General features: G+C 57.8%; 55 protein-coding genes (1 of these 55 running past the window's edge). 20 read left to right on the forward strand and 35 right to left on the reverse strand.

The genetic code is table 11. The annotated features are described in order from the left end of the window. The first annotated feature begins 140 nt into the window (after window positions 1–140). Window positions 141–1,550: a phosphatase PAP2 family protein gene (locus tag ACN08V_RS04780; RefSeq protein ID WP_419104729.1), complete on the forward strand. Its 1,410-nt coding sequence runs from the start codon at window positions 141–143 to the stop codon at window positions 1,548–1,550. Between the two features lie 101 nt (window positions 1,551–1,651). Here ACN08V_RS04780 and ACN08V_RS04785 read toward each other — a convergent pair whose 3' ends face one another. Then, on the reverse strand, window positions 1,652–2,566 hold the full coding sequence (locus ACN08V_RS04785) for an MBL fold metallo-hydrolase (protein ID WP_419099214.1): 915 nt from the start codon (window positions 2,564–2,566) through the stop codon (window positions 1,652–1,654). Window positions 2,567–2,794: 228 nt separating this feature from the next. On the opposite strand from ACN08V_RS04785, the gene gluQRS reads away from it, so the two are divergent. The 6 genes from gluQRS to ACN08V_RS04815 all read left to right on the forward strand — a co-directional run bounded on the left by gluQRS (window position 2,795) and on the right by ACN08V_RS04815 (window position 8,319). Further along, window positions 2,795–3,766, forward strand: coding sequence for a tRNA glutamyl-Q(34) synthetase GluQRS (gene gluQRS / locus ACN08V_RS04790; protein WP_419104730.1), 972 nt, complete (start codon window positions 2,795–2,797; stop codon window positions 3,764–3,766). A gap of 5 nt (window positions 3,767–3,771) precedes the next feature. Beyond that, on the forward strand, window positions 3,772–4,713 hold the full coding sequence (locus ACN08V_RS04795; RefSeq protein ID WP_419104731.1) for an EamA family transporter: 942 nt from the start codon (window positions 3,772–3,774) through the stop codon (window positions 4,711–4,713). Window positions 4,714–4,974: 261 nt separating this feature from the next. Beyond that, entirely contained in the window at window positions 4,975–6,474 is a 1,500-nt protein-coding gene (gene putP / locus ACN08V_RS04800; RefSeq protein WP_419104732.1) for a sodium/proline symporter PutP, read from the forward strand. A 216-nt stretch (window positions 6,475–6,690) separates the two neighbouring features. Then, entirely contained in the window at window positions 6,691–7,644 is a 954-nt protein-coding gene (locus tag ACN08V_RS04805; protein ID WP_419104733.1) for a 1,4-dihydroxy-2-naphthoyl-CoA synthase, read from the forward strand. A 155-nt stretch (window positions 7,645–7,799) separates the two neighbouring features. After that, window positions 7,800–8,054: a type II toxin-antitoxin system Phd/YefM family antitoxin gene (locus ACN08V_RS04810; protein ID WP_419104734.1), complete on the forward strand. Its 255-nt coding sequence runs from the start codon at window positions 7,800–7,802 to the stop codon at window positions 8,052–8,054. Window positions 8,055–8,061: 7 nt separating this feature from the next. After that, a complete protein-coding gene (locus ACN08V_RS04815) occupies window positions 8,062–8,319 on the forward strand; it encodes a Txe/YoeB family addiction module toxin (RefSeq protein WP_419104735.1) in 258 nt (85 codons plus the stop codon). A 961-nt stretch (window positions 8,320–9,280) separates the two neighbouring features. Here the strand turns inward: ACN08V_RS04815 and ACN08V_RS04820 are convergent. Together ACN08V_RS04820 and ACN08V_RS04825 are read right to left on the reverse strand one after the other, a co-directional pair. After that, window positions 9,281–9,511: a hypothetical protein gene (locus ACN08V_RS04820; protein WP_419104736.1), complete on the reverse strand. Its 231-nt coding sequence runs from the start codon at window positions 9,509–9,511 to the stop codon at window positions 9,281–9,283. Between the two features lie 2 nt (window positions 9,512–9,513). Next, the gene (locus ACN08V_RS04825) at window positions 9,514–9,684 is read right to left on the reverse strand and encodes a hypothetical protein (RefSeq protein WP_419104737.1); all 171 of its coding nucleotides are present in this window, start codon (window positions 9,682–9,684) and stop codon (window positions 9,514–9,516) included. Window positions 9,685–9,796: 112 nt separating this feature from the next. Here ACN08V_RS04825 and ACN08V_RS04830 point away from each other — a divergent pair, with 112 nt between their 5' ends. Both ACN08V_RS04830 and ACN08V_RS04835 read left to right on the forward strand, forming a co-directional pair. Then, window positions 9,797–11,050 carry an AMP-binding protein gene (locus ACN08V_RS04830; protein ID WP_419104738.1) on the forward strand — a complete coding sequence of 418 codons (1,254 nt, stop codon included), beginning with the start codon at window positions 9,797–9,799 and terminating at the stop codon, window positions 11,048–11,050. An 87-nt stretch (window positions 11,051–11,137) separates the two neighbouring features. After that, entirely contained in the window at window positions 11,138–12,055 is a 918-nt protein-coding gene (locus ACN08V_RS04835) for a 1,4-dihydroxy-2-naphthoate polyprenyltransferase (RefSeq protein ID WP_419104739.1), read from the forward strand. An 86-nt stretch (window positions 12,056–12,141) separates the two neighbouring features. Here ACN08V_RS04835 and ACN08V_RS04840 read toward each other — a convergent pair whose 3' ends face one another. After that, window positions 12,142–12,423 (reverse strand): hypothetical protein, encoded by a 282-nt coding sequence (locus ACN08V_RS04840; RefSeq protein ID WP_419104740.1) that lies wholly within the window; start codon window positions 12,421–12,423, stop codon window positions 12,142–12,144. A gap of 87 nt (window positions 12,424–12,510) precedes the next feature. Here ACN08V_RS04840 and ACN08V_RS04845 point away from each other — a divergent pair, with 87 nt between their 5' ends. Continuing rightward, the gene (locus ACN08V_RS04845) at window positions 12,511–12,915 is read left to right on the forward strand and encodes a PLD nuclease N-terminal domain-containing protein (RefSeq protein WP_419104741.1); all 405 of its coding nucleotides are present in this window, start codon (window positions 12,511–12,513) and stop codon (window positions 12,913–12,915) included. A gap of 33 nt (window positions 12,916–12,948) precedes the next feature. Here ACN08V_RS04845 and ACN08V_RS04850 read toward each other — a convergent pair whose 3' ends face one another. The 12 genes from ACN08V_RS04850 to ACN08V_RS04905 all read right to left on the reverse strand — a co-directional run bounded on the left by ACN08V_RS04850 (window position 12,949) and on the right by ACN08V_RS04905 (window position 24,618). Beyond that, window positions 12,949–14,043, reverse strand: a complete 1,095-nt coding sequence (locus ACN08V_RS04850; protein WP_419104742.1) for a hypothetical protein — start codon at window positions 14,041–14,043, stop codon at window positions 12,949–12,951. A 19-nt stretch (window positions 14,044–14,062) separates the two neighbouring features. Further along, window positions 14,063–14,407 carry a PadR family transcriptional regulator gene (locus ACN08V_RS04855; RefSeq protein WP_419104743.1) on the reverse strand — a complete coding sequence of 115 codons (345 nt, stop codon included), beginning with the start codon at window positions 14,405–14,407 and terminating at the stop codon, window positions 14,063–14,065. Window positions 14,408–14,550: 143 nt separating this feature from the next. After that, on the reverse strand, window positions 14,551–15,642 hold the full coding sequence (gene ccsB / locus ACN08V_RS04860; RefSeq protein ID WP_419099198.1) for a c-type cytochrome biogenesis protein CcsB: 1,092 nt from the start codon (window positions 15,640–15,642) through the stop codon (window positions 14,551–14,553). Window positions 15,643–15,734: 92 nt separating this feature from the next. After that, window positions 15,735–17,336 carry a cytochrome c biogenesis protein ResB gene (gene resB, locus ACN08V_RS04865; protein ID WP_419104744.1) on the reverse strand — a complete coding sequence of 534 codons (1,602 nt, stop codon included), beginning with the start codon at window positions 17,334–17,336 and terminating at the stop codon, window positions 15,735–15,737. Window positions 17,337–17,388: 52 nt separating this feature from the next. Next, window positions 17,389–18,141 carry a cytochrome c biogenesis CcdA family protein gene (locus tag ACN08V_RS04870; RefSeq protein WP_419099196.1) on the reverse strand — a complete coding sequence of 251 codons (753 nt, stop codon included), beginning with the start codon at window positions 18,139–18,141 and terminating at the stop codon, window positions 17,389–17,391. Beyond that, complete coding sequence (locus ACN08V_RS04875; RefSeq protein WP_419104745.1) at window positions 18,134–18,742, reverse strand: TlpA family protein disulfide reductase; 609 nt, start codon at window positions 18,740–18,742, stop codon at window positions 18,134–18,136. Before ACN08V_RS04875 ends, ACN08V_RS04870 begins: the two co-directional genes overlap by 8 nt. Before the next feature lie 48 nt (window positions 18,743–18,790). Then, window positions 18,791–19,480, reverse strand: coding sequence for a histidine phosphatase family protein (locus ACN08V_RS04880; protein WP_419099194.1), 690 nt, complete (start codon window positions 19,478–19,480; stop codon window positions 18,791–18,793). 108 nt (window positions 19,481–19,588) lie between these two features. Beyond that, window positions 19,589–19,843 (reverse strand): glutaredoxin family protein, encoded by a 255-nt coding sequence (locus tag ACN08V_RS04885; RefSeq protein WP_419104746.1) that lies wholly within the window; start codon window positions 19,841–19,843, stop codon window positions 19,589–19,591. A gap of 89 nt (window positions 19,844–19,932) precedes the next feature. Further along, a complete protein-coding gene (locus tag ACN08V_RS04890) occupies window positions 19,933–20,031 on the reverse strand; it encodes a 30S ribosomal protein bS22 (RefSeq protein ID WP_005504750.1) in 99 nt (32 codons plus the stop codon). 248 nt (window positions 20,032–20,279) lie between these two features. Further along, a complete protein-coding gene (locus ACN08V_RS04895) occupies window positions 20,280–22,337 on the reverse strand; it encodes an FCD domain-containing protein (RefSeq protein WP_419104747.1) in 2,058 nt (685 codons plus the stop codon). Window positions 22,338–22,378: 41 nt separating this feature from the next. Continuing rightward, window positions 22,379–23,317, reverse strand: a complete 939-nt coding sequence (locus ACN08V_RS04900) for an ArsR/SmtB family transcription factor (RefSeq protein WP_419104748.1) — start codon at window positions 23,315–23,317, stop codon at window positions 22,379–22,381. A 149-nt stretch (window positions 23,318–23,466) separates the two neighbouring features. Then, window positions 23,467–24,618 carry an acetoin utilization protein AcuC gene (locus ACN08V_RS04905; protein ID WP_419104749.1) on the reverse strand — a complete coding sequence of 384 codons (1,152 nt, stop codon included), beginning with the start codon at window positions 24,616–24,618 and terminating at the stop codon, window positions 23,467–23,469. A 174-nt stretch (window positions 24,619–24,792) separates the two neighbouring features. Between ACN08V_RS04905 and ACN08V_RS04910 the strand changes: the two genes are divergently transcribed. Together ACN08V_RS04910 and ACN08V_RS04915 are read left to right on the forward strand one after the other, a co-directional pair. Continuing rightward, on the forward strand, window positions 24,793–26,268 hold the full coding sequence (locus tag ACN08V_RS04910; RefSeq protein ID WP_419104750.1) for a TrkH family potassium uptake protein: 1,476 nt from the start codon (window positions 24,793–24,795) through the stop codon (window positions 26,266–26,268). Beyond that, complete coding sequence (locus ACN08V_RS04915; protein ID WP_419099188.1) at window positions 26,261–26,938, forward strand: potassium channel family protein; 678 nt, start codon at window positions 26,261–26,263, stop codon at window positions 26,936–26,938. The genes ACN08V_RS04910 and ACN08V_RS04915 overlap by 8 nt, the downstream gene beginning before the upstream one ends. Before the next feature lie 423 nt (window positions 26,939–27,361). Here the strand turns inward: ACN08V_RS04915 and proC are convergent, their stop codons facing one another. The 6 genes from proC to ACN08V_RS04945 form a co-directional block, all read right to left on the reverse strand. Further along, window positions 27,362–28,219 (reverse strand): pyrroline-5-carboxylate reductase, encoded by an 858-nt coding sequence (proC, locus tag ACN08V_RS04920; protein WP_419099187.1) that lies wholly within the window; start codon window positions 28,217–28,219, stop codon window positions 27,362–27,364. A 53-nt stretch (window positions 28,220–28,272) separates the two neighbouring features. After that, complete coding sequence (locus ACN08V_RS04925; protein ID WP_419104751.1) at window positions 28,273–29,124, reverse strand: sugar phosphate isomerase/epimerase family protein; 852 nt, start codon at window positions 29,122–29,124, stop codon at window positions 28,273–28,275. 73 nt (window positions 29,125–29,197) lie between these two features. After that, window positions 29,198–30,184 carry a Ppx/GppA family phosphatase gene (locus ACN08V_RS04930; protein ID WP_419099185.1) on the reverse strand — a complete coding sequence of 329 codons (987 nt, stop codon included), beginning with the start codon at window positions 30,182–30,184 and terminating at the stop codon, window positions 29,198–29,200. A gap of 147 nt (window positions 30,185–30,331) precedes the next feature. Then, complete coding sequence (gene topA, locus ACN08V_RS04935; RefSeq protein WP_419104752.1) at window positions 30,332–33,151, reverse strand: type I DNA topoisomerase; 2,820 nt, start codon at window positions 33,149–33,151, stop codon at window positions 30,332–30,334. A 150-nt stretch (window positions 33,152–33,301) separates the two neighbouring features. Next, on the reverse strand, window positions 33,302–33,721 hold the full coding sequence (locus tag ACN08V_RS04940) for a pyridoxamine 5'-phosphate oxidase family protein (protein WP_419099183.1): 420 nt from the start codon (window positions 33,719–33,721) through the stop codon (window positions 33,302–33,304). A 9-nt stretch (window positions 33,722–33,730) separates the two neighbouring features. After that, window positions 33,731–35,371 (reverse strand): DUF7059 domain-containing protein, encoded by a 1,641-nt coding sequence (locus ACN08V_RS04945; RefSeq protein WP_419104753.1) that lies wholly within the window; start codon window positions 35,369–35,371, stop codon window positions 33,731–33,733. Between the two features lie 137 nt (window positions 35,372–35,508). Here ACN08V_RS04945 and ACN08V_RS04950 point away from each other — a divergent pair, with 137 nt between their 5' ends. The 3 genes from ACN08V_RS04950 to ACN08V_RS04960 are packed head-to-tail and all read left to right on the forward strand — an operon-like array spanning window position 35,509 to window position 36,455. Beyond that, complete coding sequence (locus tag ACN08V_RS04950) at window positions 35,509–35,826, forward strand: thiamine-binding protein (protein WP_419099181.1); 318 nt, start codon at window positions 35,509–35,511, stop codon at window positions 35,824–35,826. A gap of 2 nt (window positions 35,827–35,828) precedes the next feature. Then, window positions 35,829–36,299, forward strand: a complete 471-nt coding sequence (locus tag ACN08V_RS04955; RefSeq protein WP_419104754.1) for a pyrimidine dimer DNA glycosylase/endonuclease V — start codon at window positions 35,829–35,831, stop codon at window positions 36,297–36,299. 15 nt (window positions 36,300–36,314) lie between these two features. After that, window positions 36,315–36,455, forward strand: a complete 141-nt coding sequence (locus tag ACN08V_RS04960) for a hypothetical protein (protein ID WP_419099179.1) — start codon at window positions 36,315–36,317, stop codon at window positions 36,453–36,455. A gap of 144 nt (window positions 36,456–36,599) precedes the next feature. Here the strand turns inward: ACN08V_RS04960 and ACN08V_RS04965 are convergent, their stop codons facing one another. The 3 genes from ACN08V_RS04965 to ACN08V_RS04975 form a co-directional block, all read right to left on the reverse strand. Further along, window positions 36,600–37,136: a GyrI-like domain-containing protein gene (locus ACN08V_RS04965; protein WP_419104755.1), complete on the reverse strand. Its 537-nt coding sequence runs from the start codon at window positions 37,134–37,136 to the stop codon at window positions 36,600–36,602. 106 nt (window positions 37,137–37,242) lie between these two features. After that, window positions 37,243–38,121 (reverse strand): rhodanese-related sulfurtransferase, encoded by an 879-nt coding sequence (locus ACN08V_RS04970; protein ID WP_419099177.1) that lies wholly within the window; start codon window positions 38,119–38,121, stop codon window positions 37,243–37,245. A 69-nt stretch (window positions 38,122–38,190) separates the two neighbouring features. Next, the gene (locus ACN08V_RS04975) at window positions 38,191–38,634 is read right to left on the reverse strand and encodes a pyridoxamine 5'-phosphate oxidase family protein (RefSeq protein WP_419099176.1); all 444 of its coding nucleotides are present in this window, start codon (window positions 38,632–38,634) and stop codon (window positions 38,191–38,193) included. A gap of 304 nt (window positions 38,635–38,938) precedes the next feature. Between ACN08V_RS04975 and ACN08V_RS04980 the strand changes: the two genes are divergently transcribed. After that, window positions 38,939–41,566: a DEAD/DEAH box helicase gene (locus tag ACN08V_RS04980; RefSeq protein WP_419104807.1), complete on the forward strand. Its 2,628-nt coding sequence runs from the start codon at window positions 38,939–38,941 to the stop codon at window positions 41,564–41,566. Between the two features lie 39 nt (window positions 41,567–41,605). Here the strand turns inward: ACN08V_RS04980 and ACN08V_RS04985 are convergent, their stop codons facing one another. The 6 genes from ACN08V_RS04985 to ACN08V_RS05010 form a co-directional block, all read right to left on the reverse strand. Further along, window positions 41,606–42,019, reverse strand: coding sequence for an Rv3654c family TadE-like protein (locus tag ACN08V_RS04985; RefSeq protein WP_419104756.1), 414 nt, complete (start codon window positions 42,017–42,019; stop codon window positions 41,606–41,608). Next, the gene (locus tag ACN08V_RS04990) at window positions 42,016–42,396 is read right to left on the reverse strand and encodes a TadE family type IV pilus minor pilin (RefSeq protein ID WP_419104757.1); all 381 of its coding nucleotides are present in this window, start codon (window positions 42,394–42,396) and stop codon (window positions 42,016–42,018) included. The genes ACN08V_RS04985 and ACN08V_RS04990 overlap by 4 nt, the downstream gene beginning before the upstream one ends. A 4-nt stretch (window positions 42,397–42,400) precedes the next feature. After that, window positions 42,401–42,664 carry a DUF4244 domain-containing protein gene (locus ACN08V_RS04995; protein ID WP_419099172.1) on the reverse strand — a complete coding sequence of 88 codons (264 nt, stop codon included), beginning with the start codon at window positions 42,662–42,664 and terminating at the stop codon, window positions 42,401–42,403. A 332-nt stretch (window positions 42,665–42,996) separates the two neighbouring features. After that, entirely contained in the window at window positions 42,997–43,572 is a 576-nt protein-coding gene (locus ACN08V_RS05000) for a type II secretion system F family protein (protein ID WP_419104758.1), read from the reverse strand. Beyond that, complete coding sequence (locus ACN08V_RS05005) at window positions 43,572–44,333, reverse strand: type II secretion system F family protein (protein WP_419104759.1); 762 nt, start codon at window positions 44,331–44,333, stop codon at window positions 43,572–43,574. The genes ACN08V_RS05000 and ACN08V_RS05005 overlap by 1 nt, the downstream gene beginning before the upstream one ends. Next, the gene (locus ACN08V_RS05010) at window positions 44,330–45,724 is read right to left on the reverse strand and encodes a TadA family conjugal transfer-associated ATPase (RefSeq protein ID WP_419104760.1); all 1,395 of its coding nucleotides are present in this window, start codon (window positions 45,722–45,724) and stop codon (window positions 44,330–44,332) included. The genes ACN08V_RS05005 and ACN08V_RS05010 overlap by 4 nt, the downstream gene beginning before the upstream one ends. Window positions 45,725–46,062: 338 nt before the next feature. Here ACN08V_RS05010 and ACN08V_RS05015 point away from each other — a divergent pair, with 338 nt between their 5' ends. After that, window positions 46,063–47,835, forward strand: coding sequence for a bifunctional 3'-5' exonuclease/DNA polymerase (locus ACN08V_RS05015; RefSeq protein ID WP_419104761.1), 1,773 nt, complete (start codon window positions 46,063–46,065; stop codon window positions 47,833–47,835). Window positions 47,836–48,082: 247 nt separating this feature from the next. Here ACN08V_RS05015 and ACN08V_RS05020 read toward each other — a convergent pair whose 3' ends face one another. Next, window positions 48,083–48,853 carry an NUDIX hydrolase gene (locus tag ACN08V_RS05020; RefSeq protein WP_419104762.1) on the reverse strand — a complete coding sequence of 257 codons (771 nt, stop codon included), beginning with the start codon at window positions 48,851–48,853 and terminating at the stop codon, window positions 48,083–48,085. Continuing rightward, complete coding sequence (nth, locus tag ACN08V_RS05025; protein ID WP_419104763.1) at window positions 48,846–49,784, reverse strand: endonuclease III; 939 nt, start codon at window positions 49,782–49,784, stop codon at window positions 48,846–48,848. Before nth ends, ACN08V_RS05020 begins: the two co-directional genes overlap by 8 nt. A 160-nt stretch (window positions 49,785–49,944) precedes the next feature. Between nth and acs the strand changes: the two genes are divergently transcribed. Further along, on the forward strand, window positions 49,945–51,882 hold the full coding sequence (gene acs, locus ACN08V_RS05030; RefSeq protein WP_419104764.1) for an acetate--CoA ligase: 1,938 nt from the start codon (window positions 49,945–49,947) through the stop codon (window positions 51,880–51,882). 162 nt (window positions 51,883–52,044) lie between these two features. Then, window positions 52,045–52,503 carry a type II 3-dehydroquinate dehydratase gene (gene aroQ / locus ACN08V_RS05035; RefSeq protein WP_419104765.1) on the forward strand — a complete coding sequence of 153 codons (459 nt, stop codon included), beginning with the start codon at window positions 52,045–52,047 and terminating at the stop codon, window positions 52,501–52,503. Between the two features lie 54 nt (window positions 52,504–52,557). On the opposite strand, the gene ACN08V_RS05040 is transcribed toward aroQ, so the two are convergent. Further along, window positions 52,558–53,727, reverse strand: a complete 1,170-nt coding sequence (locus ACN08V_RS05040) for a MarP family serine protease (protein ID WP_419104766.1) — start codon at window positions 53,725–53,727, stop codon at window positions 52,558–52,560. A gap of 329 nt (window positions 53,728–54,056) precedes the next feature. Between ACN08V_RS05040 and ACN08V_RS05045 the strand changes: the two genes are divergently transcribed. After that, the gene (locus ACN08V_RS05045) at window positions 54,057–54,734 is read left to right on the forward strand and encodes a Crp/Fnr family transcriptional regulator (protein ID WP_083091991.1); all 678 of its coding nucleotides are present in this window, start codon (window positions 54,057–54,059) and stop codon (window positions 54,732–54,734) included. A gap of 325 nt (window positions 54,735–55,059) precedes the next feature. Here ACN08V_RS05045 and ACN08V_RS05050 read toward each other — a convergent pair whose 3' ends face one another. Beyond that, on the reverse strand, window positions 55,060–55,745 hold the 3' portion of the coding sequence (locus ACN08V_RS05050) for an NUDIX hydrolase (protein WP_419104767.1). 289 nt of this gene lie beyond the right edge of the window; 686 of the gene's 975 nt are visible here — the last part of the coding sequence; the start codon falls outside the window, past its right edge; it ends in the stop codon at window positions 55,060–55,062.

Raw genomic sequence — 55,745 nt, forward strand, 5'->3', positions numbered from 1 at the left:
AGGCCCCCCGGGCTGCGCCCCCCCCCCCCGTACCCCCCCGGCCGGGGCCCCCCCCCAGAGCCCCAAGCCCCCCCAGTCCTCCTCCCCCCCCCCCCCCCCATAAGGGCCCTACCGCCGTAGAGGATGCAGACGCGACAGTTGTGCTACCGGTATCCGCCCAGCAAACAGCGCCCCAGAGCTCCCAAGATAGTGCACCTACCGCCCCTCTCGGAACCTTTGATCCCGATCCCGATGCGACCCTTGTTCTTCCCTCAAGCCGCCCAGCAGCCCCCGCCATGGCTGACCCTACCGTGCCACTCAAACGCGATGAGCTCAAAACCAAACTGCAAGAAAGCGGTTTACAGGGAATAAACGCCGCCAAAACTGGTTTAGCCACTGCAAAAGCAAAAGCAATGCAGACAGCTGAGCGGGTCAGGCAGGAACGCGCAGCACGCGCAGCAAGTAACGCCCAAGAACGCCCGGTAGCCCAGCAAACTCCAACGGCGCAGCAAGCCCCCTTGACTGCCCAGCGCCAGCCCCGGCCCCTCTATGCCCCGGCTCACACTGCGCCCGCCCGCTCCTACCAGCAGGCCCAGCCGCTACCGCCCCACATGCTGGGGGTACCCGGCCAGCCGGTCGAAGCACATGCAGGCGAGAACTCACCCTCCGGCCGACTCCAGATGCTCACCCCGTCACATATCAGGCAGACCAGGCCCTCCCTCTGGACCCTCATCCAGCACTTCTTTGCCGCCGGAACCCTCTTCTTCCTCATGGTTGCCGCTTTCTTCTTCTTCGTCGGGACATCCATTGGCCAAGAACTCGATGAAGTCTCCTTCCAGGAGTTTTCCTACCAGTTCATGACCTACACCGACCAGACATCCAGCCTACTCGACTCCATCCCGGCCGCAGCGGGAATTATTGCGGCCGTTGGAATCCTCTTTGTACTGGTCTGGAAGCACCGTTTCCTCCCGGCGCTCGTAGGCCTGGGCATGGCCTTGGGCGCTAACCTCTCAAGCCAGGTGCTCAAAAATTACATCATCGTCAAACCTGACCTGGGCATCCAGGAAGCCCTCATTAACTCTGCCCCGTCAGGTCACACAACCTTTGCGGCAGCCTCCGGTCTAGCGCTCTTCCTGGCCTCGCCTAAACGGTTCCGGCCCACTGTTGCCCTCCTGAGCATGTGCTTCACCGTAGCAGCAGGTTATTCAACCGTCATCAACGGCTGGCACCGCCCCGGTGATGTCATAACAGCTATCACCCTGACCGGGCTCTGGGGAGTCCTCGGCCTTGTGATACTGCGGTTCATGCGCTCCGAAGAACTCGATATGAGCAACACCCAGCGTTCAGGTCTCATCCTGGTCCCGCTGCTCTCCATTTCAGGGTTCTTTGTTGGTTTTTGCGCCGCCGCCCTCTATTGGGTCACCTACACCAACCCGATTCCCGGTTCAGCCTTTATGGCAGCGCTCTGCCTCATCGCTTCGGTGGCAGCCTTTACCACCTGCATCCAGGTTGCCCTGCTCCGCCCACAGAATAAGCAACGTAGCGCCTACAAGCGGGTATGGGCCTACTAAAAATTTCTATACCTGAATAAGACGGATGGCCGCCCTTTGGGCGGCCATCCGTCTATCAAGCTATTTCTGTGCAGGTTCTGCCGGCCTCTGAGGCTAAAAGCCTAACCCCGGCCCAGAGTAATAGGTCCGGTCAGACCACTAGCGACATTCTCCTGGAAGGTAGCCTCAGAAAGGCCCTGACCCTGAGCCTCAAAAGCCTCAAGTTTGAGCAGACGATCCAGCAAAATACGGGTGGAGCCCCCCGAGTACGGTAGCTGGTACATAGAAGCTGTAGTAGCACCCTTAACCTTTTTCAGGGCAGAGTCAGCGATGCTTTGGATAGCATCTTCCATAGTGCTAGCCATACGCTCAATAAAGGAACTCTCCACGGGATTACCGTGACCCGGAACAAAAATCCGGTACCGGTCCAAACCAGCAAGGGTTCTCAGCGTGCGCACCCAGTGTTGAGGGTAAGAATCGTCAAAGGCAGGATCAGAGCCCTGCTCTACCAGATCGCCGGTGAAGAGGACATCGTCCACACCCACCAGCACGTCACCGTCGGTATGGGCAAGACCCAGATACATAAGAGTTACCGCGCGCTCACCGAGCTCAACACGGGTAAAAGCCGGGCGGTTACCGTCACCGGGGAGCAAACGGTTGGGAGTCACAAGTTCGGTGTTGGGGCCCTGATCGTGCGCCATCTCCGGCTCCAGGACCTCAACATAAAGACGCTGGCGGTCACCATAGGCCTCAATAGCGCGGGCCGCTCGGGGGTGAGCCCAGAAATCGTCCACACCGTCGGCTTTAAACACAGCATTGCCCATAAAACGGTCGAAGTGGGCATGGGTGTTAACGACTACCAGAGGGAGGTCAGTCACCCGGCGCACCGCTCGCAGAATCTCCGCGCCCTGACGTGGGCCTGCACCGGTTTCAACCACGAGTGCTTTCTCGGTTCCCACAATGAGCCCCGAGTTCAGCCGGTAGTTGTCCGTTGAGATCTGATAGATACCATCGGCAATTTCAATAGTTCTAGCCATACTCTCTAAGGTACTTGAATTCTGAAGGTCGCTCCCCCCTTTATTAGCTTCTGAGGGGCTTATTTCTTGACACACTCCCCTACGTGAAACTGCCTAGCCATGTCAGCGCAATCTTTTGTCACATATTCACCACAGTGATTTATGCCCGATTCTGAGACATGAGACCCTAAGAGGCCCCTATTTCCCCCTAGAAGCGCAGGATGGCCCTGTCCCAGCTACACTGGTTGCATGCCTCAAACACACCCCGACACCCTCCCTCCCTGCGGTCGCTATGCGCCCTCACCATCGGGTGACCTGCACCTGGGGAACCTCCGCACGGCCCTCCTGGCCTGGTTATTCGCTCGCTCAGCCGGGGGCAGGTTTGTCATGCGCGTTGAAGACCTCGACCGGGTTAAGGCAGGGGCTGCTGAAGGCCAGCTTGCCGACCTCGCTGCCCTAGGCATTGACTGGGACGGTAAGACCCTCTACCAGAGCACACGACTACCGGCCTACCGGGCCGCTGTGGAGAAGCTACTAGCGGAAGGTCTGGTCTATGAGTGTTTCTGCACCCGCCGCGAAATCCAAGAGGCTTCCTCAGCTCCTCACGGTGCACCGGGCGCTTACCCCGGCACCTGCCGCAAGCTGACTGAAAGCGAACGCGCCGCCCGTCGCGCCCAACGACCGGCCGCCCTTCGTCTGCGAGCGCACACTGATTCTTTCACCGTCACCGATTACTTCGCGGGGAGTTATACCGACGCTGTAGACGATTTCGTGCTGGTGCGTAATGACGGCACCTACGCTTATAACCTGGTCTGCGTTGTCGATGACGGCTATCAGGGTGTGACCCAGGTGGTGCGAGGCGATGATCTGCTCTCCAGTGCGCCCCGACAGGCCTACCTGGCAACCCTGCTAGGCCTTGGGGTGCCCACCTACGCGCATGTGCCACTAGCCCTAAACACCCAAGGCAAGAGGCTAGCTAAGCGGGATGGCGCTGTCACCCTTGCCCAGTTACAGGCAGCTGGGGTAAGCCAGGCTGAGATTCTACGGATGATTTCGGGCTCTATCCCGCTCCCCCCGATCACTGCTTCAGGCGGTAATACCAGCACCCCGCATCTGCCTGAAAGCGCCGCTGAAATGCTCAGCGTCTTTTCACCGGACAAGATTGGCCGGGCCCCCTGGATCGTGGTTGATCCCCTCCTGGAAAGTACCTGCTGCCTATAAAGCCTATGAGTAACCCAATAGTTCAGAACCCCAAAAGCCTGCGTGAGCGTATCCCCGCCGAACACCGGGGTACGGCTGCCTTCCTGCTGATTTTGACCGGCTCGCTGGGAATCCAAATATCGGCAGCTATCGTATCCCCTCTCTTTGAGAGCCTGGGGGCCAGCAGGGTGGCGGCCCTCCGTACCCTCATTGCGGCGGTTGTTCTCTGGGTCTTGGTGCGCCCTAATCCCCTGGCCCTGGGTAAAAAGGATGCCTGTCAGGTACTGGTGTACGCTCTAGTCCTAAGCCTCATGAGCGTCTGCTTTTATAATGCTGTGCACTACATCCCTTTAGGGGTTGCTGTCACTTTTGAGTACCTAGGTGCTTTCACGGTAGCTCTTCTAGGAGTAAGGAGGCTCCGCGACGGGGTCTTTGCCCTGGTAGCCCTAGTCGGTGTAGTCCTGATTGCCGGTCCCACGCTAGCAGGTGGTTATCACCCCCTGGGCTTTATCTGGGCGCTAGGAGCGGCAACTGCCATGGCAGGCTACACTCTCTATTCGGCGCGGTTGGGTTCCGCATCACCAGCCACCAGCGGACTCAAGGGCACGGCTCTGTCCCTAGCTTTATCTGCCATGCTCATGCTCCCCCTCTCGCTTCCCGCTGTGCCAGAACTCGACAGTGGCACCTGGTTCAAGCTGGCGCTCTCCGCCATTATAGGTGTGGCGCTGGCCTACTCAGCCGATAATATCGCCGGCCAGCTAACCAGTGCCGCCGTTATTGGCGTCCTCTTCTCTATCGACCCGGTAGTCGGAGCCGCAGTAGGAACTGTCTTGCTCGGTGAGATACTCACCCCCTGGTCCTACCTGGGGATTCTGCTGGTGGCGGCCTCCGGGGCCTACATTGTATGGCGCACCAACCGCTTGGCGATCGCCCTTAGCGCCGCCGTCAACGGACATAGCACATCCTAAGGGTGAGTAGAAAAATGAGGAATTGCTAAGCCCAGCTCAAGGCTGGTCATCACAGATTCGAAAGCATGGGAACCTGCAGGAGAAAGTGTCAAAATGACCTATAAGGTGTAAGCTAACCCACAGGCTAAAATCTTAGGTTTGACCTAGCTTCAAGTAACCTCACAAGGGTACTTGTCACCTGACCATACCCACACCAGTGCCCCACCGCCGCCGTAACTATGGCTGGCCTCTATGGGAGCGCGTAACATCCAAGAGGAGCTCATGAGCAACACCACCTACCAGTTGGTGGCCCTGGCCATCTACTTTGCCGCCATGATTGGCATCGGCATCTGGGCCAAAACCAAAAACAACAACCTCGATGACTATGTTCTCGGCGGTCGCTCCCTCTCCCCAACAGCCGCCGCTCTCTCAGCCGGAGCCTCAGACATGTCCGGCTGGCTACTCATGGGACTGCCCGGCGCGCTCTACATCACTGGCCTGGCAGAAGCCTGGATTGCAGTCGGCCTGACCATAGGTGCCTGGCTCAACTGGAAATTTGTTGCTCCCCGTCTGCGGAGCTACACCGAAGTATCGCGGAACTCCGTGACCGTCCCCAGCTTCTTCCATAACCGTCTGCGCGACCCCTACGGGGCCATCCGCATCTTCTCTGCAGTGGTTATCCTGATCTTCTTCACTTTCTACGTGTCCTCTGGCATGGTGGCCGGTGGTGTTTTCTTCCAGTCCACCTTTGGGGGCAACTACCACACCGGCATGGTGCTGGTGGCAGGCATTACCATGCTCTACACGCTCTTTGGTGGCTTCCTGGGTGCCACCTACACCGACATGGTTCAGGGTCTGCTCATGCTCGTAGCGCTCATTGTTCTACCTATCATGGCGCTCTTCTATGTGGGCGGCTTCTCGGGCCTAGAAACCACCATCGAGTCCGTCAATCCCACGGCTCTTTCGCTCTTTGCAGGCACCAGTCTGCTGGGTATTCTCTCCTCCATGGCCTGGGGCCTGGGCTACTTCGGGCAGCCCCACATTATCGTGCGCTTTATGGGTCTGCGCACCGTAGCTGATGCCCGCGCCGGCCGCCGTATCGGAATCTCCTGGATGCTAGCGACAATTATCGGCGCTATGAGCGCCGGTCTGATCGGTATCGCCTACTTTGCCCGTCACCCTGAGGCTCAGCTAACCGACACCAAAAACGCTGAATCAGTCTTTTTGGATATGTCCCAGTATCTCCTGCACCCCCTTCTCGCAGGTTTTGTTTTGGCTGCCGTTCTCGCTGCCATCATGTCTACCCTGTCTTCCCAGCTAGTTGTCTGCTCCTCAGCGCTGGCTGAGGACCTCTACAAGCTCACCAGCAAGGGCAAGGAGCTCTCCGCTTCCAAGGGGCTGTGGCTGGGCCGCGGTGCTGTTTTAGCTGTTGCTCTCATTGCCGCCGCCCTGGCCTGGAACCCGGATTCGTCGGTCCTGTCCCTGGTGTCCTTCGCCTGGGCCGGCTTCGGTGCCGCCTTTGGCCCCATCGTCCTGCTTTGCCTCTACTGGCGTAAGCTGACTGTCGCCGGTGCGGTTGCCGGTATGCTGGCAGGTACAGCAACCGTCTTCATCTGGGGTTACAACGACACCCTCTCCGGTTACATGTATGAGATTGTCCCCGGCTTCCTGATTAACCTGCTCGTGGCCTACCTGGTCTCGATAGCCACCTACAAGGGTGACTCCGTTCAGGCCCAGGAAATCAACCAAGAGTTCGACCGCGCCGTGGAACTTACTCGCTAACAAGCGCCTCAGCCAAGAGATAAGACAGCCCCGCTATCTGCCCCAAGGCAAGGATAGCGGGGCGGTTTTATGTCCATTCCTAACAGCAGGTACAGCAGTGGCAAGCGCCCCTCTTGCCCGGCTCGCTCACACTCGCTGGGCAATGTATTCCAGCCCCCAACCAGCTTGCCTGCCCCCGTGCGCCTGCTTCTGTACTTGCCTGGGTAAACTGGTGGCATGACTAACCAACTTCCCGCACAAGTTTCCGATATTTTTGACCCCCACTCCTGGCGACTGGTCGAGGGCTTTGAAGACCTTACAGACATCACCTACCACCGGCAGGTAGAACGCAAGACTACCGGCGAAATTGTGCGGGACCTTCCCACCGTACGGATCGCTTTTGACCGCCCCGAGGTCCGCAACGCCTTCCGCCCACACACCGTTGATGAGCTCTACCGGGTACTGGATCATGCCCGCATGACCTCCACCGTGGGCACCGTACTTTTGACCGGTAACGGCCCCTCACCCAAGGACGGCGGCTGGGCCTTCTGCTCCGGCGGGGACCAGCGTATTCGCGGCCGCGATGGCTACCGCTACGCCGAGGGCGAGACTCGCGACTCCATCGACCCTGCCCGCGCGGGCCGCCTGCATATTCTGGAGGTCCAGCGCCTGATTCGTACCATGCCCAAGGTGGTCATTGCCCTGGTCTCCGGGTGGGCGGCAGGAGGTGGACACTCCCTGCACGTGGTCGCGGACCTGACCATTGCCTCTGAGGAGTACGGTAAGTTCAAGCAGACCGACGCAACCGTGGGCTCTTTTGATGCGGGTTACGGCTCGGCACTATTGGCGCGGCAGGTGGGCCAGAAGTTTGCGCGCGAGATTTTCTTCCTGGCCAAGGAGTACGATGCCCAGCGTATGTACGAAATGGGTGCGGTGAACGAGGTAGTGCCGCACGCTGAGTTAGAGAAGAAGGGCCTGGAGTACGCGGCGCATATTGCGCGCCAGTCGCCGCAGGCTATCCGTATGCTCAAGTTCGCCTTTAACCTGCCCGATGACGGCATGGTGGGCCAGCAGGTCTTTGCCGGTGAGGCAACCCGTATGGCTTACATGACCGATGAGGCGGTAGAGGGCCGCGATGCCTTCTTAGAGAAGCGTGATCCTGATTGGGAAAGCTACCCCTACTACTTCTAGGGCTTCTGTTCCCCACCGGTTTTACCCAGATGCGGGGTTTCCTGTCGAATGCGCGGCTTTCTCGCGCAATTGGAAGGAAACCCCGTATTTCTTTGCGCACTTTACCTTGTCGAATAGGTTCAGCATAGGTACAGTTTCCTGTACAGGAGGATTTTATGAAAACTATGACCTACACAGAATCACGTTCTAGATACGCCCAGGTACTTGATTCTGTGGTTGATGACCGTGAAGAAGTAATCATTACCCGCGCTGGGCGCGAACCTGCCGTAATTCTTTCCCTGGCCGAGTACGAGTCTCTCAAGGAAACAGCTTATCTTTTGCGTTCCCCCGCCAATGCACGCCGCTTACTTAACTCAATTGAGGAGCTTGAGTCTGGTGAGGGCAAAACTCATACCCTTGCAGAAGGTTAGCGAGCCTATGAAACTGTTGTGGAGTGAGAGCGCCTGGGAAGATTACTTGTGGTGGCAGGCCCAGGACCGTAGGGTGCTTAAACGGATCAACGCCTTGCTCAAAGATATTCAGGGCAATGGCAATGAGGGCATTGGCAAGCCGGAAGCTCTGCGCAATAATCTTTCGGGGTACTGGTCCCGCAGAATAACAGAGGAGCACAGGCTGGTTTATAAAATCGTTGACGACACTATCAGAATCGCGGCAGTCAGGTACCACTACGAATAGCCTCAACGAAAAATCAGATGGACGCACCAAAACTCGGCTTTTACAAGGCAGTGGATAGATTCAAACCTCTAGGATTCGGGGAGAACTTGAAGTTATTTTCGACAGTGGCAGAGGGATGAGGGTCAAATTGCTTTTCCCAGGTACAGGAAATTATCGAGCAACGAAGTATAGTTAAAGTTAAAAATATCAAACTTTAATTTCTGATGATTACTTGCGCTCCTGGTAAAACCCAGAGAATCAAGCTTGATACAGCTTAGGTCGCCCAAAAACCTCCGTAAGTTTAAGATTCACATTGATTATCTCCAGCTAGCTTGTTTATCGACTCTAAAACATGGTCATTAACAACGAAGTTTAAAAAATTTGAAAACTGAATCTGTATTTCATTCAGGCCTTCCTTAAGCCGTCCAACACAGGAAGTCCTTTATATACAGTTTCTAGTGCCGATTCGAAGTCACTCCAATTTGGTGCACCATCGTCTTTCAAGCCCTCCATTTTTCAAGAAGTAAATTTTCTTCATTAAAATTACTCATTTTTAAAAAAATAATAGAATGACTCAAAAGAGGTGGCACACTTACTCCCTACATGTTTAAGAGCAAATATATCAAAACCGTTTCCAACCAGAAACACAATTCGATTATCAATTTCATTTCCCACCAGGCCCTCCTAGAACTACCGGCGTTCAATAATTATGTGATATAAATTCAAACCACTAAATCCCTGAAGATAAAGCAGTATTTGCTGTTGGCCCAGGCTCCTTTTCTTAGGAGCACAGAGTTGGGGGTACAAGCATCTATCGGGTGCAGGGATGCCCTTTGCTTATGTTTTGAGGCTCCCGAGCAAGGATTATTCCCTTATCATCAAGAATGCGCTCACGTATTTTCGCTGTATTCCTTCCACCTGCGCGGTTTCTCTCGCGCAACTGAAAGGGGGCCTCCGCATGTCGGTGCGCAAGAGGGAACAGCTACTCTGCCTCTTGCCCACCCTGAGCGCGGCGGCGGTCGATGGCCTGTTCTTCAAATTCCAGCTCAATGACGCGCAGCTTATTCTTGCGCACCCACGTCAAGAGCACCACAATGGAGAAAACAAAAAGAGTCAGCACTGCCACCAGGTAGACCAGGCCAACAATAGTGATAACCAGTTCACCAGTAGTGGGTGCCAGCGGGTTAGCCCCGTCTGCAAGAGTCAGACTCATGGCTACTTACCTCCCCTAGCATCAAGGTCCTGTCCCAAGCCCAGGCGCTTACGAATTACCCGGATCTCAGCTTTGTTCTTCTTGTGGAAAACCAGCATGGCCCAAAAGACCAACCCAAAGAACGCTAGCTGGATTAGCAAGGCAAAGACCCCACCAGCACCAATAGAAAACACTATTTCCCTTTCTTCTACCAGGGGCCACCCCTAGCATTACTGTTACCCACAACACTATCAAGCGGATTGGGCTAAGAGCCACTCACCGCCCAGGCGTAAACTGGAGAACATCATGCACACACACCAGCTCACCCCCCTACCTGCACCGCCCCTACCCAGCCCGGGCTCCGCCGTCATGGTGGATGGGGCACCAATCGGTGCAGTAGAGGAACAGGTGGAGCGTTCCCTGGCCCTCTTTGGTAGGGCCTTTAGGCAGGTTGATGAAAACCCCACCACTCCGGCGCTTGTCGTAGCCACCAGCGGCTCTACCGGTCGGCCTAAAAAGATTGTGCTCTGCGCAGGTGCCCTCCAGGCTTCTGCCGACGCAACCAGCAGGGTAACCGACTGCAGTTCAGCCCAGTGGCTCCTAGCTCTACCGGTCCACTATGTTGCCGGTGCCCAGGTGCTAGCCCGCTCAGTGCTGGCAGGTACCCGGCCCGTACTCACCCGTTCCATTGCTGAGGGAACCAGCTTTAGTGCCCGCGACTTTGTAGATAGTGCAGAGCGGCTCACTGCCCGCGAGCGGCTGGTATCCCTCGTGCCGACCCAGCTCCACCGGCTGCTTGAAACACCGGATGTCGCCCTGCGCCAGGCCGCAGTGGACGCCCTGCGTTCCTTCTCGGCTGTTCTGCTCGGTGGTGCTCCCTCCAGCGCCCAGCTGATCGCGACGGCCCGGCAACTGCATCTGCCCGTTATCAGAACCTACGGTTCAGCCGAAACCGCCGGGGGCTGCGTCTACGAGGCTACCCCCCTGCCCGGTGTGTGCGTGCAGATAGAGCCGGCGGAAGATACCAGCGCACCCGGCAGAATCTGGTTGGGCGGGCCGACCATTGCCAGCGGCTACGCGCAGGACCCCCAGCGCACAGCCGCACACTTTTTCATCGACCCCAGCGGCACCCGCTGGTACCGCACCGACGACCTCGGTAGTTTTGATGCCGCCACCGGCAGGCTCACCGTGCAGGGGCGAAGCGACGACGTGCTCATCTCCGGTGGTATCAAAACAAGTGCCCGGCAGGTGGCCACCGCTCTCGAAAGCCACCCGCTCGTTCAGGAGGCCCTGGTCTTTGGGCTCCCCGATCCTCGGTGGGGTCAGGTTATTTCCGCCGCCGTGACCCTAGCCGGAGCAAACGATGCAGCCGCCAACCACCGGCCTGAAAACCTGGACAGCGAACTGATGGAGTGGGTTGCCCAGCAGCTGGGCCCGGCCTCAGCACCCAAGCTCATTGACTTCTTCCCGCAAGGCTTCCCTATCCTCAGCACGGGCAAACCCGACCGGAAAACAGTCAAGGACAACCTGGCCACGCGGTGGGCCTCACGCACCGGCTAAACCCCTAGCCCAGTAAAAAGTGGGATAATAGGGTGTTTATGTGGGCTATCCCCGCCAATTACCCCGATAAAGTACAAGGAGCAAGCAGTGGCAACAGTTGCACAGTGGATTGAAGGAGCGCGCCTACGCACCCTCCCCCTGGCCGCCGCACCCATCATTGCTGGCTCCGCCGCCGCCTACGAAGTCAAGGAGTTCAGGCCAGAACGGGCTCTACTGGCCTTTCTGGTGGCCTTTTTCTTACAGGTGGGAGTCAACTACGCCAACGACTACTCCGACGGCGTTAAAGGAACAGACGAGGTGCGCGTTGGCCCCCTGCGCCTGGTCGGATCGGGAGTTGCCAAGCCCTACCAGGTCAAGCTGGCGGCCTTCCTCTGCTTCGGTCTTGCCGGGCTGAGCGGCCTGGGGCTGATCATGCTCTCCCAGCAGTGGTGGTTCCTGGCCATCGGTGCTTCTGCGGTACTGGCGGCCTGGGGTTATACCGGCGGCAAGCACCCCTACGGCTACCTGGGTCTAGGCGATATCTTTGTCTTTATCTACTTTGGTTTGGTCGCTACCCTGGGTACGATGTTCACCCAAACTGCCCAGCTTACTCTCACCGCCTGGGTTTGTGCCGTGGCTATGGGGCTCTTCTCCTGCGCCCTGCTCATGGCCAATAATGTCCGTGATATACCCACCGACATTGAGGCCGGCAAGAGGACCCTGGCTGTCCGCCTGGGGGACAGGGTTTCACGCTTGACCTACACCGTAGAGATGGCCCTGGGCTTAGGTTTAACTGTTCTGCTGGTCCCCAGTAATCCCTGGTTTGTTCTCACCTTTATTTTGATTGGCCCGGTTGTTCATTCCTGCCTGGTAGTGCTCTCCGGTGCCCTGGGGCTGCAGCTCATTCCCGTGCTCAAGCAGGCGGGCTTTATAGCCCTCTGCTACTCAATTTTTATTGCCCTAGCGGTGATACTCCACCCCTTAGAGATCTTCGCGGAGCGGGCTACGGTCTTTACCGGTTACTAAAGCCAGCTGGTGATTCAGAGCCCGCATAAGATAAGTACCCCATCAACGCATCAGGGACGCCCCGGTGGAGCGTCCCTGATAGTGTTTTAGAGGCTCTGATGTGAGCGGTTGGCCTCGTCGATTTGGTCTTCGACGGCCTGATCTTCTTCAGCGATAGTAGTCTTCTCATGGGGCTTGCGCTTGAGCAGACGGTTAAAATCGCCAGCGGCGGCAACATGCAGGCGGGGGAAGGCAAGGTAGCAGATTGCGAACCCAATGATGACACCGCAGATAGCGGAGAGGTAAAGGCCCGCCCCAATATAGTAGGCGGCGAAGAAAGCTAAAGCCGCAAGACTGAGTCGGAGCAAGGAGTACTTGAAAAAATTCACTCCCCCAGTCTACCCTGCCCGGTCGGTTTACCTCGCTATCAGCGCACAAGCTCATCTAGCGGGCTGGAACGTGCCACACTAGAGGGTATGGGTAGAGCTATTTTGATTATTGGCGGTGCCGCACTGCTAGTGGGTGTGTGGATTTTTTCTGTTCTGGATGCCGCTCAGAGCGACCGGGGCCTGGTAAGGACCCTACCTAAGGGGGCCTGGCTGGTTGTTTTGATTCTGTTCCCCTTACTGGGGTCTGTGCTCTGGTTCTGGTTGGGCAGGCCGCCTAAATCACGGTACGGCTCTTTCGGCGCGCCTGTTGAGAAACCGGTGGTAGCCCCCGATGACGACCCCGAGTATCTTCGTTTTCTTGAGGCTAGGGCCAGACGAGAGAAGCAGGACCGCGAGCGCAAAGGGCTGAAGAACCCTGCTGACGCTGAGCGGGCTGACCCTCAAGATCCCGAGGACCCCGACCATAAGCCAGAAGATGGCAGTCCCTCATAAACCTGAGCCCCCGTAGCAGTCGCTACGGGGGCCTCATTTTTGCCGGTTTTCTAGGCTTGATTTTCTAGGCCAGGGGCTTCTGGGCCTTATGGTAGGCGGCCAGCTTTTACGGGCCTCCGTGACCAGCAGTATCACGAGCAGGAATAGGATGGGTAGTTTCCAGCTAAGAGCCTGTGGGTCATTGACGGCAAAAGCGCTGTAGGCCCAAAAGCAGCAGGCCCCTAGGCTAAGCGAGGCTCTCAGGAGGTTGCGGTAGGGCGGGACCTTGCCTTGCCCGGCCAGTGAGCGGGCATAGGTAACGGGATCACCAAACTCTTCTAGGGCACTATTTTGGCTGAAGGCTAGGTGTTCTCTCACGCGGTAGGCTTCTTCGCGGGCACGGGCTTCGGTCATATCGCCCCGGGATCGCAGTTCCTGGATGAAAACGGATAGCCAGGCAGCTTCATCACCGGGCACCAATTCCTGTGCTGTGTGCGGTGAGGGCTCTGGGAGGTATTTGAAGGCTAAGGCTCCCAGTAGACCGAGAACAGCTGCAATCAGTAGGAGCCACCAGGGGGAATAGCGGGTGCTGCTAGCACCGAGCAACCCAAAGACGCCCGCCGTTGCCCCAGAGCCAAGGAGCGTGAAGAGGGCACAGGCTGTAAGAGCCTTGACAAACCCCCAGCGCCTATTGGCCCGCTGGTAGAGGGCACCTACCCCTAGGGTAAGGAAAGCCAGAAGCAGGGGGGCCGCTAGCATCCCTATTTTGGGGTCGGCCTGGCGGTCGCTCGGTAGCGCTAAGACCAGCAGGAAGAGAAGAGAGTAGAAGGCCCCCAGGCACAAACCAAAGCCAATAAATTCTTTCAGGCCTAGGGGTGTGTCTTCAAGAAAGACCTGGGTTCCCTTGTCGCGCCAGAGCGCAATTTTGTGGGCGGCCCATTCCTGCGGCGGGCCGTAAAGTTGGGCTGGGCTTTGCCCGGTTGCCTCTACCTGCCGGATAACGCCCCGCACTGCGCTTTCGCTGGTTACGGCTTTGACGGAGTTGGTGGCTAGGGTGGCGAAGGCGGCCTGTACCCAGTCGGTATCTTCAGACAGATCACTAATCTGCCTGATCTCTTCGGTCAGTCTTTCGTAGGGGGTCCTTGTCATAGCTCCTCCTTAAAATCTTTCAGCCAGTGGTGGCAAGAGCGACAGGCAGAGCACCCAGTTGCTGGGCCAGTTCCGCCAGCCGGCTGCGTTGGGCTTCTAGATGGTGGTGACCGGCACCCGTAATGGCGTAGAGCCTGCGGGCGGGCCCCTTCTCGCCCTGAGTCCAGCTAGTAGTGACAAAGCCTGCGTCTTCTAATTTGGAGAGAGCTGGGTAGAGGGAACCGCCCTTAAGCTTGCCGTACCCCCACTGCTCGAGGTGTTGGGCCAGGCCGTATCCATGGGCTGGTGCGGCTTCAAGGCAGGCCAGGATGGCCAGGGGCAGGGTGGCTCTGATCAGAGCCTGGGGGTACATGCTGTCTGCCATAGTCCGCTCCTTTCATCACTAAGTAGAACATGTACCTAGATAGATTTCAAGAGTTACCCTGGGAACCCACAAAAAAAAGCCGGTCTCTTCCCTGCCCATCAGCAGAGAAGAGACCGGCGCTGAGCACCTAGCCCTAGGAGCGCTTACAGACCCGAGTAAGAGTGTAGGCCAGAGAAGAAGACGTTCACCACGGTGAAGTTGAAGATAATGCAGAGATAGCCAGCAATAGAGAGCCAGGCGGACGGCGGGCCAGACCAACCCCGGGTTGCACGGGCGTGCAGGTAGGCCGCGTAAACAACCCAAATAATAAAGGTCCAGACTTCCTTGGTGTCCCAGCCCCAGTAACGGCCCCAGGCCTTTTCAGCCCAGATAGCACCAGCAGCTAGAGTAAAGGTCCACATCGCAAAACCCACGGTATTCAAGCGGAAAGCAAAGTTTTCCAGCGCGGTAGCCGAGGGAATCAACCGCATAAAGCCCATACGGGTCAATGAGGTGTCCTGGTCGGCCAAAATCTGACGCTCACGGGCCGTCTGCACAAGCTGAAGAACGGCCATGGCAAAAGTGATGGTAAAGACCGCAGAGGCCAGCACCGCAATAGAAACGTGAATAACCAGCCAGTAGCTTTGCAGGGCGGGCTTAAGCTGGCCCACCGGTGTATTAAAGCCCATAGTGGCCGCTGTCATCATCACGAGGGCCAGCCCCGAAACCAGAGTGCCCACAAAACGTAGGTCACGGAAAACCAGGAACACCAGGAACACAGCAGTCACCAAGAAAGCACCGGTAGTGCAAAACTCGTACATGTTGCCCCAGGGAACCCGGTGGGCAGCCAAACCACGGGTCACCACACCAGCAGCGTGAACAAGGCAGCCCAGTACCATGATAGCTACCGCAGCACGCGCAGCCGGACGACGCTCACCGCTACCATAGCGCATATCCGAATCTGCCACATGGGCAGAAATCTTAGCGGCGGCCACACGCTGGTAGCCCATGCCACGAGCACCGGTTCCTTGCTCGGTACTGCTGATAACTGCAGCAGGCACCGAAGCGGACTTGCCGCCCACGCCTGCTCCCACAAGTTCCTTCTTGGACTCTTGGGCGGCTTCAAGCCGTTTGGTAATGCGCGAGTTAGCGGCAACATCCCAGCTGAAGGCAATGAAAGCAAACATGTAGGTAAGCGCCGCAAGGTACATAAAGAGTTCACTCCAGCGGGCGAACGTTTCGTTAATTTCTGGCATAGGCTTCTCGATTCAAAAGGTGCTACAAGCAGGGTTAGGAGGCCGAGGCCTGTATGGGGCGGCGCACCTGCAGAGCCGGTGTGCACGGGTGGTTATGCTTCATCAAATTCTAGTCCCCATCGCTCAGCGAGCAAGTCCGTGAGCTTATCTGCTTCTAGGCTTAGACGGGGGTCTTCGCCACGAGCCAGCAGGGCATACTCGACCGTGAGTGCGCGCTCCGCACCCTCCCCTGTTTCACGGGCCCGCACCCAAACACGGCGGCGAGCCACAAAGAGCGAAATAATCAGGCCCGCAAAGAGCAGGATAAAGGATGCCAGTGCTAGCGGGCGGCCCGGATCCGAGCGGATTTCTAAGCCAGCGTACCGCTTGACGCCCAGGAACTCGACAGTGCCGTGTCCATCGGGCATGGTGGCTTTGGTATTGCTTGCATCAAGGACGATACCGTTGCCCTGGGCCATGGTATTCAGCCCGGTTAGGCTTTCAAGGTCAAGCACATAGACATTCTGGGGCACCCCCTTATCGAGCCCCAGGTCACCGGTGTAGCTTTGAAGAACCAGCATGGGGTTATAGAGGTCTGAGTCGATTGAGGTCGGTGCGGCCCCGGTAGTTCGTTCGCCGGTAGGCAGGAACATACCCACAAAGCCCAGCTGGTCGGGGCTCGCGTCGGGAACCTTAAGAACCACCGATGACAGGTAGCTCTTACCCGCCGGTAGGCCTACCACGGGGCCTTCAAAAGCTACGGTACCGTCGTCATTGCTTATTTTGATGACGGGAGCATAGCCGTTTCCCAGCAGGTAGATGCTGGTGCCCTCAAAGTAGATAGGTTCATTGACCTTGAGGGTCTGCTGGCGGCTTTCCCCCTTGGAATCAGTGAGAGTGAACTCGGCAGAGTAGTCAATATCGTCCCCGTAGGTGGGGGAACCTTTCTGCCGGTCGTACTCTACCGTCATGGTATCCATGGTCGCGGCGTAGGGGACCAGCCAGTCGGGGTTGTAGTTTGTACCGGGGCTGAATGAGTCATAGCTCATCAGGGAGTTCACAAAAGTTTCGTCTTCCGCAACAATCTTTTGGCCGCTGTAGCCAAAGAGGGACCCAACAGCAACGGCGACCAGCACCCCCATCATGGCCAGGTGGAAGAGGATATTGCCCAGTTCGCGTAGATAGCCACGTTCAGCCGCTACATTGACAGCGTCTGCTTCCTGGCGGATCTCTACCCGGTAGCGGCGCTTCCTGAGGATAGCCGCAGCGTCTTCAATGGCTTGCTGGGCTGTGAGCCCTTCGGTGCCCTCGCCCAGGGGAATCATGAGGGTACGGTGCTGGGGTAGGCGGTTAAAGTTCTTGGGCGTGCGCGCAGGAGCAGAGCGCATCGAGCGGAAGTGTTTGAGAGCGCGAGGGATAACGCACCCAATCAGCGAGATAAAGAGCAGAATGTAGATAGAGGCGAACCAGACTGAAGAAAAGACATCGAAGAGCTGGAGCTTATCGGCAATAGGGCCCCACGTCTCGTGCGCTTTGATGTAGTCATTGACCTTTGCAGGGTCCTGAATACGCTGGGGAAAGACCGAGCCGGGCACAGCGGCAACAGCCAGCATGAGCAGCAAGAAGAGCGCGGTGTTCATCTTGGTGAGCTGCGTCCAGGCCCAGCGGAGCATTTCTAGCGGCCCGAGTGCCGCCGCGTCTTGAGTCTCAGCCATGATTTCCTTGAGTAATGAGTGCGGGTATTTGTGTGGTGGTGAGTACCGATACTTAGATAGGGAGCTGGTAGACCGGAACCGTAGCTTGGAACCAGGACATCATGGAGGTCCAGGCTCCCGTGGCTAGCAGAATACCGATAAGGATCAGCATGGCCCCGCCCAGTTTCTGCAGGAGTAGGCGGTGGCGGCGTGCCCACCCCAGGGTGTTAACACCCCTGCTGATCCCCAGGGCTACCAGCAGGAAGGGAATACCCAGCCCTAGGCAGTAGGCCAGCGTCAGAAGAATAGCTTTAGTATTACCTGACCCGCCGGTGTAGACAAGGGTTTGGACGGCGGCAAAGGTGGGGCCGATGCAGGGAGCCCACCCCAGGCCAAAAGTCATCCCCAGAATCGGTGCTCCCCACAGCCCTGCCGGTGGTTTTGCCTCGATTTTTCGGTCCTTCTGGAAAAAGTTGAAGCGCCCCATAAAAATCAGGCCCATCAGAATGACCAGGGCTCCCAGGAGCACATCAACCCAGCGCTGACCGCGTAGCCAGGGGGCGGCACCCAGTTGAGCGAGTACCACCGACATCAGCACGAAAATCAGAGAGAAGCCGAATACGAATAGGCTAATCCCAACCAACATGCGGATGGTTCGGTGGCGGGCACTCATCTGGCCACCCGATAGGCCCGTAACATAGCCAACATAGCCGGGTACCAGCGGTAGCACACAGGGCGAGGCAAAGGACACCAGGCCGGCTAAAGCCGCCAGGGGCAGAGCCAGCCATAGTGAGCCATCAAGAACTATTTGGCCGTAGTTAGGCACTGATTTGGTCTTCGAGCAGGGTTTTGAGAACCGATTTATCAATCTGCCCTAAGATGCGGGCGGCTACACGCCCTTCGGCATCGAGCACAACAGTAGTGGGCACGGCCTGAGCAGGAACATACTTGCTCATGGCAAGGAGCACCTTGCCGTTCAGATCCCTAAAGGAGGGATAGGCAACCCCAAATTTTTTCTCGAAGGCTTCAGCGGTGCCTTTTTCATCGCGCACGTTAGCACCGTAGAAGATAACTTTCTGGCCATAGCTCTCATGAAGCTCGTTGAGCCAGGGAGCTTCAGCGCGGCAGGGCGCACACCCTGCGTACCAGAAATTGATCAGGACCGGCTTACCGCGCAGTTCTGATGCTCGAACAACCGAACCATCAAACAGCTCACCCTCAAATTCAACGGGTTGCCCCCGCTCCCCCTGCGCGTATTCGGTGACGCTACCATCACCGGCAATATATCCCTTAGCGTCCCCCGCATCAGCCTGGGATGCCAGAGAATCTTGGCCTTGCGAGCAGGCAGATAGAAGCCCCACAGTGCCCAGAGCAAAGAGCCCCAGAGCCTGCTTACGGCTCACTCGTAGGTCAGAAGGAGTCAACATAAAAAGGGGGTCTTTCGAGTCAGAGGGTGTGAGGATGCAACTGGGCTATTATGACCCGGGTAACTGAATAACACCTGAGTACAGCTCCGCAGCAGGCTCAACATAAGAGAGTTTTGGCTTGCCAGGAGCAAAAATATTCTTGAACTTAAGGCTGGTAATGGAAGCCAAATTACACTGGCGTGCGCGGGGGTCATGCGGTAGCAGACCACCCTCCACCGAGGTGCGGGCCATCCAGATGGGGAGCTGGTGGGACACAATGATTGCCTCGGCGCCATCACCCCCCAGCTCATAGGCTGTGCGTGCGGCGTCCTTAATGGCCTCTGCCATACGGGCAACCTGTTCCCTGTAGGGCTCACCCCAGGAAGGACGCAGGGGGTTCACCAGGTGCTTCCAGTGTGAGGGGTTCCCCAGCAGCTCCTGCTTATTGACATGCAGGCCCTCAAAGTAGTTATCGGCTTCAATCACACGTTCATCGGGCTGAGCGGTCAGGCCCAGGAGCTCTTCAATCGGTGCGGCAGATTCCCGGGTGCGGGTGAGCGGCGAACAGACCAGGTGCACGATATTGGCCCCGGCATCGGAGCGGCGCTTAAACTCTTCAGCGCTCAGACCCACCATTTTCTGCCCGGTCTCGGACAGGTGGTAGTTGGGTAGGCGCCCGTACACAATACGATCCGGATTGTGCACTTCGCCGTGGCGCATCAGGTGGACAGTAACAGTAGCCTGTTGTGGTGTGCTCATATACCTAGTCTCTCAGACGCGGCCAACAAGCGCTAACCCGACCTGAAGAGCCCGGGTATCTCTTGGCCACCACTGCGGTCTGTCAGGGCTTTGCCTGGCCCAACGTTTTTAGCCAGCCAGTTTTTTCTCCAGCAGGCGAGCAAGACGCTTAGTGTTGATTTGCCAGAAGTCCTTAACCTCCCCGTCCACCCGCAAGACCGGAATCTCGGTACGGTACCGCTCCAAAAGGTCGGGGTCATCCTCAACGTTAATCTCGGTAAAACTCAGGTCAAAGCCTGAGACAACCTCCTGGGTTGCATGCCGGGCAGATTCGCACAGGTGGCACCCTGGCTTGGTCAGAAGTTCAATAAGCGGTGTGGCCATAGTCTTTACTCTATCGCGCCAGCACCTCTCGCCACACTTTAAAGAGCGTGAGCCCCGCACCCAAAGGTGCGAGGCTCACGGTGAAGAATTTACTTCTTATTGCGGCGCTGGTGGCGAGTCTTACGGAGAAGCTTGCGGTGCTTCTTCTTCGACATACGCTTGCGGCGCTTCTTGATAACTGAACCCATAGGATTCACCTCACTTATTAAATAGAGTGGTTGATACCCGGCCGACACCACCTGATAGTTCAGGTGTGTACGGTAGCTATCCGGGGGTTATACCGGTATAAACGCTCCCTTACACACGCTTTTGGGCACAAAAATACCCTCCGCGTGAAAAAACGCTCTCTGTCAAGAGTACAGGTAAACAGGACGTTCCGAGGCCCGTTCACCCTCAAGTGAGAACATTTTCTCGTTGCATTTCCCACACTGAGCCTTTAGCGGCGGTTTTTCTTAGATTTCTTTTTACCCTTTTTCTGGCTCAGGATACTCCCGGCAGACGCAGCAGTACCCGGCTCAGTAGGTTGGCCAGTCTGTGCCGGTAGGGGCTGCTCGGCCTGGCCGTTCTTAACCTGCGAGGTCTCATCCTGCCAGGGAGCGCTCTTGTGCAGGTCCTCATCCTCCCAATCAGAGTAGTCGGCTGCACCGTCGTCCTCGGCAAGGGGGTCGATGTACTCATACCCCTCAAACGAATTGGTTTCAGGCTCATCAGGTATATGCAGGGTATCGTCCACATCGCGGGAATGCTCTGCGGGCACAGCCGACCTGACCGGAGATTTCATCTGCTTAAAACCAAAGTAGTTAACGATATCGAAGAGCTTCTTAGAAGCTACCCTGCTGGGGCGCTTCGGCTCAGATGCGGCGATTTCTCTTGCAGGCGCAGGTGACTCCATGACCTGAGCTTCAGGTGCATGAGCGACCTGCCCAGTCTCACGAGCAGGTGCGGCCCCTGATTCCCTAGGGTTGGTCTCAGTACGACGAGCTAGCTTCTTGGCAGCAGCCAGACGAGCTTCTTCGTTTTTGAGCTTCTCTTCAAGGTCTTCTACCGGAACCCTCTGGACCGGAGCCGATACCTGCTCAGTAACTACAAGAGGTTTGTCTTCTTGGCCGACCGGTTGCCAGTCAATGAGGCGCCGGACCGGGACCGGCTTGGGCGAGGTCTGGCGCGGTGGAATCACCGTTGCGCGAACAACGGGGCTGACGGTACCGCGACGCTTACGCGTAGCGCTACCGGTTGGTACAGCCCGCTCTTCTGCCAGCGCGATGGGCTCAGGACGCTCGGGCTGCTGGTCAGGCTGTTCAGATACAGCAGGTTCACGGGACTTCTCTTCCTCGCTATCCAGCACAAGATCAGGCTCAGGAGTTTCTGCGGCCTTAGCTTGCGGCTCCTTTTCCGAACGCTCTGCCGGTTCTTGGCCCTTGGGCTCTACAAGAGCCTGGGCGCTCTCAGCTTCAGCAGTATCTTTGCTAGCTTGAGGGGTCGCATCAGTCAGGACCTCCTGTGCAGTCACAGCTTCGGCTACTTCGGGAGCATCTTCTACAGGGGCCTCCTCCAGCGGAGCTTCCGGCGCGGTTTGCACATGCGAGGCGGTAACCGGTTCGGGCGCAGGCTGTTCTTTGCTCTTCTCTAGGACAGACCGCGCAGGCGAAACAGAAGACTTAATGGGCTGAATGGTTGCCAGAGCCTCAAAGAGGTCTGGCTCAATTGCACCACCCCACTGCTCCGGCAGGAGCCCCTTGGCATCAATATCCACGGGTTCCAGAGTGAACTGAGGGTCCTCATCCTCCTGCCCCATGTCCTCTGGCAGATCAAGCCGGTGACCTGCCTCAGCAAAACGCTCATGCAGGTTAGCTCGCAAAAGGGTCTGAGCAAGTGCAGGATCACCAGAACGAGCCGCATCGACAATGGCACGGTACTCCATACGCAGACGAGCCGATGTCGCACTCCACAGGGGAACCCGGTTAACAAGCTCAAACCGCGCTTCAATCATGGCATCGCGCAGCGTAGCCAACAGGGCAGAGACCAGGGCGTTACCCGACAAACGACCCAGCTGAATATGAAAATCAGCCTCAAGGTCGTGGAAATCGCTGAGACTGGTAGCGGCATCCTGCATGGCCCCGACAATCCGGTCAAGTTCGGGGAAGGCAGACTGGTCAAAAGACGGCCCGGCCAAGGCGTAGCTTTCCAGGAGCAGGCAGGTGTTTAACAGGTCCTGGCGCGGGGCTCGTGAACTGGCCAAGTAGAGGCCGATGGCAGGGCCAGCCGATGATGCCGGCTCACGCAAGAGAACGCTGATGATGCTCTTCTTGCGCCCCTCATAGAGCCTTAGCACCCCGATTTCTTCGCAGTGCTTAAGGCTTTCACGCATCAGATTTTGGCTGAGACCCACCTCGCGGGCCAGCACTCTGTCATCGGGTAGTTCATCTCCCAGATGCAGGTTTTGGTTAATCAGTTCATTCTCAATCCAGTCGAGAAACTGCTGATGGTGTGCCATATAGGGTTGTGTTTTCTCTCAGGTAGGGGTCTATGGAGTGATTAGCGCGCGCTGCGACGGCCCCAGCGAGCCAGCTTTGACAGCAGACCGCCTTCTTCAGCGGCTTCTGCTGCCTGCGCCTCTGTGATAGATGCGCGTTCCTGCGATTCCGCAACAGCAGCCTCAGCTTGGGCATCAATATCAGTCTCAAGCTTTGAAAGAGCAGGCTGAGCTTGGGAGAGGCCTTGGGGAACAAGCGGATTCTCGCCTGGAGAAACCTGTTCGTCTTCAGAATCTAAGGTGAGGTTCTGAGCCATCAGCTTAAGCTGAAGAGTTGCTTCAGTTTCAAGGTCTTCTGCAGCAAATGTGTTATCTAATGTTGCAGATAGAGCCTTGGTACTTTCTGCTTTCTGCCTGGGGAATACCTGTTCCTTATCAATAATCCCGTCAGCTCGCTCACCGGTGTACCGGTCAAGGACCGGGGTGAAAGCAGTCAAAGGAGTAATCAAAATACCGGCATTCCTAGGGTGAGGAACAAGGGGGGTATCAGCCTGTTCCTGGGTAACTTCAGCAGTCACGGGGGGCTCTTCTTCGGTTTCTTCTGGCTCGCTACTTGTAGCAAGCGGGCTAACCTTTTTTTCGGGGGATGGGGGGCTGTCCGTGCTGACCTGCTGGTCGGCAGGGTGAGCCCTTTCGTCCTGGGGGGTGGGAACAGTTTGGGACTCTCCTGTTTGGAGAGCGGGGGCATCGATGAGGGTCTGAGCCCAATCAGTGATAGTAAGGAGGGGCGCTGGGGTAATTGAATAGAAACGCTTCTGACCTACGGCCTCGGTTTCGACAAGACCGGCAGTTCGTAGGACTTTAAGGTGTTTAGAAACAGTTGGTTGGCTAACGCCAAGCTCCTCGACCAGTTCACCCACAGCCAATCGCTCGACAGCAAGTGCCTGAAGAATGTGTCGCCGGGTCGAGTCAGCGATAACAGCAAAAACGTCGTCTTTCATACTGACATCATATACGTATATATACCCACAATTGCATGTTTTACCAACAGAAGGGGGGACATGCCTGCACCTTATTGAAGCGGAGGGACTTTTACCCAAAGGGTAATACTTAGCTATTCTAGCTTACCCTGCCACACCAGAAATATTGACTAGTCATACCAGGGATCCAGACCCCACAGTGGAAAAACCTCCTTGCGGGTGGCCATAATTGAGCGGTCGATACCGCTTGCAGGGTCAAACCCGACCTCCCACGAAGACCACCACAAATCCACTGGGTCCCCCAAGATAGTGGGCACTTTCGTCCCGTAGCGCTCCAACATATATTTTTGCCAGGATTTCGGAGTGGGTATATTCACATCGAGAGGCTGACCGGCGGCAACAGCAATAAGGTGGCTCCAGGAACGGGGTACAGCGTTATAAATCGAGTAGCCCCCTCCCCCGGTAGCTATCCATCGGCCCTCACACAGCTCATCGGCAAGCAAAGAAATATGGGCGGCAATCTCACGCTGACCGTTAATGCTGACCTTCAGGTGCGACATGTCATCGTCCATGTGTGAGTCGCAGCCGTGTTGGCTAACAATGACCTCTGGCTGAAACTCCCGTAAGACGCTGGGGACGATTGCGTCGAAGGCTCGGAGCCAGCCAGAATCAGCAGTTCCTTCGGGTAGGGCAATATTTACCGAGGTTCCCGCCGCAAGGCCCTCCGGCCCCACCTCGTTTGCAAACCCGGTGCCGGGAAAGAGCGTCATGCCACTCTCATGCAGAGAGATAGTCATAACGTTGGGATTATCCCAAAAGATGCTCTGAGTACCGTCCCCGTGGTGGGCATCCACATCGATGTAGGCAACTTTTGAAACACCCTGTTCCAGTAGGTGGCCGATACCTACAGCGCAGTCGTTATAGATGCAGAACCCGCTCGCCTGATCCCGCGAAGCGTGGTGCATACCGCCACCAAAATTAACCGCATGTTTTACAGCACCAGTCAAGATGGCCTCTGCCGCCTGAAAAGTTCCACCAGCCAGTCGGGCACTTGCTTCGTGCACCCCCTCAAAACCAGGGGTATCTTCCGTCCCCAAACCACAGTTTGCAATGGTAAGACTCGGGTCAGCACTAATCTTCTGAACCGCATCAATATAGGAGTAATCATGCGCTAACATGAGCTGGTGAACGTTAGCCATCTCTGGCTCTTCGAGCTGGATTTGCGGCAGGTCAAAGATTCCCAATGCGCGAGCTAGGGATGCCGTGGCATCGAGCCTGGAAGGGTGCATAGGGTGATAGTCGCCAAAATAGTAGTTAGCCATGTGGGGACTCCACAAGACTCGCAGGTCAGTTGGCGTCAGACTATCGGTTGCTGCCACGAGCACTACCCCCTAAAGGTTATTTAAGTCACATTTCTCATTAAACACTCTAAACCCCATCGACAGCGGAGCCTACCGATATGACACGCACACTAGGCTAGAAAGAGAGGTGAACCAATGAACAAAATCGTGCGCCAGCCCCCGAAACCCGAGGACCATAGCACCCTCTTCAAAATCAAGGAAAGAGTCCCTCAAACAGTCATGAAAGAGGCTGACCAAGATGCCCACCCTCTCCAAACTCTCTTATATAGATTTCGCGAGCTAGTAGATCAAAGTGTGGGAAATTCCTCCTCCCGCATAGCTATTGCAGCCTTTGTCCTGGTCATTTCCGTCTTATCCTCGCTCCTTTACACCCCCTGGGCCTCCCAGGACGGCCACTCAGTAGCCCTCCATGATGCGGTTTTCACGGCAACTAGTGCTGTGACCGTTACCGGTCTTACCACTGTCTCCACGGCTGACCAATGGAGCACTTTTGGGCACCTCGTTATTCTCGTCGGCGCACAGGTCGGGGGCCTGGGGACTCTCACATTCACCTCTATCCTGGCTCTGATCGTTGGCAAGAAACTTGGATTACGCTCAAAAATCATCGCTCAGGAAACCCTCAACATTGGCCGTTTGGGTGAAGTAGGCTCAGTCCTACGCACAGTAGCCTTCACCTCTATCACCATCGAAGCCTTTATTGCCGCAACCCTTATTCCCCGCTTCATATTTTTGGGCGAGCCCCTGAGCCAAGCCACCTGGCACGGGGTCTTCTACGCGATCTCGGCCTTTAACAATGCAGGCTTCACCCCTCACACAGATGGCCTTGTACCCTATAGCCATGATCTGTGGGTCATTACCCCCATAGCCTTAGGGGTCTTTATCGGCTCCCTGGGCTTCCCAGTCATCCTGGCCCTGCGCAAGAGCCTGCACTACCGGGGGTGGAACCTCAACGCCAAGCTCACCCTGCTGGGTACCTTCCTGCTCTTTATGATGGGTTCCCTAGCCTGGCTGGTTCTTGAATGGAACAACCCCAAAACTATCGGGAGCATGACCCTGGCCGATAAGCTACTGAACGGAATATTTGCTTCTGTCATGACCCGCTCTGGAGGCTTCAACCTCGTAGAGATGTCAGACATGAACCCGGTGACAATGCTGCTGACCGATGTACTGATGTTTGTTGGCGGAGGCTCAGCATCAACCGCTGGTGGTATCAAGGTCACTACCCTGGCCGTAGTTTTCCTAGCCATTTTGGCCGAGGCCCGTGGTGACCAGTTCGTTGTAGCTTTCAGAAGAACCATCCCTGACGCTGTACTACGCATCGCAATTACGGTCATCATGATGAGTTCTGTCTTTGTACTCCTGGGGACTGCCGCTATTATGCTGATCAGCGGAGCCAGCCTGGATAAGTCACTCTTTGAGGTTATCTCCGCTTACGCCACCTGTGGTCTTTCAAGCGGGCTCTCACCTGATTTGCCAGCGGCAGGGGCCTACGTCCTTTCCCTGCTGATGCTGATTGGCAGAGTCGGTACCGTCACCGTGGCAACGGGGCTGGCTCTACGTTCCCGCCGCCGTCTATACAAGTTCCCCGAAGAAAGGCCCATCATTGGCTAAGAAAGAGTCTCGCACAACCCACAGCGCCCCGGTTCTAGTAATCGGGCTTGGCCGCTTTGGGTCAGCTACCGCTGCACAGCTCGTCCACCAGAATAAGGAGGTTCTGGCTGTTGAAAAGGATTCCGCACTGGTTCAGAAGTGGGCAGGGGAGCTGACCCATGTGGTCGAAGCAGATGCAACAGATATCAACGCCTTACGCCAGCTAGGCGCTCAGGACTTTAGCTCTGCTGTGGTTGGCGTAGGGACCTCGGTTGAGGCCTCTGTGCTCATCACAGCTAACCTAGTGGATTTAGGGATTGAACGCATCTGGGCCAAGGCGATTACGCCCTCCCACGGCAAAATTCTATCCCGTATTGGAGCACACCGGGTTGTTTACCCAGAGTCAGACGCCGGCGTCCGCGCCGCCCATCTGGTCTCCGGTCGTTTGCTTGATTTTATTGAGTTTGACGATGATTTCGCCATCGTCAAAATGTACCCACCTAAAGAAACCCACGGCTTCACCCTGGCAGAATCAGACGTTAGGTCGAAATACGGTGTAACAATCGTGGGTGTAAAATCCCCCGGCGAAGAGATTACCCATGCAACCCCCACAACAAAAGTCTCTTCACGAGATTTACTTATTGTCTCTGGGCAAGTGGATCTTATTCAGCGTTTTGCCTCAAGGCCCTAAATTCTCCACCCAAAGGTTGCCCTGACTAGGATTCAATAAACCTCAACCTAATATGTATATTGAGCTAATTTCTGAAAATTTTTCTGTTTTTTCTAGGACGACAAGGTGCATAATCCTACGAACTAGCCTATAGTTATAAATACCTCTAAAGGTGCGAGTGATTACTGAACGGTCCGCGAACCCGTTCAAGTAGCTAGAGACCTGATCTCTATGGTGGTTCCCCCTAATGCCACCGAGTTCAGGTTGAAGGCATTCTCCATCCGCCAGATCCCTACTGGTGGGTAGAGAGCTAAAGGCCAGTCCGGTTCCCTACGGACTGGCCTTTTAGTTTGCCCCCAAGAAGTTTCGCTACCCTCAAGGCTGAAATCTTGTTATAGAACTTGGTAGCACAGTATGCTCTTATGCTCAAACAGTCTTTAGGTGCTAGTGATCCTTGCTACCGCCGCAGAATTCAGCGGTCATCTCATCATTGCGCTGAACACAAGCCCGCATAGCCGCCTCAGTTAGTTCAAAGAGACCACCCTCAGTAAAGGTCCGGATAGCCCTGTCTGTGGTCCCCTTGGGACTGGTGACGGCCTGGCGCAGTGACTCGGGATCAGGGTCAGCCTCCAAGAGATAGCCCGCACCCGCCACGGTTGCCGCGGCTAGCGCTGTGGCTGTTTGCTCGTCAAGGCCTAACTTCACACCGGCGGCGGCCATTGTCTCGGCTAGTAAGAAAGCATAGGCAGGCCCAGAACCAGACACAGCGGTGACAGCACCCATCTGTTCCTCTCCAACCTCAAAGACCTGCCCTGCTGCCGCTAAGATATTGGCCGCTACCTCCTGCTGGCTAGCACTTACTGACGCACCCACCGAGATAGCAAGAACCCCCTTGCCCACACGTGAAGGAGTGTTTGGCATGCAACGGATAACAGGTTGTCCCTCAGGCAGTGCTGCTGTCAGGGCATCGAGGGTGATACCTGCGGCCACCGATACCACAAGGGTGCTGGGGTCCAGTACCGGGGCGATCTGCCGGGCAAGGTCAAGAATAGCGTAGGGTTTGACGCCCAAGAGCACAAGGTCTGCCCCCTGGACAGCCCGCAGGTTTGCTTCGGGCTCTGTCTCGTTTGCCAGTACCAGGACTTCTGAGCCTCGCTCCCCCAGTTTCTTCTTAAGGGGCTCGACGCTAGCTACGGAGCCGACAGTAGCGCGAAGTGTTGCAGGATCAGCTCCACCGGCAAGCAAGCCTGAGGCAATTGCCCCGTTCATGGAACCCGTTCCCAAAAAAGCTACAGTAGTCATGGTAGATGTTGTCCTATCGGTAGGGATCAAAGAGAAAGCCTGCACGAGGCAGGTTAGCGGGCCAGGTGGGTGCGCGCAAACTGAAGCGTCTCGTAGAGCCACTCGTCACGCTCAGCCGCGCCCTTGGCCTTGCGGGTCGATACCTCGGCACACACCACGCCCGCAAAGTCGGTCGTCGCAAGGTACTGTAGCGTCTCAGCAACAGGCTGACTACCGTGCCCCGGCACCAAGTGCTCATCCATGAGCTTATCGCCAGAACCATCGGTCAGATGAAGGTGCCCCAGGCGAGAGCCAATCCGTTTAACGGCCTCTAAGGAGTCATCATTGGCAGCTGCCGCATGGGAGAAGTCCCAGGTAATCCAGTCATAGTCAAAGCGAGAGGGCTCCCAGTGCGGGGCGTACATCTCGATCGCTTTCCCTTTGAATGACCAGGGGTACATGTTTTCTACCGCGATTTTAACGCCCTCATGTTCAGAGATTTCGCGGACACCGGCCACAAAGTTCTTGGCGTAGGTCTTCTGCCATCGGAAAGGTGGGTGCGCAACAATCACGTCAGCTCCTACAGCCTTGGTCATTTTGGCAGCCATCTGCATCTTGTTCCAGGCCCGGCCCCACACCTGCTGGGTCAGCAAGAGAGTCGGTGCATGAATAGCAGAAATTGGAATCTGGTACTCCTGCACCAGGTTCAGCAGGTCGTAGGGCTCCTGACTCAGAGCGGTGTGAGTAATCATGACCTCAACACTGTCGTAGCCAAGATCAACAGCCGTTGAAAAGGTCTCGTGCACCCCCAGAGGAAAAAGGCAGGAGGTCGAAAGCGCCACAGGAATCTGAGGTCGCGGCCCTTCTATTTCCGTAGTAACAATAGCAGGCTCAGCAGAAGCTGGGTTGAACTGGGGGTCAGTCATAACAAGCACCGTTCATCTACAAACCGGCTTACCTAGAAAGGAAAGTTTCTACCGGTCAGCAGGATATCAGAGTCTAATTACGGACGAATTCTTCAAGTGAGCGGGGGTCAAGCATGGAGTAAGAACCCTGCTGGGCTAGGTAGTTCATGCGGCGCAGGATCAGGCCCTCACGCAAAGCCCAGGGGCTGACCCGCATAACTCCTACGCCAAAAACATCCATAGCCGTCTCAGCTGCAATAGCGCCAGCAAGCATCTGCTCAGCGCGCACCTCGGACACCCCCGGCAAGTCCACCCGCTCAGACGGTGCCATGGCTTCCATACGACGGGTCCACAAGCGCAGGTCTTCTAAACGCATTTCACGCTTAACATAGGGGCCAGCAGAATACGGGGCAGCACCGCAAATACGGGCCAGGGAACGGAAAGTCTTAGAGGTACCCACCACCATGTTGGGCTCACCGTAGGCAAGGAGCTGGGTGGCAACAGGCTCTAGGGTTTCACGCACATACTTACGGAGTTTCTTAATTTCCTTGGGTGAAGGGATCTCCGAGCTAAACCAGTCCCCGGTCAGGCGGGTAGCGCCCAGGGGCACCGAGATAGCATCATCGGGGTAGGCATCCATGCCGGTAGAGAACTCAAAGGAGCCACCGCCAATATCAAAGTTGAGGATACGGCCAGCACCCCACCCCTGCCAGTGGCGCACCGCGTGATAGGTAATCGCAGCTTCCTGGTCACCGGTAATCTCGGTCAGGTTCACCCCGGTGGCATTCTGCACGTGCTGAAGGACCGCAGGGCCGTTTTTGGACTCACGAATAGCGCTGGTAGCAAAAGCTAAAAGGTCCTCAGCTCCCTGCTCGATAGCATAAAGCACAGCGCTCTTGACAAAGGCTGTCAGCCGGTCGCGGCCCTCGTCGGTGATCTTCCCATCCGCATCAATGTAGCGCACCAGTTGGAGGGGCTCCTTATGGGCATCGGTATAGGCTTCGGGGCGCGAACCCAGCTGCCCCTCGATCAAGAGCAGGTGGCCGGTATTTGAGCCGATATCAAGCACGCCGAGTCGCATGGTTCCCCCAGGATAGGTGAAAAGAATAAGGTTCCTGCCTACCAGTCTAAAGGACGCACCCCGCGCGGCCGGCCAACTCGATCCCGCAAACAGCTGGGGGCAGGAGCCTAGCTCCTGCCCCCATCACCCGCTGGCAGGGCTTAGCCCCTACTCAGCGGTTTCTGTAGCTGTTGTCTTCTTGGCTGTTGTCTTCTTGGCTGTAGTTTTCTTTGCAGGTGCCTTCTTGGCAGGGCTCTTCTTAGCGGTAGTCTTACGCTTAACCGGGCCCTTGGCGCGCTTCTCAGCCAAAAGCTCAACCGCACGGGTATGAGTCAGTGACTCAATTGTCTCGCTCCTAGGCACCGTAATATTGGTGACACCGTCGGTGATGTAGGGGCCAAAGCGGCCGTCCTTAACCACAATCTTCTTCTCAGACACCGGGTCAACACCCAGCTCAGCCAAGGGGGGCTTAGCCGCCGCCCGCCCACGCTGCTTAGGCTGAGAATAAATCTCAAGGGCCTGCTCCAAGGTAATCGAGAAAATCTGCTCCTCGTTTTCCAGCGAGCGCGAATCCGTACCCTTCTTCAGGTAGGGGCCAAAACGTCCGTTCTGGGCGGTAATCTCAAGGCCCTCAGCATCGCTTCCCACCACGCGGGGCAGACTCATGAGTTTGAGCGCGTCCTCAAGGGTGATAGTTGCCAGATCCATGCTCTTGAAGAGGGAGCCGGTACGGGGCTTTTCAGACTTAGGCTTCTTCTTAGGCTTGGGCCTACCGTTCTTGTAGTACTCGGTGGGCTGGGCCTCCATCCAGGCGGCGATTTCTTCTTCGCTCATCTCAGGGATCAGCTCGGTGACGTAGGGGCCGTAGCGGCCGTCCCGGGCTACAATAGTGCGCCCGGTCACCGGGTCTACACCCAGTTCACGACCGTCCTGTTTGCCCTGGGAGATCAGCTCTGCGACCTTCTCCTCGGTCAGCTCATCGGGAGCCAGATCATCAGGCACATTAGCGCGGACCGGGTCCTTAATCTCGCCGGTCTCGGTGTCAATTTCGCCGCCCATCTCAAGGTAGGGGCCAAACTTACCCACGCGCAGATTGACTCCGGGGGCAACCTCAATGGAGTTAATAGCTCTAGCGTCGATATCACCCAGGTTATCGACCATAGGCTTGAGGCCGCGCTGGGCCTCACCACCAAAGTAGAAGTTGCCCAACCACTGGGTGCGGGCTTCTTCGCCGCGTGCAATGCGGTCCAGATCCTCTTCCATCTCAGCGGTGAACTCGTAGTCCACATACTTGGCAAAGTGCTCTTCAAGCAGGCGTACCACCGAAAAAGCCGTCCAGGAAGGTACCAGGGAACCAGCCCGGTGATGAACATAACCCCGGTCCATGATGGTGGAGATAACGGCAGCATAGGTTGAAGGGCGACCAATACCCAGCTCGTCCATGGCCTTGACCAGGGAGGCTTCGGTGTAGCGGGGCGGGGGCGAGGTCTCGTGCCGGGCAGCCTCAATATCGCTGGCGTTCAGCCTATCGCCCTGGGCAAGCTGGGGCAGACGTTTCTCACTCTTCGCCTCGGCGGCCTTGTCTTCCTCGTTGCGCAGGGCATCTTTGCCCTCCTCATAGGCAGCTAAAAAGCCTCGGAAGGTAATGACGGTACCGGAGGCGGCGAACTCGGCATCGCGCCCATCACTGGCGATAGCGCCCAAACGGACGGAGGCGGTTGAACCCTTAGCATCAGCCATCTGAGAGGCAACGGTACGCTTCCAAATCAGTTCGTAGAGACGGAACTCATCGGGGCTCAAGGCTGATTTGACGGCAGCAGGGGTGCGGAAGGTATCACCGGCAGGGCGGATTGCTTCGTGAGCTTCCTGGGCGTTCTTAGACTTAGAAGCGTAGACGCGCGGTGAGGCAGGTACAAACTCGGCACCGTAAAGTTCCTTGGCCTGGGCGCGAGCGGCCCGGATTGCCTGATCTGACAGGGCAACGGAGTCGGTTCGCATGTAGGTAATGTAACCGTTTTCGTAGAGTCGCTGGGCAACCTGCATGGTCGAGCGTGACGAGAAACGGAGCTTACGGGCTGCCTCCTGCTGCAGGGTGGAGGTCGTGAAAGGGGCAGCAGGACGGCGGGTGTAGGGCTTGGTCTCGACCGAGCGAACCGCAAAATCAGCAGAGGCCAGAGCGGTAGCCAGCGAACTAGCGGCGGCCTCATCGAGATGGGAAACCTTAGAAGCCGCAGAAGCCTTTAAAGCGCCGTTATCGGCAAAATCCTTGCCCGTAGCAACACGGGCACCATCCACAGCAGATAGCTTAGCGCTAAAGCTCTCAGCCGATGCGGTCGTAAAGGTGCCGGTCAAATCCCAGTAGCTGGCAGAGCGGAAAGCCATGCGCTCGCGTTCACGCTCAACAACCAGGCGGGTGGCAACAGACTGCACGCGGCCCGCAGAGAGGCCACGCGACACCTTGCGCCAGAGCACGGGAGAGAGCTCATAGCCGTAGATACGGTCAAGGACACGGCGGGTTTCCTGAGCATCCACCAGGTTCTCATCGATCTCACGCAAATCCTTGAAGCCACGTTCAATGGCTTCCTTGGTGATTTCCGGGAAAGTCAGACGGTAGACGGGTACCTTGGGCTTGAGCACCTCAAGCAGGTGCCAGGCAATCGCTTCGCCCTCACGGTCCCCATCGGTTGCCAGATAAAGCGCATCAGACTCTTTGAGCAGGCGCTTGAGCTCGGTGACTTTCTTCTTCTTATCAGAATTGACCACATAGTAGGGTTCAAAGCCGTTCTCCACGTCAACAGCGAACTTACCCACAGGGCTCTTTTTCAGCTCATCGGGCAGTTCAGAGGGCTGAGGCAGGTCACGGATGTGGCCCATCGAGGACTCGACAATAAAGGCATCTCCCAGGTAACCGCTGATTGTTTTGACTTTAGAGGGGGACTCTACAATCAGCAGTGACTTGCCGTGCAGGGGGGTTGCCTTGGTGGGCACTGGTGGCTCCTTGAGGTTGACAATAGGCGTGTAAGCACAACAATAGCCGACAGACAGCACTTCCTGTCCACTTAGGGTCATGTGACCTTAGAGGGCTCTTGGCACCCATCATGCTGGCCGACCTATGGTGTACGGGGTTCTGGGGCTGGCTTAGAGCTCGTCGGTCGGTTCTTCACCGATCTCAAATTCGCGGCCGCTAATGCTCACCGGCTCAACCTCAACCCAGTTGGTCTTGTAGGTCGGTGCGTAGGCGCGTAGCCCCAACGATTCAATGGCGGCAAGGTCAGCTTCGCTGGTCAGCCACTGGGCATTCCCGTGTACTACCACGGAGCGGGCCATACCATCTTTGACTTCATCAATCTCAAAGGCGGCCTTACGGCTAATAACGACCTCGGACAGCTTCTGCCCAGCTGCGGTACGGAAGTAGATTTTCTTCTGGTGCACCACAAAATTGACGGGGTAAATATCGACTTCGCCGCTCACGGCTAGGGCAAGACGCCCAAACTCATGCGAGCTTAACAGCTCCCAGCAGCGGTCTTCGGTCAGGGCTTTAATCGGGTTCTCTACCATAGCCCCAGTCTAGTCACCCTGCTCAAGGCGCAGAAAACTCTTCTCCAACAGTTCACGAATGTTACTTATCAATTCCTGCTGGGGTGAAGCGTCCTGCCAGTCCAGCAGAGTGGCTAGGGCATTGACAATCTGGCCCACGCTGAGTTCCCCATCGCAGGCCGAGACGAACCCGCTTGTTTCTGTGGTTTCTAAAATGGTGCGGCGTAAACCGGCACCGGCGCGGAGCAAAATAAGGGACGGATGCTCAGAACCGGGTGACAAGTGGCGCTCCTCGGTCACATCCCCAGCTACCACCAGATGCTGGGCTAGGAGGGCTTCATCATCCAGGGCAGTCACCGCATCATAGTGGGCAACGGCCTCAGTGATAAAGGAGGCAATGGGTTGTTGGATCGGGTAGGTAATTTCCTCAAAACGGTGCAGGCGCTCCCCTGCCGCCTGCAAGTTGGGTCGGCGCAACCAGATCATGCCAAAGCCGATAGCGTCCACGCCTCGCGCGGCAAAGTCGCGCAGGTAGTCAGTATAGGCCTGCTCGTAGTGGGCGGGGTCGCGGTTTTCGCTGGCATCACGCAACCAAGTCTCAGCATACTGCTCCGGGGCAAGGACTTCACGCTGAATAAACCAGGCCTCCGCTTCTTGACCTACCCAGTCGCGGGGGCGGGCCGACCAGTCGGCCTGCTCACCGGGGCCAGCCACGGGAATTTCCCAGTTACCCAGCATCTGGGCACGCCCACCGGGGTTCAAGATCTCAGGGAGCTGGCGCACCAAGGTTGACACGATGCCATCCCCTGCCATACCACCGTCGCGGTAGGTGAACTGGTCTGCCGAGGTCTCCCCAGAGCTACGCGGTGTAATGACAAAGGGCGGGTTAGAAACCACCAGGTCAAAGCTCTGCCCGGCTACCGGTTCCAGCAAAGAACCGTGGAGCAAGCTCACCCGGTCCTCTAGCTTCTGCGGGTCAATCTCTAGGGCAGGAGCATTAAGCAGAAGGTTAAAGCGGGTAAAAGCCAATGCCCGCTCCGAAATATCTGTTGCGGTGACGTGACGGGCGTGGGACAGCAGATGGAAGGTCTGGATGCCGCACCCGGTGCCCAGATCGAGCGCCCGTTCAAGGGGAGTGCGCTCGGTGAACTGTGCCAGGGTCAGGGAAGCATGACCGATACCCAGTACATGGTCCTTCCGCAGAACGCCGGGGCGCTGGTGCGCACCCAGATCGCTAGCAACATAGAGTTCAGTGCCGTCGTCAGCGGCGTGGGGGCGCAGGTCAACCGAAGCCTGAAGGGAACCTGTGGCAGCGCTTTCAGCCAGGCCAAGCTCTACGAGAAGATCGCATAAACCGGCCCCCAGAGCGGCTTCAAGCTCAGCAGACTCAAGCACCTGCCCCATCAGGAAGAAACGCACTACCTGCGCCAGCGACTTTTCACCAAGGCTAAAAGTAGAGGCTGTTTTCTCGTACCCCAGCACCTGGTTCAGCCTGTAGATACCAGGTGTGAGCTGGTCCCGGGTCATGGCCTCAAAAGCGCGGTCACCCAGGAGGGAGGCAACCCCCTCATAGGTATAGTTGACCGCTCGCAAGGCAGTATGGAGCCTGACCAAAGAAGAGATATCGGCGCTTACCGGAGCACCAGGAACACGAGAAAAATCAGTAGTCATCACCCTACCCATGTTAACCGTAGAGAAACCCCAGCCGCACGCACAGATCCGGCCCCTAGCCACCGCACCGCCAAACTAGGCCTCCATTGATGGGGCAGAACCTACCACAAACAGCTAGCACAGGCTAACGTAGAGGTATGTTATTTGCTTTCTCTGTAGCCCCCACCGGAGGCGGCGACCCCAGCGGCTCCGTCCACGATGCCGTTGCCGAAGCCGTCCAGATTGTGCGCGACTCAGGCCTACCCCACCGCACCGATGCCATGTTCACCACCATCGAAGGTGACTGGGACCAATGTATGGCCGTCATCAAAGCCGCCACCGAAGCCATGACCCGCTACGGCAACAGGGTTTCCCTCGTGCTCAAGGCGGATATCCGCCCCGGCCACGACTCCGGTGAAATCACCGGAAAACTCGACCGGCTTGAAGCAGCCATTGACCAGCGGGCCAGGAGCTAACAGTGCGTATCTGGTCCATCACCCCTGCCCTGCTCGATGCCAAAGGCCTAGTCGCTTGCTGGCGTGAAACACTCTTGGCCCAAAAAGTCCTCCAAGGAAAAACACGCGGCTATACTCAGCACCCCCAGCTAGACCGCTTCAAAGCAAGCAATGATCCGCTGGCCTATATCTGCGCCTACCTGCACGGCCTTGCCGACGAAGCTGACACGCGCGGCTACTCCTTTAACCGGTCACTCCTGGTCCTGCCCAGAGATAATAAGCTGGAAGAGCTAGAGGTCACCGAGGGACAGCTAGAATATGAGCTTGCTTTCCTTACCCACAAAGTCAAAGGGCGCTCCCCCGACTGGTTCGCCCAGCATTTCTCCACGCCACCGCCAGCATTACCCCACCCTCTTTTCAAGGCCGTACCGGGCGGTATAGAAACCTGGGAAAAAGTTAAAGAGGGAACTTCGCCTTCTTTTACCGACAAGTAAGCTAAAGTCTTTCTTATGGCTAATGTAGAAAAAATTGCCGAACTCGAAAAATCCATTACCGACTGGAAGCAAAAAGCAGCCAACGGCGGCCCCGCTTTCATCGAAGAGATTATTGCCCGGCTCGAAGAACAGCTGGCAGAGGAACGCAACTCGTAAGATAACCCACGGCATTACCGCCCCATCAGGGCACCGGTAAGACCTCATAGAAATACCTTCCGTGCTAGCGCACCGGAAGGTATTTCTCTTTCTAGGTTCTGTTCTCCCAGGGCAACTACCTTAGGCTAATACTCAGAACTGCGACTATGCAGAGAGTCCGGTCACCGCCTGCCACAGGTACATGCGATAGTTCTGCCCCTGCATATCACCCGGCCCGTACACCTCTAGACACACACCGGTAGGGGTCAGGTTTTTAGAGGGGATAAAGGTCTGAGCCAGATAGTCAAAACCGGCCTTAATATGGGCAGGTGGAAGACCGGGCACCAGGGGCCCCTCCACCAGTACCGTAGCGTACATGGCACCGGGGACCACCACACCCGTCAGCCCCAAAGCCGCAACATCTTTAATACCCCCGGGAACAATAAACCCGGCAGTATAGGTCACCCCAGAATCGTCGGCATCTGGCATGAGCACGCCCACCCGCTGAAGCTTCTCCACAGCCGCCAACCGCTGGGCAGCCAGCTGAGCCTCAGCCTCTGTCTCGCCGGCACCCAAATGATCATAGAGTTTCTTCCACCACAGCGAAAAATCGCTCGTCTGCCTAGCCGGCTCGGTCACGCCCGCCACCATAAAGGTCCCATACTCAATCAGGGCTGTCTCATACGTCTGCTCTGCTGTCATGGCTCACTACTCTAATACCCCAGCACCAGAGCACACAAAAGGGGCCGGGCAAAAGGTCGATACCTCTTCACCCAGCCCCTAGCCCACGCTTGAATAGGTAAAAGTCTTAGCCGCTCACGCTCTCAAACTGGGCCAGTGCCTTGGTCTCGCACTCGGGGCACAGCAGAACCAGGTCGCGGTTACCGTCCACATCGAGGTTGACAAAGCTATTAGCAGGAGCCTGGCAGTGCTCGCACTCACCAATAGTTACGGTATCGGGCGAGAACTCCACGCGCTGACGCTTGTCAAAGACGTACAGAGAGCCTTCCCATAGCCCCGAGTCACCAAACTTTTCGCCGTAGCGCACGATGCCGCCGTCAATCTGGTAAATCTCCTTGAAACCCCGGTTCTTCATGAGGGCGGAGAGAATCTCACAGCGAATACCGCCGGTGCAGTAAGTAACAACCGGCTTGTCCTTGAGATGATCGTACTTACCCGACTCAATCTCCTGGATAAAGTCGTGGGTGGTCCGCACATCGGGCACCACAGCGTTCTTAAACTTGCCAATCTTAGCTTCAAAGGCATTACGCCCATCGAAGAAGACAACCTCATCGCCACGTTCTTCAACCAGCTGGTTAACCTCTTCGGGTTTCAGGTGGACACCGCCACCCACTACACCGTTCTCGTCAACCACAAGTTCATCGGGGGCACCGAAAGCAACAATCTCCTTGCGGGCCTTGACCGACAGGCGGGGGAAATCAGCGGAACCACCATCGGACCACTTCAGTTCCAGCTTCTCAAAGCCGGGGTACTGGCGGGTCGTCTTACCGTACTGTTTGAGGGCGTTAACATCGCCGCCCAAAGTCCCATTAATGCCGTGCTTGGAGATGAGGATACGGCCGGTTAGGCCAAGCTTCTCGCACAGGGCGCGCTGCCACAGCATGACAGCCTTGGGGTCGGTTACGGGTGCAAAGCAGTAATAGAGGATAATTCGTTCTTGAGCCACGCACCCATTCTAGTTCTTCTTGGCCTAGTCTGCCCGATACCACCGGGCAGATAAGCCATAAAAGATGAGCTAGGACCCCAGGCGGAAGCGCCGCCCCGTCATGGACACCGGAGTTAGCTCCACCAGTTCCAGCTTCTGGCTATCAAGCCAGGGTTCCAGGTTGAGCTTGCCGACGTAGTCAATCTCGCGGCTATCAGTCAGGAGTCGGGCCCGGGCAAACACATTCACTGAGTGCGCGCTCTTGCCCTCAACCCGGTCAAACTGTAGGGTCACTTTTTCATCAAGTAAGAGCTGGGTAAGCTTGCTACCGGCTGCCGTGCGGAAGAAAATCTTTACCCCGTCCGTCACAATATTCAGCGGGGTAATGTGCACGAAGCCCTCCTCGCCTACTGTGCCCAAACGAGCAAAACGAGTGCCTTGGATCAAATCCCACACCTGCTCATCGGTGAGCACGGTAACCACAGGCTCCTCAGGAGCTGACTGCTGACCCTTAATGTTCATTGGAATACTCATAACTCCCATTATTCCAGTTCTATGCATAGCTCACAGCCTTTACGCCCGGTTGGCGGGATAAAGGTCAGGCACAGGGGCTCTTGGTTTGCCCTGGGCAGCTCCCCACCATGCTCAGCGCCAGTCACCTCTGCCCTCAACAAAAGGTAGGAACACAGTACAGGCAGACAGGACAGGTCTGGGAAACAGCAGCAACAGGCCAGGCAATAAACCACCGACCAAGCGGTGCCATAATAGGGATGTGCCTACCCAAACCCCGCAGGAAAGCCCCGGCTCACGGGCGCCCGCCCCCCAAGAGCTCTTACTCGTGCTGGAACAGCTTGGTCTGACCGAGCTCCCTGCACAGGTCAGGCATGTGCGCACCCTGCCAGCCCAAGAGGCGAAGACCAGCCCCTGGCCGGGCTGGGCCCACCCCGCTGTCGTTGAGGCCTTCCAATCTTTGGGCGTGGATGAGCCCTACCTGCACCAAGTCCAGGCAGCCACCCTTGCCCACGATTCCTCCGGTAGCAGGCACGTCATTCTTGCAACGGGCACAGCCTCCGGCAAGTCACTGGCCTATCAGCTCCCCGTGCTCGATGCCCTCTACCGGGGCGAACACGAATATCAGGGAACCGGCTTTGATACCGGCAGGGCAACAGCCCTCTATCTCTCGCCCACCAAGGCGCTAGCTGCCGACCAGCTCTCTTCCTTACGAGCTCTTAACCTGCCAGGGATTGCGGTAGAGGCCTACGACGGGGACACCCCACGCGAAGACCGCCGCTTTATCCGCGAGCGCGCCCATCTGGTCCTGGCTAATCCGGATATGCTTCATCACGCTATTTTGCCTAACCATGCCCGGTGGGCGACTTTTCTGCGCAAGCTCAAATATGTGGTGGTTGATGAGGCGCACGGCTACCGGGGTGTTTTTGGGGCGCACGTCTCTCTTGTGGTGCGGCGGCTGCGCCGAATCTGCCGTCATTACGGTGCTACTCCCGTTTTTATTGGGGCTTCTGCTACCAGTGCGGAACCTGCCGAGTCTTTTGCCCGCCTCATTGGGTCGCGCCCTCAGGCGGTCACTGCAATTACCCGGAGCACCGCACCCAGAGGATCCACACAGGTGCTTCTGTGGGAGCCTGAGTTCACCGAGCCTGACACGGTTCGTGACCGGCTAGCGGCTCCAACTAGACAACCGGCGGGTGCGGGCGAAAACGGTGCCCCGGTCCGCAAATCAGTTATCGGTCAGGTAGCAGAGATGATGGCTGACCTGGCGGTCAGTCGCACCCGAACCATCGCCTTTATTAAGTCCCGGCGCGGGGCAGAAGCCATAGCGCAAACGGCCGGGCGCTACCTCGATGAGGTAGAGCCGGGTCTCTCCGAACGCATAGCCGCCTACCGGGCAGGCTACCTGCCCGAGGAACGTCGTGCACTGGAAATCGGTCTGAGGCGGGGGCACATACTGGGTATTGCCAGCACTTCTGCCCTGGAGCTGGGCATAGATATTGCCGGGCTGGATGCCGTGCTCGTAGCCGGCTGGCCGGGGACCCGGGCTTCCTTCTACCAGCAGATCGGGCGGGCAGGACGAGCCGGGCAGGACAGCTTTGCAGTGCTCATCGCCAGCGAAGACCCCCTAGATACCTACCTGGTCCACCACCCCGAGGACATCTTTGACCAGGGTGTTGAAAAGACTGTCTTTGACCCGCACAACCCCTACGTCCTGAGTCCCCATCTGTGTGCGGCAGCCTCCGAGATTCCCCTGCGCAGGGAAGAACTACCCATCTTTGGGACTAGCACCGAGCGGCTTTTGGAAAGCCTGGTCTCCCGAGGCTACCTGCGCCAGCGGGCTACCGGCTGGTTCTGGACCCACCCAGAGCAGGCCAGCGACCTGGTAAATCTGCGCGGTGGTGGCGCTCCCCTGCATATCGTGGAGAGCGACACCGGAAGTGTTATCGGCACCATGGACCGGGCACAATCCCACTCCCAGGGCCACCCCGGTGCGATTTACACGCACCAGGGTAAAACTTTCCTGGTAGAAGATTTAGATGAGGAGAAGGGGGTTATCACCGTAACAGCGGCCAACCCCGACTACTACACCCAGGCCCGGGACGTCACCGAGGTCGCCGTACTGGCAACAGAAAAGTCTCTCCAGCAGGGGCAGGTGAGCCTGAACTTTGGCCAGGTGCGGGTACGTTCTCAGGTGGTGAGCTACCAGAAGAAAAGCCTGGTGGGGCAACAGGTTTTAGGGGACGAGCCTTTGGAACTAGAGCCCCAGCTCCTCCAGACCCGCGCCATCTGGTGGTCCATGCCCGCTTCGCTACTCCAGGCAGCGGGTATCCATGAGAAGGATATCCCCGGCGCGCTTCACGCAGCCGAGCATGCCGCTATTGGCCTGCTCCCCCTGGTGGCAACCTGTGACCGGTGGGATATCGGCGGGCTTTCAACAGCCTTCCACATAGACACTGAGTTGCCCACCATTTTCGTCTACGACGGCCACCCCGGAGGGGCGGGTTTTGCCGAGCGTGGTTTTGAGCGGGTAACCCACTGGCTCCGCGCAACCCTGGACACCATTCTGGCCTGCGAGTGTGAGCTGGGCTGCCCCTCCTGCGTGCAGTCCCCCAAATGCGGTAACCGCAATGAACCGCTCCACAAGAAGGGAGCCGCACAGTTATTAGCTTCCCTGCTAGTAGAAGCCGGGGAACTCACCGAACAGCAAGGTGCCGATCTACTGGGTGCAGTGGCTCACCCCGGTACTGACGAACCTGGCAGAAGCAGCAACCCGAACAGGACTACGGCACCGAACCGAACTACGGCCCCGAACCGAACTACGGCACCGGGTCGAGCAAGCGCGCTCTCTCAGGCAAGCACACCAGATCAGCTAACTCCGCTTGAGCAAAGTCACCGAGAGCTCACCGTCACGGAGTCTCTGACCGGCCACAAGGATAGTGGTGACCCCTTCTAAAGGGTTTACCGGTACTGAGCTAATCGCGGTGACCGGTACCTAAGAACCACTTAGCCCGGGTGGGCCAGCCCTAGAAATACCCTGGGCTGGCCCCAGAAAGGCGAAGGGGCCAGCAATATCGACCGAGGTGCGGATATCCGCTGTACCGGCCAGGCCCGGTGGAAGGGCGCAGGCCACCAGGTTGACCCGGTTGGCCTGAGCTACCTCCTGGGCTCTATCGCAGGGATCCCCCGAGGTCAGCCCGCGAGCGGCGTCGGCAGCGGCTAGAGCCGCCAGGTCAGCGGCCTGGGCCGCCCGGTGGTTAGCCGCTAGGACGCCTATGAGCCCGGCGCAGGTAATCCCCACTATGAGCAGGGCGCACACCATACCCACCACCGACAGGCTCCCGCTCCCCCGCTCGGGGGAATCCCCGAGCGGGCGGGAACCATGACTGCCTGCGCAGGGGCGGGTCACGGAGTTTCACCGCCCTGAGCCCTAGGTTCGGTAAGAGCCCAGGCATCGGTATTCAGCTGCCACCCACTGATCTTTCCAATGAGTCCCGGCGCTGGCCTACTCACGCTCACACGGGTCATGCCATCCTGCTGGCCGATAGTAACCCTAGCCTCCGGCTCAACATCCTGGACGATACGGATTACCGTCTGTGAGTCTTCACCGCGTGCGGCGGCACGGGCACCCAGGCGGGCCCCCTCTTCCAGCCGCAGCTGGATCATGCCGGTGGCGGCAGCACCCAGAACCAGGGCAAGAATGAAAACCACAGCGGGCAAGGCCACAGCGAACTCTGCGGTAGTCGAGCCCCGTTGGCCCTCGGTGCGGTCAAGGGTGGCGGGCATGAGGCTAGGCCCCCGTTGAGAGTGCTGTTTGAACGATATTCAGGAGCATCTGCCGGACTTCATCAGATTTGAGGATAACCACTAGCAGGCCGGCAAAGCCCACGGCTGCTAGCATGACGATGCCGTATTCAGCAGTGGTGGCGCCAGCCTCAGGGTTATCAAGGCCAGCATGAACTAGCTCGCCGGTAAGCGCTTTATCAGCGCCCGCAGGCTCCATCCGATGCTGTTCCGTCGTAGCGCGGTCCCGAGGTGCAGAAAAACGTGACATGTTCTATCTCCTTGTCAGAGTCAGTGGGCTAGATTCTCTAGACCATGCGTTTTTGTTGCCCGATCAGAACCCGGGGGCAAGGGGTGCGGATACCGTTGGAAAAGAAGCAGGTCCTGACCGGGTGCCTCTAGCCTGCTCCCGCTCACGCACCGGGTAAAGGCTCATTCACCCCTGTGGATAGACCACTACTCCCCCGGCGCGTCGCTCTGCCCACCTAGCTCTCAAGGGTTCTTCCTACTCGACCTGCGAATTGGTGTTCCCAAGACACTGTGTAACGCGCATTTTTCTCTTAAGCAGGCACCTGTGAACACCGCCCCAAACCCACCGGTTTCTTAGAAGAGGGTCGGTAAAAGCGCTATCAGCACGGGGATTACCCCCAGACAGATAAAAGCGGGCAGGGAACAAGCCCCCAGGGGAACCACCAGTTTGACAGCTAGCCGGGCCGCAGATTTTTCGTGTTGCCGTTGCCGATGCCTGCGCTGGCGGTCGGCCAGCACCCTCACGAGTTGGGCGCTGGGCGCACCTGTTTCTAGGGCCAGACCCAGACAGTCACGCACCGGTGCCAGCCCCTCCGGTCTACTCTTGCCCCAGGCTTGCTCCCAGTGGGCACCGGCGTAGAGCTTAGCAACCACCACTGCTAGTTCGGTGCGGTACCGCCCCTGCTCAAGCTGGCTGAGCTGTTCCAACACAGCGGGTACAGAGAGCCCCGCGGTGAGCATCGTGGCCGCCAGGTCCAGGTAGAGGGCGGGGCTAAGAGCAGGCAAACCCGACTCCTTATTGCCTGCAGGAACCGGCGGGCGCGGACCTCCCTGTTCTTGCGCCTCCGTCTTCTTTCTGCCGCCGAGCACCCAGAGCAGGCCAGCAGACAGGAGGCAGAGCAGGCTCAGACAGAAAACCAGCAGCACCACTAGAGCTCACCCCCTTCCGCACGCCCAATCAGCCGGGAAGTCCACCGGCTCCCCGCGTAGGCTAGGCCCAGACCGGTTAGTCCCACCAGGGCACCGCCAAAGGAACCGAGTAGAACACCCAGAGGGTCGGTACCCATGATGATGCCCAAGCCCAGCCCCAGAGCGGGTAACCAGGACAGGATCCGTCCCGTTGCCTTGGGACCACTCAAAGCGGTTTCTCGCTGTTGACGTAGGTCGATTTCCGTCTCGTAGTAGCGGGCCAGTCTCTCAAAAACTGAAGCAAGTGAAGCGCCGGTTGTTTGCCCCACCTGCCAGCAGGCGGCCAGAGCTACCACACCATCCCGCACAGATTCCCGGTAGTCAGCGGTACCAGGGTGCAGGCATGCCGGGCCCAGCGGAAGCCCTTTCTGGGCGGCCTCGGTACAGCACTCAAAGAGGTCCACCATATCGGCCAGGGCGCGGGCAAGATCCTCGTCCTGCCAACGCTCTGCGCCCCAACGCGCCACTGGCCTCATGCTCGCTATTCGGGTACGGGTTTCTTCTAATGAACTAGCCAGGTTCCGGCCTACCATAGCGCAGGCAAAAGCCGGCGAACAGCCTGCCTTAAGCAGGGCCGCCATTCGCCAGATAGCGTCAGGCCAAAGCTCTAACTCATCCAGAGAGGGCTTGTTTCCCCGGCGCGCCCTCAGAACCAGGTGAGTTAAGCGGGTTTCCAGCCCTCCTAGAGGGCCGGGCAGGGTGCTGACCGGTCCTGTTTTCATCGGTATTCCCCCAGGCCGGAGGCGGCTTTAAGGCCGCTCGCCTCGGGGTGCCACAGCAGAAAACTGCCCCGGCGGCGAGCTTCCACTGTACACACCGGCTCTACCAGCAGGGCACCTGCACTCCCCCGCAGCCGGTAGACACCGCGCACGAGCCGTTGCCCTTTATCCCGCTCCAGGTGAATAAGATAGTCCAGAGCAGTCTGAGCTTGCAGGGCCACAGCCTCCTGGCTCGCCCCCGCTAAAGCCCCCATGGCATAGAGGCGGGCAGGTACAGCGTCGGCAGAGTTGGCGTGTAGGGTGCTCCCGCTCCCGGAGTGGCCGGTGTTCATGGCGGTCAGCATGTCCATGACCTCAGCCCCACGGCATTCCCCCACCACCAGGCGACTCGGGCGCATACGCAGGGCCTGGCGAATCAGCTCGTCCAGCCCCACGGCACCGCGCCCTTCGGCATTAGCTACCCGCGCTTGCAGGCTCACCGTATGGGGGTGCTCCAGATGTAGTTCGGCAGTGTCCTCCACCAGCACCAGCCGCTCATGGTCAGGGGCCTCCTGCAAGAGGGCCCGCAGAAGCGTGGTCTTACCGCTGCCGGTTCCCCCGCTCACCACCAGGTTGGCACGACTTTTCACCAAGTAGCGCAAGAGCTGTTCCAGGTCCTTACCCATCATGCCTTTCTCACGGAGCTGGCGCAGTTCGTAGCGGCGCTCGCCTTGAAGACGGATAGAAAGTAGGGTCCCGCTTTGGCTGAGCGGTGGCAGAATCGCGTGGACGCGTGCACCCTGAGCGGTCTGGACGTCGGCGGCGGGGTAGGCATCATCTAGGCGGCCTCCTGCGGCCAGAATGAGGCGGGTGGCCAGTGCCCGCACGTCCTTGTCGTCCTCAAAGGTGATGTTTGAGCGGTGTAGGCTGCCTGCTGCTTCGTACCAGACCCGGTGCGGGCCGTTGACAAAAATATCGGTGAGTTCGTCAATGTTCAGGAGCTCTTCGAGGGGCCCTAGCCCGGTGAGTTCGGCTTTGAGGCGGGCACCTGCTTGGGGTGCTATCTCGCGCTGGGGTTCACCTGCTGAGGTGGTTTTTTCGGCTTTTTCTTGTTCGTCCAGGACCGTATCAATGAGGCCCTGTAAGCGGGCGGGGTCGGTCATGGCCTCTAGGCTCAGGCTGTCGGCGGTGAGCTGTTCACCCGGTTTATCTGCGTTTTGTTCCACCGGGGACTGGTTCCGCGCTTTGGGTTCTTCCCCGGGGTTTTCCTGCTTTGGGCCGGGTAGTTGGGCCATGTCTTGGGGCTCTATGTCAAAGAAGCGGCTGCGTGCTTTGCGGACAAGGATTTGGATCTGGTCGTCAGGGGCGGTGTCAGCACCCACCCGTTCATCTGTAGTTTTAGCTGGTGAAGGCATGATTTACCTCTGGGGTTCAGCCCTACCCGCTTCTTTTCCTGCCCTCTTTATGCCACAGATAAAGCGCCAGGTCTAGCCCCGCCTGGCAGGCTGTGGATAAACCGGGGGCGATGCCCAGAGTTCAGTGCTGTGTCTGCCAACTGGCTTGGGGCTGGCGTTTAAGCGATGTTGGCAGAGACAGCACTGGGGTCAGGTGGGTGGCTTGAATTGCGCTGTGTGCGCTAGCTAACCGGGCAAGAGGGAGGCTTGCCGGTCTACCTACCCAAACGTACGGTGTGTTCGGGTCTGGCGCTGAGCCAGGGTTGAGCCGTGTTTTGGGCAGACCCCATAATAGAAGAATGTATATAGTGCTCGGCCCCGTAGCTACCCCGAATCGGGGGGATAGCTGGGAGGCTATAACTCTCAGCGATACCGGTGCCGGTAGCCGCCGCACTTTCCCCCGCGCTAAGCTCCCTGATTTTATTAGGGCGGTGGAGGGCCAGAACCCGCACCGGACTATTCGTTGGACGTGGGCTGATTCGCGTCTGGTGATGCCTCAGCTCTTGACTGCGGGGGTGTCGCCGGCGTCCTGTCATGATCTGCGGCTGGCTCAGCGGATTCTTGTTACGGCGGCTTCTAATGCGCAGAACGCGATGAGCTATACCCCTACTCTTGATGTGGAGCGGCTGGTCCCTGAGCCTGCTGGGGTGATGCCTGCGCGTCAGCCCATGGAGGGGCAGGGTTCCCTGTTTGATGATGAGTTGGCCGGTTCTTCTCTGTCCAGTAAGGCTCCGCAGGAGCCGAGTGCCCAGGCTTTGGCCGCCGAGCTGACGGCCCAGCGTGCGGCTGTGGCGACTTCCCCTCACCCTTCGCGTTTGGCTCTGCTGTTGGCCGCTGAGTCTCAGGGGGCGCTGATTGCCGCTGAGATGAAGCACTGGGGTATGCCCTGGAACCGTGCTATCCACGAGAAGATTCTGGAGCACGAGTTGGGCCCCCGCCCGGCGGGGTATGACCGGCCCTCTAAGATGGAGGCTCTTGCCGCCCGTATCCGTGAGGAGCTGGGGGCGCCCCATCTGAACCCTGATTCGCCCCAGGATGTGCTCAAGGCTTTGCAGGCCGCTGGGCATTCGGTCACGACTACCCGTAAGTGGGAGCTGACTGAGTGGGCTAATGCGGTGCCGCACCTGCGTGAGGATCGCTGGCAGGTGGTGCGGCCTTTGCTGGCTTATAAGCGGTTGGCTCGGCTTTACACGGCTAATGGCTGGAATTGGCTTGATGCCTGGGTCAGTGACAACCGCTTTTACCCTAGCTATGAGGTGGGTTCGGCAGCTACGGGTCGTTGGGGTGGGCATGGCGGGGGTGCCATGCAGATCCCTAAGGACGTGCGTCCTGCTGTTCGTGCTGAGGAGGGCATGATCCTTACGGTGGCCGATGCCGCGCAGATTGAGCCGCGTATCTTGGCGGTGATGAGCGGGGATCGTGCGCTGGCTCTTGCGGGGCGGGGTAAGGACCTATACCTGGGGATAGCTCAGATTGGTGAGCGCACCGGTAGTGTGCTGAATGACCGCCCCCACGCTAAGGTTGCCTTACTGGGCGCTATGTACGGGGCTACTAGCGGTGAGGCGGGCCAGCTCATGCCGCACCTGAAAAAGATGTTCCCGCAGGCTATAGCTTTGACAGAGCGGGCCGCCGCTCTTGGTCTGCGCGGTGGGCAGGTGAGCACTTATTTGGGGCGTACTTCCCCTGCGCCTTCGGCCACCTGGTTTCAGGCTCAGCGCAGTCAGGGTACCGCTGCCGATGAGCGTGCCGCTCTCTCTGCGGCCCGCGCGCACAGCCGGTTTACCCGCAACTTCCTTATTCAGGGTACTGCCGCTGAGTGGGCTCTTATCTGGATGGCACAGATTCGCCGGCGTCTACGTACCGAACGCCGTTTTGGGCGGCGTTTGCAGTCGCGCCTGGTCTATTTTTTGCACGATGAGATTATGCTTTACGGCCCGGTGGGTGAGGCGGCTCTCTGCACGAAAATTGTGCGGGAGTCGGCGCAGACCGCTGCCGAACTGATTTTTGGGAAGACGGATGTGGAGTTCCCGGTAACGGTTGTGACCACGGATGACTATTCCACCGCCAAGTAGCTCGGTCGTCGTAGCTGGTATGACTGTTAGCTGGCTTGGGGCTGGCGTTTAAGGGCGCTAACGCGGCACATGGTATCAGAGCCGGCAGACGGTGTTCCCGTTAGCTGGCTCGGGGCTGGCGTTTAAGGGCGCTAACGCGGCGCATGATATCAAAGCCAGCAGACGGTGTTCCCGTTAGCTGGCTCGGGGCTGGCGTTTAAGGGTGCTAACGGGAACACCGTCTGCGGGGTTATAAATTACCGATCTTCTAGGTGTGGGCTTCCCGTGTCTGTTCCCTGTCCCAGGGTTCTTCCCAGCCCAGTTCTTCAAAGACCCGGGAGAGCAAAATCCCGGTAAAGCCCCAGATGGTGAAGTTCTGGTCCGCGTTGGTTACGTCAAAGGCCGGTGACTTATGGGTGGTTCTGCCCCGGCGCACAGTGGCGGTGTGGCGGTTAGCTGGGTCGAGCAGGTCAGCGACCGGCACACGCACCACTAGGGCTGATTCTTCCCTGTCGACTGCTTGCACGGGGGTGGGTAAATCCCACCAGCCCAGTACAGGTGTGACCCGGTAGTTGCTGACTGGCAGGTCGATGGGTGGGAGTTGCCCGAGCAGGCGCACTCCGCTGGCATCTAGCCCGGTTTCTTCGACGGCTTCACGGAGGGCTGCTACCTCTTCTACGGTTTGACCGGTGAGGGTGGCTTGGTCGTAGTCTTCGGGGTCGATGCGCCCACCGGGTAGGGCTGGTTGCCCGGCGTGATGGCGTAGCCCGTCGGAGCGTACTAGTAGCAGTAGGTCCAGGTCGCTGGTGACGGTGGGGCAGGTGCGGTGGTGGGCTGGCGCGGTGTCGAGCAAGCCAAAGAGTAGGAGTACGGCGGCGGGTTTGATGGTGTGGGGGTCAATTGCGCCGATGTTCCAGTTTTCCCTCTGTTTGACAAGGGCGGGGGCCCTGTAGGCCAGGTCTGTGAGCTGGGTGAGGGCGGGGTGTTCTCCCGCTTCTGACGCAGGAATCTGGTTGGGAGCTTGCGGGTTTTTAGGCACTGAGTGAGTACCCTTCTGCTCGCAGCTGGCGGCGGGTGGCTCCCTGGAGGAAACGTAGGTGTAGGCGTTCGCGACCCGGTGCCATCTCGTATTTGAGGAGTTTGGCGGCTTTGGTTTGGTCTGTTTCGCCGGTGCCGTAGGCGGGGCAGAGGTCGGCTACGGGGCAGGCTCCGCAGGCTGGTTTTTGGGAGTGGCAGATGCGCCGCCCGTGGTAGACCAGCCTGTGGGAGAGCTGGGTCCAGTCTTTGGGTTCAAAGAGTTCTGCTACCGCCTGCTCTACTTTGGTGGGGTCTTCTTGGTCGGTGAATCCGAGCCTGCGGGAGAGCCTGCCAAAGTGGGTGTCTACGGTGATGCCTGGCTTGCCAAAGGCGTTGCCGAGCACTACGAATGCGGTTTTTCGGCCCACGCCGGGGAGTTTGACCAGGTCTTCGAGTTTGCCCGGCACTTCCCCTTTGTGTTCAGCTACAAGTTGGGCGGCCAGGTTGACGATTGATTTGGCTTTGGAGCGGTAGAAGCCTAGGGGTCGCACCATGTCTTCGATGTCTTCGAGTCGGGCGGTTGCTAGGGCCTGGGCGTCGGGGTAGCGGGCGAAGAGTTCGGGGGTGGTGGCGTTGACGCGCACGTCGGTGGTTTGGGCTGAGAGTACGGTGGCGATCAGGAGCTGGTAGGGGTTATCGAAGTCTAGTTCTGCGACGGCGTAGGGGTAGGTTTGGCCCAGGATGCGGTTGATTTTGCGGGCGCGGCGGGTGCGGGCTAGGGGGCTTTCTGCCTGGTTTGTGGCGGTGGCGCGGGCGCGTTTGCGGGCGGCGGCCTCGGCGACTGGGGTGGGAACGGTGCGGATTTCTAGGAGCTGGCGCTCGGTATCGGTGAGGGGTGCGGGTTCCTGGTCTATAGCTGTTGCGGATGCTGGTGTCTTTTTGGACTGGGGCATACCTAGAGATTACCCGTAGAAGCGACAAGATGATGTTCGGTGTCAGTTCGCTCAACACGAACCCTAAATTTGTGACATAAACTACAGATGCGCTATTGTTGGGGAGAAAACCACAATGTGGCCTAAGTCTATGACGCCACACACAGAGGAAGGCATATTGATGACCGACACCCAGGACGTCTTTGCACCCAGCCCCGAATTCTCAGCCCAGGCCAACGCCCAGCCCGGCATCTACCAAGAAGCCACGGAAAAAGGCCCCGAATTCTGGGCGGAACAGGCTCGTGACCTGCTGACCTGGTACAAGCCCTTCACCCAAACCCTCGACTGGTCCAACCCTCCCTTCGCCAAGTGGTTTGGCGACGGCGAGCTCAACGCCTGCTACAACGCCGTAGACCGCCACGTTGAAAACGGCCTGGGCGAGCGCACCGCCCTGCTCTTTGAGGGCGAGCCCGGCGACACCGCCTCCTACACCTACGCCCAGCTCAAAGACCAGGTATCCCGCGTAGCCAACGGCCTAGAATCTCTTGGCGTGACCAAGGGTGACCGTGTAGCCATCTACCTGCCCATGATTGCCGAAGCTGTGATTGCTATGCTGGCCTGCGCCCGCATCGGTGCCGTCCATTCGGTAGTATTTGGCGGCTTCTCGGCGGATGCCTTGCGTTCCCGTATCGAAGACGGAGAGGCCAAGCTGGTTATCACCGCCGACGGCTCCTACCGCCGTGGTAAGCCTTCTATGCTCAAACCCGCCGTCGATGCCGCCCTAGAAAAGGGGGGCTCCAGCGTCGAGCACGTCCTTGTTGTTCAACGCAACGGTGAGGAGATCAGCTGGGTGCAAGGCCGCGATGTCTGGTGGCACGAGCTGACCGCTGAGCAGTCCACCGAGCACACTCCCTCACGCCAGAACGCCGAGGATCCCCTCTTTATCCTCTACACCTCCGGTACTACAGGTAAGCCCAAGGGTATTCTGCACACCACCGGTGGCTACCTGACCCAGGGCGCTTTTACCCACAGGAACATCTTTGACCTCAAGCCTGAGACAGATGTCTACTGGTGCACCGCAGATGTTGGTTGGGTAACCGGCCACTCCTATGTTGCCTACGCTCCTCTGGTCAACGGCGCCACCCAGGTCATTTACGAGGGCACTCCCGATGCCCCGCACCGTGGCCGCTTCTGGGAGATTGTGCAAAAGTACGGTGTGAGCATCATGTATACCTCCCCCACCGCTATCCGCACCATGATGAAGTGGGGTGAGGACATTCCCGTCAAGTACGACCTGAGCTCCCTGCGCGTACTGGGTACCGTGGGTGAGGCTATTAACCCCGAGGCCTGGCGCTGGTTCCACCGGGTCATTGGTGGGGGCAACTGCCCCATCGTTGATACCTGGTGGCAGACTGAGACCGGGGCCATCATGGTCTCCCAGCTCCCCGGTATTACCGTGGCTAAGCCCGGTAGCGCCCAGCAGCCTATCCCCGGTATCACCATTGACGTGGTCGATGATCTGGGCGAGTCCCTGCCCAACGAACAGTCCGGCTTTCTAACCATTCGGGAGCCCTGGCCCTCTATGCTCCGCACCATCTGGGGCGATGATGACCGTTTTGTCGATACCTACTGGTCTCGTTTTGAGAGCATGTACTTTGCCGGTGACGGCGCTAAGCGCGACGCTGACGGTGACCTGTGGGTACTGGGCCGTGTGGACGATGTCATGAACGTATCGGGCCACCGCCTCTCCACCCCCGAGATTGAGTCGGCCCTGGTTTCACACCCAGCTGTTGCCGAGGCCGCCGTTGTCGGCGCTAGCGACGAAACCACAGGCCAGGCCGTCATGGCCTTCGTCATTCTCAACGACGAGGCTAAGGCAGCAGGCTACGACGATGCTGAGCTGGCCGAGCAGATTCGCGCCCATGTGGGTGTGGAGATTTCACCCATCGCCAAGCCCAAGCGAGTGCTCATCGTGGAGGACCTGCCCAAGACCCGGTCGGGTAAGATTATGCGCCGCCTGCTCAAGGACGTAGCCGAGGACCGCCCGGTCGGTGACACCACCACCCTGGCTGATCCCACGGTCATGGAGTCCATTGAGGCTAACTTTAAGAAGAGCTAGCCCGGCTAATCCCCCGAGCCTGTTTCCAAGGCTCAGGGCTGGGGCGACTACCGTAGTCCGGTGAAACCCAGAAAAAATATTTACTCTAGGTCCGCCTCTTGTTTACCTGCAACCGAGCAGATAAACAGGGGGCGGGCCCTTTTATGTGAAAAACTAGAACCTATGGCACATAGACAGACTGCATCCAAGCTCATTTCCGTTATCAACGGACCCAACCTCAACCTCTTGGGAGCGCGTAAGCCCGAGGTCTACGGGCACACCACCCTGGCGGATATTGAGGCCACCTTGCGCCAGCAGGCTGCGGATCTGGGTTTTGAGCTGAGCTTTATGCAGTCCAACCATGAGGGCGACCTGGTGGACGCTATCCAGGCAGCAGGCACCCAAGCAGCCGGGATCATCATTAACCCGGCAGCCTACACTCACACCTCTCTTGCCCTGCACGATGCCTTGGAGGCCGCCGAGCTACCGGTGGTGGAGGTTCACCTGTCCAATGTGCATAAGCGAGAGCCTTTCCGCCACCGTTCTTTTGTTTCTCCGCAAGCAACCGCTGTGATTACCGGTGCCGGTGCCCAGGGCTACGAACTGGCCTTGACCTTTTTAGAACGGCAGTTGAGGAAGTAGCCTCATAGGCCCTGGGCGCTACCTCTTACCCGCTTCTGGCACAGGCTAGCCTACCTAGACGGCACACTGGCCGGTTGCGACCGCAAGAGAGCCAGAGTGCACCTGGCTGAGCGCCTCCAGCAGAATCGATGAAGGAATAGCGTAACCGGTCTGGCCCTGGGTGGATTTAGCAAAAATCATGGCCATGACCTGACCATCTTCGGTGAGCACCGGCCCACCAGAGTTCCCCTGCTGGACATGGGCCGCTATCTGGTAGACCAAGCGGGAGGGATTCGTTTGGCCTGTACTTGCATTAATGGTCTGCGTATAGCCTAGGCCCTGGACGGTTGCTGAACGGCTGGCAAAAGGCCCTCCGCCGGGGTAACCCATAAAGGCAACGGTGGTTCCTGCGGCCACCTCAGCACCTTGGATAGGCAGGGGGGCAAGAGCCAAGTCAGGGGCACTGATAATAGCAACATCCTGCTCTGCATCGAAGTAAACCACCTGGCCGGTAGCTGCCTGCCCGTTACGGCCCAGTAGGGAGGGGGTACTGACACCGGCAACAACGTGGGCGTTTGTTACCACCAGCCCACCGTCCACCGCAAAGCCTGAGCCTTCTGATACGTAGTTGCAGGCGTTTGCGGAACCCACCACCTGCACAACCGACTGGCTAGCAGTTTCAAGTGCATCTGTTTCCAGCGGGTCGCTGGGGGCTTCCTGCTCGGGGTAGAGAAGATGCGATACCTCAGGAAGGCCGGCGGCCTGGACGAGTTGACCCTTAATCTCTGTCACCTTTTCCTGGGCGGCAGGCGGTGTTACCTGGAGCAGCCAGCTAACCACCTTAGATTCAGAGGTCAGGGCGGTAACGGTGGGAATACCGAGCGGTCGGACCACTAGAACAAGGGTAACGATGACCAGAGCGCTCAAAAAGATGTTGAGCAGGCCACCTGCAAGGCGCTCCAAACCGCGCAGGGGTGTCTTATCGCTGGCGCGGCGAATCAGGTTGCCTACGGTCATCCCAAGGGTTTGGCCAAGAATCAAACATCCTAAGGCAGTGCCCAGCCCCACTAACAGATACCAGTGAGAACTCACCTGGTTGATAGCCCACGGGGTTGCGTAGAGGGCAGCTAGGGCACCGGCGATAAAGCCGACGAAGGTCCCCAGAGTAACAAAAAGTCCTTGGCGTAAACCGGCAAGAAAGTAGATGCCGATAATGGCAAGAATTACCCAGTCAAGGATGGTCATATATCTCCTTAAGAAAGAGGGAGGCAGACTCAAGTATTTAACCAGGTAATCTGCACGGCTACCCGTAAGGGTTTCACAGCCTACCGGCTCAACCTGAAAATAGCGGGAAAGGACGGTTAAAAAAACTCTGGTACTGCTCGGAACAGCAATCTTAATGGGTGTCCAAAGCCACGAATATCATGTAGGCTCTAAAGTAGTTGAATAAGTCACAGTTAAAAGTGCTGTGTGATGAACTAGGCAAAGACTATGCTTAGGTAGTCCGTAGCCCTCAGGAACAGGGTTCGCGCTTAAACTAACCAATCATCCCCCCTAGGAGTAACAAAAGAACCATGGATATTGAAGTACTACGCCGCGCGCCACTCTTCGCTTCTCTCGACGATGAGGCATTCGCCGCTCTCACCGAAGACATCACCGAGGTAGACCTTTCCCGCGGTGCCACCCTCTTCTACGAAGGCGATCAGGGGGACCAGCTCTACTTCGTTATCTCAGGCAAGATGAAGCTGGGCCGCACCGCCTCTGATGGTCGTGAAAACCTGGTAGCTATCATGGGTCCCGGAGAAATCTTCGGTGAGATGGCCCTGTTTGACCCTTCACCCCGTTCTACCAGCGCAACCGCTGTTTCCGAGACTCGCCTGGCAGGTGTCAAGCATGAGTCCCTGCGTAAGGCTATGGAGAAGTCACCGAATATCTCCGCTCAGGTTCTTCAGGCACTGGCCCGCCGCCTGCGCCGCACCAACGAAAACCTGGCTGACCTGGTCTTCTCCGATGTTCCCGGTCGCGTTGCTAAGGCTCTGCTGGATCTGGCTGACCGCTTTGGTCGCCCCGCAACCGACGGTGTTCTGGTTGCCCACGAACTGACTCAGGAAGAGCTGGCTCAGCTGGTTGGTGCTTCCCGCGAGACCGTTAACAAGGCTCTGGCTGAATTCGTTTCCCGTGGCTGGATCCGTCTGGAAGCTCGCGCAGTGGTCATTCTTGACCTGCAGCGCCTGCGCCAGCGTTCACGCTAAGGCAAGCTCCCCTCAAGGAGGGGTAGAAACATAAAAACCGGGTGAGACAGTTACTGTCTCACCCGGTTTTCGTTTCTAGGCCTTAGCTCTTGAGGAGAACAAGAGCTGGGACCTAGCACAGTCAAAGGACTATAAAGACTTCTTCAAATGCGCCCCCGACCTGAACACCCGCAGATAGCCCTATGCGTAGAAAATTTCTGGCCATAAAGCACACAGTCAGAACAGTAAACACCCCACCGCTTTAAAGTTCTTTGATAAAAGCCAGGGACTTCTTAGTAGAGCACGTTCTGCTCTTGTTTTGCCTGAATAAAGCTAGTCATAAAAACTAAACTTTCTTTTCCTCTACTGACAGGTAGCAGGTACCTGTGACGTCCCGTTTAACCTCGGGCAGATAGAGGCTAACCTGGCGGCGTTTTGAGAGAAAAGCCACCGCACCAGAAGCCCCCGCGAGCTGTTCAAGCAGGTACATAACGCCCGGGGTAACAAGCTCCTGGAAGGGTACCCCCACGGTGTCCGGCTGACCGATTTCATCGCCCAGGGCAGTACTTGAGGGAGCCGCGATCAGGTCGCGAGCGCTCACCCAGCGCCCCCAAATGCCCTTTCCAGCAAGGAGAGAGGGGCTCTGCCCTACGGGGACAGCGCAGGTGAAATAGTGCACGTCATAGCGTTTGTGAAAGAAACCCGGGGACTGCCAGCGGGCCAGAGGTTTGAGCAGGTCAGCCCTAATTTTTAGGCCCCTGCGTTCAAGGTAGTCCGCGAAAATTTTCTCCTGCTGGGCTACCGACTGACGTGAAGTCATGCATTCGTGGCCGCTGGTCAGTTCGATAGTGGACAGCTCATTATCACCGGCCAGCAGAACACCGGTCTCTTCAAAAAGTTCACGGATAGCGGTCACTACAACAGCGCTTGTAGCTCCCAGGTCTTCCTGGGCAAAACTCTTAGCCCAGTATTCGCCACCGGGCCCAACCCAGCCTAGGGGAGCGTAGTCTTGACGAACCCCCAGACCGCCGG

Origin of the sequence: Rothia sp. P5766, assembly GCF_048513555.1 — a bacterium.
Taxonomy (GTDB): domain Bacteria; phylum Actinomycetota; class Actinomycetes; order Actinomycetales; family Micrococcaceae; genus Rothia.

Bases quoted from the DNA above. Each gene is read 5' to 3' on its own strand.
- ACN08V_RS05040 (WP_419104766.1), bottom strand. From the start codon at position 53,727: ATGACCATCCTTGACTGGGTAATTCTTGCCATTATCGGCATCTACTTT.
- ACN08V_RS04820 (WP_419104736.1), bottom strand. From the start codon at position 9,511: ATGAGTCTGACTCTTGCAGACGGGGCTAACCCGCTGGCACCCACTACT.
- ACN08V_RS04795 (WP_419104731.1), top strand. From the start codon at position 3,772: ATGAGTAACCCAATAGTTCAGAACCCCAAAAGCCTGCGTGAGCGTATC.
- acs (WP_419104764.1), top strand. From the start codon at position 49,945: ATGACCGACACCCAGGACGTCTTTGCACCCAGCCCCGAATTCTCAGCC.
- ACN08V_RS04880 (WP_419099194.1), bottom strand. From the start codon at position 19,480: ATGAGCACACCACAACAGGCTACTGTTACTGTCCACCTGATGCGCCAC.
- ACN08V_RS04855 (WP_419104743.1), bottom strand. From the start codon at position 14,407: ATGGCAGACAGCATGTACCCCCAGGCTCTGATCAGAGCCACCCTGCCC.
- ACN08V_RS04815 (WP_419104735.1), top strand. From the start codon at position 8,062: ATGAAACTGTTGTGGAGTGAGAGCGCCTGGGAAGATTACTTGTGGTGG.
- ACN08V_RS04895 (WP_419104747.1), bottom strand. From the start codon at position 22,337: ATGGCACACCATCAGCAGTTTCTCGACTGGATTGAGAATGAACTGATT.
- ACN08V_RS05005 (WP_419104759.1), bottom strand. From the start codon at position 44,333: ATGAAAACAGGACCGGTCAGCACCCTGCCCGGCCCTCTAGGAGGGCTG.
- ccsB (WP_419099198.1), bottom strand. From the start codon at position 15,642: ATGCCAGAAATTAACGAAACGTTCGCCCGCTGGAGTGAACTCTTTATG.
- ACN08V_RS04875 (WP_419104745.1), bottom strand. From the start codon at position 18,742: ATGTTGACTCCTTCTGACCTACGAGTGAGCCGTAAGCAGGCTCTGGGG.
- ACN08V_RS04890 (WP_005504750.1), bottom strand. From the start codon at position 20,031: ATGGGTTCAGTTATCAAGAAGCGCCGCAAGCGTATGTCGAAGAAGAAG.
- ACN08V_RS04785 (WP_419099214.1), bottom strand. From the start codon at position 2,566: ATGGCTAGAACTATTGAAATTGCCGATGGTATCTATCAGATCTCAACG.
- proC (WP_419099187.1), bottom strand. From the start codon at position 28,219: ATGACTACTGTAGCTTTTTTGGGAACGGGTTCCATGAACGGGGCAATT.
- ACN08V_RS04805 (WP_419104733.1), top strand. From the start codon at position 6,691: ATGACTAACCAACTTCCCGCACAAGTTTCCGATATTTTTGACCCCCAC.
- resB (WP_419104744.1), bottom strand. From the start codon at position 17,336: ATGGCTGAGACTCAAGACGCGGCGGCACTCGGGCCGCTAGAAATGCTC.
- ACN08V_RS04965 (WP_419104755.1), bottom strand. From the start codon at position 37,136: ATGACAGCAGAGCAGACGTATGAGACAGCCCTGATTGAGTATGGGACC.
- ACN08V_RS05015 (WP_419104761.1), top strand. From the start codon at position 46,063: ATGTATATAGTGCTCGGCCCCGTAGCTACCCCGAATCGGGGGGATAGC.
- ACN08V_RS04900 (WP_419104748.1), bottom strand. From the start codon at position 23,317: ATGAAAGACGACGTTTTTGCTGTTATCGCTGACTCGACCCGGCGACAC.
- ACN08V_RS04905 (WP_419104749.1), bottom strand. From the start codon at position 24,618: ATGGCTAACTACTATTTTGGCGACTATCACCCTATGCACCCTTCCAGG.
- gluQRS (WP_419104730.1), top strand. From the start codon at position 2,795: ATGCCTCAAACACACCCCGACACCCTCCCTCCCTGCGGTCGCTATGCG.
- ACN08V_RS04995 (WP_419099172.1), bottom strand. From the start codon at position 42,664: ATGTCACGTTTTTCTGCACCTCGGGACCGCGCTACGACGGAACAGCAT.
- nth (WP_419104763.1), bottom strand. From the start codon at position 49,784: ATGCCCCAGTCCAAAAAGACACCAGCATCCGCAACAGCTATAGACCAG.
- ACN08V_RS04990 (WP_419104757.1), bottom strand. From the start codon at position 42,396: ATGCCCGCCACCCTTGACCGCACCGAGGGCCAACGGGGCTCGACTACC.
- ACN08V_RS04885 (WP_419104746.1), bottom strand. From the start codon at position 19,843: ATGGCCACACCGCTTATTGAACTTCTGACCAAGCCAGGGTGCCACCTG.
- ACN08V_RS04910 (WP_419104750.1), top strand. From the start codon at position 24,793: ATGAACAAAATCGTGCGCCAGCCCCCGAAACCCGAGGACCATAGCACC.
- ACN08V_RS04925 (WP_419104751.1), bottom strand. From the start codon at position 29,124: ATGACTGACCCCCAGTTCAACCCAGCTTCTGCTGAGCCTGCTATTGTT.
- ACN08V_RS04850 (WP_419104742.1), bottom strand. From the start codon at position 14,043: ATGACAAGGACCCCCTACGAAAGACTGACCGAAGAGATCAGGCAGATT.
- ACN08V_RS04975 (WP_419099176.1), bottom strand. From the start codon at position 38,634: ATGAGTATTCCAATGAACATTAAGGGTCAGCAGTCAGCTCCTGAGGAG.
- ACN08V_RS05010 (WP_419104760.1), bottom strand. From the start codon at position 45,724: ATGCCTTCACCAGCTAAAACTACAGATGAACGGGTGGGTGCTGACACC.
- ACN08V_RS04845 (WP_419104741.1), top strand. From the start codon at position 12,511: ATGGGTAGAGCTATTTTGATTATTGGCGGTGCCGCACTGCTAGTGGGT.
- ACN08V_RS04940 (WP_419099183.1), bottom strand. From the start codon at position 33,721: ATGGTAGAGAACCCGATTAAAGCCCTGACCGAAGACCGCTGCTGGGAG.
- ACN08V_RS04945 (WP_419104753.1), bottom strand. From the start codon at position 35,371: ATGACTACTGATTTTTCTCGTGTTCCTGGTGCTCCGGTAAGCGCCGAT.
- ACN08V_RS04930 (WP_419099185.1), bottom strand. From the start codon at position 30,184: ATGCGACTCGGCGTGCTTGATATCGGCTCAAATACCGGCCACCTGCTC.
- ACN08V_RS04960 (WP_419099179.1), top strand. From the start codon at position 36,315: ATGGCTAATGTAGAAAAAATTGCCGAACTCGAAAAATCCATTACCGAC.
- ACN08V_RS04830 (WP_419104738.1), top strand. From the start codon at position 9,797: ATGCACACACACCAGCTCACCCCCCTACCTGCACCGCCCCTACCCAGC.
- ACN08V_RS05045 (WP_083091991.1), top strand. From the start codon at position 54,057: ATGGATATTGAAGTACTACGCCGCGCGCCACTCTTCGCTTCTCTCGAC.
- ACN08V_RS04810 (WP_419104734.1), top strand. From the start codon at position 7,800: ATGAAAACTATGACCTACACAGAATCACGTTCTAGATACGCCCAGGTA.
- putP (WP_419104732.1), top strand. From the start codon at position 4,975: ATGAGCAACACCACCTACCAGTTGGTGGCCCTGGCCATCTACTTTGCC.
- aroQ (WP_419104765.1), top strand. From the start codon at position 52,045: ATGGCACATAGACAGACTGCATCCAAGCTCATTTCCGTTATCAACGGA.
- ACN08V_RS04950 (WP_419099181.1), top strand. From the start codon at position 35,509: ATGTTATTTGCTTTCTCTGTAGCCCCCACCGGAGGCGGCGACCCCAGC.